At 67.2% G+C, this 57,671-nt stretch carries 50 protein-coding genes, 1 tRNA gene, 1 pseudogene and 2 riboswitches (1 of these 54 running past the window's edge); of the genes and pseudogenes, 24 read left to right on the forward strand and 28 right to left on the reverse strand.

Annotated features, from left to right (window positions below; translation table 11 throughout):
• Positions 1-85 precede the first annotated feature (85 nt).
• The 5 genes from C5E41_RS29810 to C5E41_RS29830 all read left to right on the forward strand — a co-directional run bounded on the left by C5E41_RS29810 (position 86) and on the right by C5E41_RS29830 (position 4,668).
• Complete coding sequence (locus C5E41_RS29810) at positions 86-1,792, forward strand: TPR repeat region-containing protein (protein WP_439956556.1); 1,707 nt, start codon at positions 86-88, stop codon at positions 1,790-1,792.
• 758 nt (positions 1,793-2,550) lie between these two features.
• A complete protein-coding gene (locus C5E41_RS34610; RefSeq protein ID WP_104379051.1) occupies positions 2,551-2,742 on the forward strand; it encodes a DUF3558 domain-containing protein in 192 nt (63 codons plus the stop codon).
• 186 nt (positions 2,743-2,928) lie between these two features.
• Complete coding sequence (locus C5E41_RS29820; protein WP_104379052.1) at positions 2,929-3,342, forward strand: hypothetical protein; 414 nt, start codon at positions 2,929-2,931, stop codon at positions 3,340-3,342.
• 269 nt (positions 3,343-3,611) lie between these two features.
• Positions 3,612-3,791, forward strand: coding sequence for a hypothetical protein (locus C5E41_RS35515; protein WP_258081352.1), 180 nt, complete (start codon positions 3,612-3,614; stop codon positions 3,789-3,791).
• Positions 3,792-3,801: 10 nt separating this feature from the next.
• The gene (locus C5E41_RS29830; RefSeq protein WP_104379053.1) at positions 3,802-4,668 is read left to right on the forward strand and encodes an exodeoxyribonuclease III; all 867 of its coding nucleotides are present in this window, start codon (positions 3,802-3,804) and stop codon (positions 4,666-4,668) included.
• Here C5E41_RS29830 and C5E41_RS29835 read toward each other — a convergent pair.
• Both C5E41_RS29835 and C5E41_RS29840 read right to left on the reverse strand, forming a co-directional pair.
• Positions 4,649-5,287: a hypothetical protein gene (locus C5E41_RS29835; RefSeq protein ID WP_104379054.1), complete on the reverse strand. Its 639-nt coding sequence runs from the start codon at positions 5,285-5,287 to the stop codon at positions 4,649-4,651. The two genes, C5E41_RS29830 and C5E41_RS29835, sit on opposite strands and share 20 nt — an antisense overlap.
• A gap of 111 nt (positions 5,288-5,398) precedes the next feature.
• Positions 5,399-7,225, reverse strand: coding sequence for an acyl-CoA dehydrogenase (locus tag C5E41_RS29840; protein WP_104379055.1), 1,827 nt, complete (start codon positions 7,223-7,225; stop codon positions 5,399-5,401).
• A 302-nt stretch (positions 7,226-7,527) separates the two neighbouring features.
• Between C5E41_RS29840 and C5E41_RS29845 the strand changes: the two genes are divergently transcribed.
• The 5 genes from C5E41_RS29845 (at position 7,528) to thiC (ending at position 14,772) form a co-directional block, all read left to right on the forward strand.
• Positions 7,528-8,154, forward strand: coding sequence for a TetR/AcrR family transcriptional regulator (locus tag C5E41_RS29845; protein WP_104379056.1), 627 nt, complete (start codon positions 7,528-7,530; stop codon positions 8,152-8,154).
• 124 nt (positions 8,155-8,278) lie between these two features.
• Positions 8,279-9,487 carry a homogentisate 1,2-dioxygenase gene (locus tag C5E41_RS29850; protein WP_104379057.1) on the forward strand — a complete coding sequence of 403 codons (1,209 nt, stop codon included), beginning with the start codon at positions 8,279-8,281 and terminating at the stop codon, positions 9,485-9,487.
• On the forward strand, positions 9,445-10,665 hold the full coding sequence (gene fahA, locus C5E41_RS29855) for a fumarylacetoacetase (RefSeq protein WP_104379058.1): 1,221 nt from the start codon (positions 9,445-9,447) through the stop codon (positions 10,663-10,665). The genes C5E41_RS29850 and fahA overlap by 43 nt, the downstream gene beginning before the upstream one ends.
• Before the next feature lie 149 nt (positions 10,666-10,814).
• Entirely contained in the window at positions 10,815-12,608 is a 1,794-nt protein-coding gene (locus tag C5E41_RS29860) for an AMP-dependent synthetase/ligase (RefSeq protein ID WP_104379059.1), read from the forward strand.
• 407 nt (positions 12,609-13,015) lie between these two features.
• A riboswitch (TPP riboswitch) is annotated at positions 13,016-13,142 on the forward strand.
• Positions 13,141-14,772 carry a phosphomethylpyrimidine synthase ThiC gene (gene thiC / locus C5E41_RS29865; RefSeq protein WP_104379060.1) on the forward strand — a complete coding sequence of 544 codons (1,632 nt, stop codon included), beginning with the start codon at positions 13,141-13,143 and terminating at the stop codon, positions 14,770-14,772. It overlaps the preceding riboswitch by 2 nt.
• Positions 14,773-14,968: 196 nt before the next feature.
• On the opposite strand, the gene C5E41_RS29870 is transcribed toward thiC, so the two are convergent.
• Complete coding sequence (locus C5E41_RS29870; RefSeq protein WP_104379061.1) at positions 14,969-15,616, reverse strand: TetR/AcrR family transcriptional regulator; 648 nt, start codon at positions 15,614-15,616, stop codon at positions 14,969-14,971.
• 86 nt (positions 15,617-15,702) lie between these two features.
• On the opposite strand from C5E41_RS29870, the gene C5E41_RS29875 reads away from it, so the two are divergent.
• Positions 15,703-16,836: an epoxide hydrolase family protein gene (locus C5E41_RS29875; RefSeq protein ID WP_104379062.1), complete on the forward strand. Its 1,134-nt coding sequence runs from the start codon at positions 15,703-15,705 to the stop codon at positions 16,834-16,836.
• A 44-nt stretch (positions 16,837-16,880) separates the two neighbouring features.
• Here the strand turns inward: C5E41_RS29875 and C5E41_RS34225 are convergent, their stop codons facing one another.
• Complete coding sequence (locus C5E41_RS34225) at positions 16,881-17,018, reverse strand: hypothetical protein (RefSeq protein ID WP_167669933.1); 138 nt, start codon at positions 17,016-17,018, stop codon at positions 16,881-16,883.
• A gap of 90 nt (positions 17,019-17,108) precedes the next feature.
• Here C5E41_RS34225 and thiD point away from each other — a divergent pair, with 90 nt between their 5' ends.
• From thiD to C5E41_RS29890, 3 genes are all read left to right on the forward strand, one after another.
• A complete protein-coding gene (gene thiD / locus C5E41_RS29880; protein ID WP_104379063.1) occupies positions 17,109-17,954 on the forward strand; it encodes a bifunctional hydroxymethylpyrimidine kinase/phosphomethylpyrimidine kinase in 846 nt (281 codons plus the stop codon).
• A 60-nt stretch (positions 17,955-18,014) separates the two neighbouring features.
• On the forward strand, positions 18,015-18,512 hold the full coding sequence (locus tag C5E41_RS29885) for a nitroreductase/quinone reductase family protein (RefSeq protein ID WP_104379064.1): 498 nt from the start codon (positions 18,015-18,017) through the stop codon (positions 18,510-18,512).
• A 99-nt stretch (positions 18,513-18,611) separates the two neighbouring features.
• Positions 18,612-19,988, forward strand: coding sequence for a bifunctional glycosyltransferase family 2/GtrA family protein (locus C5E41_RS29890; RefSeq protein ID WP_258081354.1), 1,377 nt, complete (start codon positions 18,612-18,614; stop codon positions 19,986-19,988).
• Positions 19,989-20,192: 204 nt separating this feature from the next.
• On the opposite strand, the gene C5E41_RS29895 is transcribed toward C5E41_RS29890, so the two are convergent.
• A tRNA-Glu gene (locus C5E41_RS29895) sits at positions 20,193-20,265 on the reverse strand.
• Between the two features lie 86 nt (positions 20,266-20,351).
• A complete protein-coding gene (locus tag C5E41_RS34230) occupies positions 20,352-20,489 on the reverse strand; it encodes a hypothetical protein (protein WP_167355071.1) in 138 nt (45 codons plus the stop codon).
• Between the two features lie 538 nt (positions 20,490-21,027).
• On the opposite strand from C5E41_RS34230, the gene C5E41_RS29910 reads away from it, so the two are divergent.
• Positions 21,028-22,302 (forward strand): ATP-binding protein, encoded by a 1,275-nt coding sequence (locus tag C5E41_RS29910; RefSeq protein ID WP_104379068.1) that lies wholly within the window; start codon positions 21,028-21,030, stop codon positions 22,300-22,302.
• A 20-nt stretch (positions 22,303-22,322) separates the two neighbouring features.
• On the opposite strand, the gene C5E41_RS29915 is transcribed toward C5E41_RS29910, so the two are convergent.
• The 7 genes from C5E41_RS29915 to C5E41_RS29945 all read right to left on the reverse strand — a co-directional run bounded on the left by C5E41_RS29915 (position 22,323) and on the right by C5E41_RS29945 (position 31,541).
• Complete coding sequence (locus C5E41_RS29915) at positions 22,323-22,937, reverse strand: TetR/AcrR family transcriptional regulator (RefSeq protein WP_104379069.1); 615 nt, start codon at positions 22,935-22,937, stop codon at positions 22,323-22,325.
• Positions 22,938-22,944: 7 nt separating this feature from the next.
• The gene (locus C5E41_RS29920) at positions 22,945-23,733 is read right to left on the reverse strand and encodes an enoyl-CoA hydratase family protein (protein ID WP_104379094.1); all 789 of its coding nucleotides are present in this window, start codon (positions 23,731-23,733) and stop codon (positions 22,945-22,947) included.
• Between the two features lie 108 nt (positions 23,734-23,841).
• Complete coding sequence (locus C5E41_RS29925; RefSeq protein WP_104379070.1) at positions 23,842-25,002, reverse strand: acyl-CoA dehydrogenase family protein; 1,161 nt, start codon at positions 25,000-25,002, stop codon at positions 23,842-23,844.
• A 23-nt stretch (positions 25,003-25,025) separates the two neighbouring features.
• Positions 25,026-27,068, reverse strand: coding sequence for an ATP-binding protein (locus C5E41_RS29930; RefSeq protein WP_104379071.1), 2,043 nt, complete (start codon positions 27,066-27,068; stop codon positions 25,026-25,028).
• 8 nt (positions 27,069-27,076) lie between these two features.
• On the reverse strand, positions 27,077-28,681 hold the full coding sequence (locus C5E41_RS29935) for an acyl-CoA carboxylase subunit beta (RefSeq protein ID WP_104379072.1): 1,605 nt from the start codon (positions 28,679-28,681) through the stop codon (positions 27,077-27,079).
• Positions 28,678-29,829, reverse strand: coding sequence for an acyl-CoA dehydrogenase family protein (locus C5E41_RS29940; RefSeq protein ID WP_258081353.1), 1,152 nt, complete (start codon positions 29,827-29,829; stop codon positions 28,678-28,680). The genes C5E41_RS29935 and C5E41_RS29940 overlap by 4 nt, the downstream gene beginning before the upstream one ends.
• Positions 29,826-31,541, reverse strand: coding sequence for an acyclic terpene utilization AtuA family protein (locus tag C5E41_RS29945; RefSeq protein ID WP_104379074.1), 1,716 nt, complete (start codon positions 31,539-31,541; stop codon positions 29,826-29,828). Before C5E41_RS29945 ends, C5E41_RS29940 begins: the two co-directional genes overlap by 4 nt.
• A 258-nt stretch (positions 31,542-31,799) precedes the next feature.
• Here C5E41_RS29945 and C5E41_RS34240 point away from each other — a divergent pair, with 258 nt between their 5' ends.
• Positions 31,800-31,952 carry a hypothetical protein gene (locus C5E41_RS34240; RefSeq protein ID WP_167332006.1) on the forward strand — a complete coding sequence of 51 codons (153 nt, stop codon included), beginning with the start codon at positions 31,800-31,802 and terminating at the stop codon, positions 31,950-31,952.
• Between the two features lie 22 nt (positions 31,953-31,974).
• On the opposite strand, the gene C5E41_RS29955 is transcribed toward C5E41_RS34240, so the two are convergent.
• The 6 genes from C5E41_RS29955 to thiO form a co-directional block, all read right to left on the reverse strand.
• Complete coding sequence (locus tag C5E41_RS29955) at positions 31,975-32,823, reverse strand: adenylate/guanylate cyclase domain-containing protein (protein WP_439956503.1); 849 nt, start codon at positions 32,821-32,823, stop codon at positions 31,975-31,977.
• A 588-nt stretch (positions 32,824-33,411) separates the two neighbouring features.
• On the reverse strand, positions 33,412-34,173 hold the full coding sequence (locus C5E41_RS29960) for an ABC transporter permease (RefSeq protein ID WP_104379076.1): 762 nt from the start codon (positions 34,171-34,173) through the stop codon (positions 33,412-33,414).
• On the reverse strand, positions 34,173-35,138 hold the full coding sequence (locus C5E41_RS29965; RefSeq protein WP_104379096.1) for an ABC transporter ATP-binding protein: 966 nt from the start codon (positions 35,136-35,138) through the stop codon (positions 34,173-34,175). Before C5E41_RS29965 ends, C5E41_RS29960 begins: the two co-directional genes overlap by 1 nt.
• A gap of 134 nt (positions 35,139-35,272) precedes the next feature.
• On the reverse strand, positions 35,273-36,049 hold the full coding sequence (locus C5E41_RS29970) for a thiazole synthase (protein WP_104379077.1): 777 nt from the start codon (positions 36,047-36,049) through the stop codon (positions 35,273-35,275).
• A 1-nt stretch (position 36,050) separates the two neighbouring features.
• The gene (thiS, locus tag C5E41_RS29975) at positions 36,051-36,287 is read right to left on the reverse strand and encodes a sulfur carrier protein ThiS (RefSeq protein WP_104379078.1); all 237 of its coding nucleotides are present in this window, start codon (positions 36,285-36,287) and stop codon (positions 36,051-36,053) included.
• The gene (gene thiO / locus C5E41_RS29980) at positions 36,284-37,378 is read right to left on the reverse strand and encodes a glycine oxidase ThiO (protein ID WP_104379097.1); all 1,095 of its coding nucleotides are present in this window, start codon (positions 37,376-37,378) and stop codon (positions 36,284-36,286) included. Before thiO ends, thiS begins: the two co-directional genes overlap by 4 nt.
• Positions 37,379-37,551: 173 nt before the next feature.
• Here thiO and thiE point away from each other — a divergent pair, with 173 nt between their 5' ends.
• Positions 37,552-38,229: a thiamine phosphate synthase gene (thiE, locus tag C5E41_RS29985; RefSeq protein WP_104379079.1), complete on the forward strand. Its 678-nt coding sequence runs from the start codon at positions 37,552-37,554 to the stop codon at positions 38,227-38,229.
• Positions 38,230-38,276: 47 nt separating this feature from the next.
• Here the strand turns inward: thiE and C5E41_RS29990 are convergent, their stop codons facing one another.
• Positions 38,277-38,948, reverse strand: coding sequence for an NUDIX hydrolase (locus tag C5E41_RS29990; protein ID WP_104379080.1), 672 nt, complete (start codon positions 38,946-38,948; stop codon positions 38,277-38,279).
• A 146-nt stretch (positions 38,949-39,094) separates the two neighbouring features.
• Here C5E41_RS29990 and C5E41_RS29995 point away from each other — a divergent pair, with 146 nt between their 5' ends.
• Genes C5E41_RS29995 through C5E41_RS30005 form a run of 3 tightly spaced genes read left to right on the forward strand, consistent with a single transcriptional unit; the run spans position 39,095 to position 43,980 of the window.
• Positions 39,095-40,444, forward strand: coding sequence for a hypothetical protein (locus C5E41_RS29995; RefSeq protein WP_146097739.1), 1,350 nt, complete (start codon positions 39,095-39,097; stop codon positions 40,442-40,444).
• Positions 40,441-41,412, forward strand: coding sequence for a glutamate ABC transporter substrate-binding protein (locus C5E41_RS30000; RefSeq protein ID WP_104379082.1), 972 nt, complete (start codon positions 40,441-40,443; stop codon positions 41,410-41,412). The genes C5E41_RS29995 and C5E41_RS30000 overlap by 4 nt, the downstream gene beginning before the upstream one ends.
• A gap of 3 nt (positions 41,413-41,415) precedes the next feature.
• Positions 41,416-43,980: a serine/threonine-protein kinase gene (locus C5E41_RS30005; protein WP_104379083.1), complete on the forward strand. Its 2,565-nt coding sequence runs from the start codon at positions 41,416-41,418 to the stop codon at positions 43,978-43,980.
• 7 nt (positions 43,981-43,987) lie between these two features.
• Here the strand turns inward: C5E41_RS30005 and C5E41_RS30010 are convergent, their stop codons facing one another.
• Positions 43,988-45,184 (reverse strand): acetate kinase, encoded by a 1,197-nt coding sequence (locus tag C5E41_RS30010; protein WP_104379084.1) that lies wholly within the window; start codon positions 45,182-45,184, stop codon positions 43,988-43,990.
• 144 nt (positions 45,185-45,328) lie between these two features.
• The gene (gene pta, locus C5E41_RS30015; RefSeq protein WP_104379098.1) at positions 45,329-47,410 is read right to left on the reverse strand and encodes a phosphate acetyltransferase; all 2,082 of its coding nucleotides are present in this window, start codon (positions 47,408-47,410) and stop codon (positions 45,329-45,331) included.
• 280 nt (positions 47,411-47,690) lie between these two features.
• On the opposite strand from pta, the gene C5E41_RS30020 reads away from it, so the two are divergent.
• Positions 47,691-48,482 carry an LLM class flavin-dependent oxidoreductase gene (locus C5E41_RS30020; protein WP_104379085.1) on the forward strand — a complete coding sequence of 264 codons (792 nt, stop codon included), beginning with the start codon at positions 47,691-47,693 and terminating at the stop codon, positions 48,480-48,482.
• Between the two features lie 51 nt (positions 48,483-48,533).
• The gene (locus C5E41_RS30025) at positions 48,534-49,043 is read left to right on the forward strand and encodes a nitroreductase family deazaflavin-dependent oxidoreductase (protein WP_104379086.1); all 510 of its coding nucleotides are present in this window, start codon (positions 48,534-48,536) and stop codon (positions 49,041-49,043) included.
• 5 nt (positions 49,044-49,048) lie between these two features.
• On the opposite strand, the gene C5E41_RS30030 is transcribed toward C5E41_RS30025, so the two are convergent.
• Positions 49,049-51,388, reverse strand: coding sequence for a serine/threonine-protein kinase (locus tag C5E41_RS30030; RefSeq protein ID WP_104379087.1), 2,340 nt, complete (start codon positions 51,386-51,388; stop codon positions 49,049-49,051).
• A gap of 207 nt (positions 51,389-51,595) precedes the next feature.
• The gene (fgd, locus tag C5E41_RS30035; RefSeq protein WP_104379088.1) at positions 51,596-52,603 is read right to left on the reverse strand and encodes a glucose-6-phosphate dehydrogenase (coenzyme-F420); all 1,008 of its coding nucleotides are present in this window, start codon (positions 52,601-52,603) and stop codon (positions 51,596-51,598) included.
• 274 nt (positions 52,604-52,877) lie between these two features.
• Between fgd and C5E41_RS30040 the strand changes: the two genes are divergently transcribed.
• Positions 52,878-53,636 (forward strand): HAD-IIA family hydrolase, encoded by a 759-nt coding sequence (locus tag C5E41_RS30040; protein WP_104379099.1) that lies wholly within the window; start codon positions 52,878-52,880, stop codon positions 53,634-53,636.
• Between the two features lie 191 nt (positions 53,637-53,827).
• On the opposite strand, the pseudogene C5E41_RS30045 reads toward C5E41_RS30040, so the two are convergent.
• The 4 genes and pseudogenes from C5E41_RS30045 to C5E41_RS30060 form a co-directional block, all read right to left on the reverse strand.
• Positions 53,828-54,168, reverse strand: a pseudogene (locus C5E41_RS30045) (MarR family winged helix-turn-helix transcriptional regulator); the annotation flags it as partial.
• 93 nt (positions 54,169-54,261) lie between these two features.
• Positions 54,262-55,476 (reverse strand): O-succinylhomoserine sulfhydrylase, encoded by a 1,215-nt coding sequence (locus C5E41_RS30050; RefSeq protein WP_104379089.1) that lies wholly within the window; start codon positions 55,474-55,476, stop codon positions 54,262-54,264.
• A gap of 40 nt (positions 55,477-55,516) precedes the next feature.
• Complete coding sequence (locus C5E41_RS30055; protein ID WP_063001190.1) at positions 55,517-55,939, reverse strand: rhodanese-like domain-containing protein; 423 nt, start codon at positions 55,937-55,939, stop codon at positions 55,517-55,519.
• 18 nt (positions 55,940-55,957) lie between these two features.
• Positions 55,958-56,071, reverse strand: a riboswitch (SAM riboswitch).
• 54 nt (positions 56,072-56,125) lie between these two features.
• Positions 56,126-56,557: an Rv0361 family membrane protein gene (locus C5E41_RS30060; protein ID WP_146097740.1), complete on the reverse strand. Its 432-nt coding sequence runs from the start codon at positions 56,555-56,557 to the stop codon at positions 56,126-56,128.
• Between the two features lie 266 nt (positions 56,558-56,823).
• On the opposite strand from C5E41_RS30060, the gene C5E41_RS30065 reads away from it, so the two are divergent.
• Positions 56,824-57,671, forward strand: the 5' portion of a protein-coding gene (locus C5E41_RS30065; RefSeq protein ID WP_104379091.1) for an FAD-dependent oxidoreductase. The gene runs 556 nt beyond the window's last position; only the first 848 of its 1,404 coding nucleotides appear in the window; the start codon lies at positions 56,824-56,826; the stop codon falls past the right edge of the window.

Below are 57,671 nucleotides of genomic sequence, written 5' to 3' on the forward strand. Positions count from 1 at the left end.
AACACCGCCGACTCCGCAGCGAACCTATGCGAAACTTGCACCCGAAGTGTCCTTCTGAACCGGACCGATCATTGCCTAGACAACAGTGATCATCCCAGCTCGAAGGGCACTTTCTCATTCACGGCACACCGACAGGGCGCACGCCCGTCGGTGGATCGAGGCTGAGGACATCGCCGATCTGGGAGCCAAGCTCCCCAGTAACGGTCGAGACGCGGTTCAGGCCGCTGTCGCCAACGACCTACGCTTGATTTCGGATCCTCAGGTCCATTCGGTGGAACTCGACGGGCAACCAGGGGCCGATGCCGGAGCAATGAGCAAGCTCCCCGAATCGATCCGCCACGACCTCACCAGCAAGCCGGGCGATCTTGCTACCTTCAATGGCCTCAACGCTCTGGGCACGCTGATGTCCAAGGGCGACACCACGATCCAAGGCAGCGACATCAACCGCGCGATGGTCAAACAAGGCTCCGAACTCGTTGCGTTCACAGACGGGCACGCGGCTCTGAAGGACGGCCCCCTTCCCAAAGTTGCCGACAGTTTCCTGAATGACGCAGCCGGCGATCACGCCGCAGTCCACGACGCCATCCTCGCCAATCCGAACAGCTCCGATCCCGATGCCCGTGCGGCTGCCGATCGCATGAATGTGACGTGCGGTGGCGGCGGCAAGTACTACGGCAGCCAACACGTGATCGACGTACTCCAACACCACTGGTCGCCAGATCAACACGGTGCCGAGAACATGTTCAAATGGATCGGTCAGGACGCCTCCCTGCCCAAGGGAAGTTTCGCGAACAATGAAGCGGGGCAGACCGCGTTCGGACTCGCATCCATCCTCGGAGACTCGAACAACCAGTCGGTATTGAACAGCCCCGATAATCCGCTTGGCGCTAAGAACCCCGCCCTTACCCAGACTCTCGCTAATACAATGGCGCCATATCTGGGAAATTTCGTTGATGTGCATGACTATCCGGGCATGAGTCTGCTGAACAGTGCGCCCGTCGATTCCACGGGGCAGCTACTGAAATCGCCTTTCCGGGACTCCGCGGATCTGAGCAAGATGTTTGCCGTGCTCGATTCCGACCCCCAGGCCGCACGGACGATCAACAGTGCCGGCATGCAATGGCATGATGCTCTTGAATACGCTTCCGGCGTCAACACGGACCACGCCCCGTCATTGCAGGCCAACGCTGGCAACCTGCAACAGGCCATGAACGCCGGCCTGACGACGGACATCAATGCTCATGCTGCCGAACGCTCTTACCAAGCCGCTCAGCAATACGCCGATCGAGGAGTCTTTGCCGACGGGGTCACCAGCGTGGTGCAAACCGCCGCTTCGATCGGTGGTGGCCCTGTAGCTGGTCCCGTAGTCGGAGGTATCGCCGCCTCGGTGGACTCTTACATCAAGGCCGACGTTATTCCGAACCCGGCAGATCCCGCTCATCCGCTGGCTGACGACAAGGTGTCTACCGAGCTCGGATCCATCCGAGACTCAATCAATTCCGATCCGATCCGAGATGAGTACCTGCAGACGCAAGGATATGTGCAGCAGCACCCTGAAGCTGCTCGCTACTTCGATCAACCGGACGGTGGAAACCTCGTGGCGGACTGGCATAACGTCACAACCGACAACGGACTGAACGAATGGCGCGACGACTACAGCCGGTTCGAGCACGACACCAACCGCCAACTTCCTAATGATGCATTCCCGGCGCCGCCAGAGGACAGGAACGGGCCGATCACCGAGTCTGATGTTGCACCCCGTGGCAAGCAGAAACCACCGGGTGCGAAATGAGGCTTGTTGTCGGAATTCTCATCATTATCGCCCTGCTTGGATGCACCGGTTGCGGCTCGGCCGTTCACCACACCGCCCCTGCAATCACACCGAGCACAAGCGTGCCGGATCCGGTACACGAAATGTACCTTCGAGTGCAGGACTACGTTCGACAACACCCGGACTACAGACACTTCTTCGACCCACGGCCCGACGGATACTACCGCGGCCCCAATATGTTGCGGGACTGGTCTGAAGTCGCGGATGGAAGCGGCGCAACGCTCAATGAATGGCGCGATAACTACAGTAGTTTCGCCGCAGCCGTCAACAGGAAATCGGGTCGCGAGGAATTCCCGCCACGGACTGCCGACGGCCCCATCTTCGAAACAATGACACCTACGACTCCGAAGTAGACAATGTGGGTCACGCTACAATGTAGTGGGCATGCGTGGCGCGCGATCAAATCTCAGAATCGCCAAGGACATCGGCGTATTCGGGCGCGAATTTTCTTGATCATCGAACCTCGAGGCGGTGCCAAATATCCATGGCGGGTTAGTGTTTCGTCGTACGTGGCCGGCGTGCTCCGCCCCGCCCGTTCGGCAGGCTCCGTTGCTGGTCACGCCGACGGCTCGGTACGGTCGAGGCGAGCTGACGGGGGCAGGAGCCGGTCCGGCCCCGAGAAACCACTCGAGGCACCGGCACCGGCACCGGGAGGACGCTATGCGCAACTGGGGGACCATTTCGCGGGGGCCGCGCTGGTGGCTGTTACCGGGGCTGCGGTGCTGGTGGCGGGGTGCGGGTCGAGCGCTGATGGGAATGCGCAGCCGTCCGGTGGGGCGCCGGCGACCTCGATCGCCGCTGATGTTCCGCAGGGTTTCGATCCTTGTAACGACATTCCGAGCAGCGTGCTGGATTCGCTGGAGTTGGAAATGAAGATTCCCGCCGATAACGACGCCGACGGGACTGAGTAGTCCCCGATGACGAGACCACCCGGGAATAGAGTCAGGTGATTTCGTGCCGTGTTCAGTTGATCCCGCAGGCCACCGGGTGGTGGGTGTGGGTGCGGGTGCGGCCCGTGCGCGCTCTACCGCACCCATTTCGCGCTACCCGCCACGGTCGAACCCGAGACCGACCGCATCATCGTCACAGTCGGTGCGGTGGCCGCGATTACGACGCCCGGCGCGCTCGGCGCCCGCGTGAAAGAGACACTGCGGTCTCGCCACATTCCACCGGGGCCGGTCGTCCTGCACACCCGTAGCGGGCGTTGGACCTTCCTGTTGAAACCCGATCTGCCTTTCGATGACGTCGACCTGCACGCGGAGATGTATCGCGCGTCGGTGACCGTTGCCCCTCTCGGTGCGAGCGTCGCCCTTCCCGTGCCGAGTGATGCCCAGGACGGCTACCGCTCATGGTGTGAGCTGCCGGTCGACGGCTTCCGGCCGTCGGCCGCGTTACTGCTCGAGATCATCCGCGAATGCACGAAGGCCACATCCGGAGGATGCCGAGATCGTCGGATGCCTGCCGACACAGCCGACACAACGCGGCCCCCGGGGACAGACAATGAATGGTGAACCTCCGCGACGAGTTCCTGGTGAGCATCTTCGCGATGAGCACCGGGACGGCTCCGCGACGCCGTGCGAGTTGCCGCCGGTCGCTGTGGTCGAACGCCTTTCGGACGCGTTGGCCCTATGGGCAACGATGAGAATCGATGCCGTCGGCTATCTGCGCCGAGACGTTTCCGGTGTACGTCAACCATGGGACGAAGTCCAGATCCGTTCCCTGGCAAAGCGGCTCGGCTACAACCTGCGCAAGACCATCGTCTTCACGCACGGTGTGAAAGATGCCGGCGTGCGACTCCGCCGCATTGTGGAGCGCCCACTTCGACAACGCTGCCGTCCCGCCGACGCTGGTCCGGGTCGCGGACGTGATCACCGTTGAACCCGAGTACATCTACGCCCGATGGGCGAACGGTCAGCTGCCTGCCGAACTCGGCGGTGACGGTGAAAAAGGTGACGACTAATCTCGCTGTCATGCGGTTGGCCACCTGGAATGTGAATTCGATTCGATCTCGCGTGGATCGGGTTGTGTCGTGGCTGGATCGCGCCGATATCGATGTGCTGGCCATCCAGGAAACCAAATGCCGCGACGACCAGTTCCCGGCCGAGCGGTTCGAAGAGGCCGGCTACGAGGTCGTGCACACCGGCTTCAGTCAGTGGAACGGGGTGGCGATCGCCTCCCGGGTGGGCATCGACGACGTCGAGGTCACCTTCCCGGGCCAGCCCGGATTCGACAAGGACGCCGAGGCCTCGCTGCTCAGCGCGCCGGTGGTGGAGGCCCGCGCGATCGGCGCCGCCTGCGGTGGCGTCCGGGTGTGGAGTCTGTACGTACCCAACGGGCGCACGCTGACCGATCCGCACTACACCTACAAGCTGGAATGGCTTGCGGCCCTGCGTGATTCCGGCGTGGCCTGGTTGGGGGCCGACCCGTCGGCGCAGATCGCGCTGTGCGGCGACTGGAATATCGCACCCACCGACGACGACGTGTGGTCGCCGGAATTCTTCGCGCACAAGACGCACACCTCGGCGCCGGAGCGGGCCGCGTTCGACGCCGTCGTGGCGGCGGGATTCACCGATGTGATGCGCCCGTTCGCCCCCGGTCCGGGTGTCTACACCTACTGGGACTACACCCAGCTGCGCTTTCCGCGCAAGGAGGGGATGCGCATCGATTTCGTCCTCGCCTCACCCGAGCTGAGCGCCCGCGCCGTCGATGCCGGGGTCGATCGCGAGGAACGAAAAGGTAAGGGCGCCAGCGATCATGCCCCCGTGGTGGTCGAATTCTCCGACCCGCCGGCGCTCTCGGAGCAGCCGCGGCCGGAGGTCAGCTCTGCCGGGTCTTGATGGCGTCGTGGGAGATGTAGACGTCGTAGCTGCCGGGCATCGCGATCACCGCATTGCCGTAGGCCGAGCGGATGAACGGTTCGGTGTACCAGCTGTGATCGCGCATATCGGTGAAGAAGTCACCGTCGCCGCCGCCCAGCATGGTCTGATGCTGGCTCACCGCGGCACCGTCGAGCCGCTGACCGTAGAGCCGGGTCACCTTGTAGCCGGAATGGAAACCGAGCGCGTTGACCCACGGCTCCAATTCCACGATATCGGCCTGTAACACCCACAGATCGCCCTCGATCCGATAGGTCCGATGTGTCTCGTCGTGGCGGCCGTCGCCGTAGAGGGTGAGCTCGATATCGAGGGTATGGTCGCTGCCGGCAACGCTTTTCGCGACGACGTGCGCGGCCTTCACCTCACCGGTCAGCCCTAGGTAGGTCTGCAGCAGGGTCACCGCCCACAACAGGACGACCGCCGCCAGTAGCACCACCAGCCCGCTCCCGCCGCGCCCGATTTGCCTGCGCCAGCCCGCTTTCCGGGCGCGAACGACGGCCGTGACCAGCATCGCGATCGCGACGACGAAGAGCACCGCCAGCAATGCCTGGATCCAGCCGAAGGCCATCGGGAACACCATGCCGACAGTTGTACCCGCATTCGATTACCACACGCGGGCGAGTCGCATACGAATATGCCACGGCCGGCAGGGAATTCCCGGCCGGCCGTGCGCGTGGTGCGGGCCCTCAGCTCAGAAGGCGCCCTCCTCCAGCCGCATGATGGCGGTGTCGAGGTTCTCCACCACGGCCCGCACACCACTCAGCAGCGGCAGCTGGTTCTTGGCGAACCACGATGCGACACCGACCTTCCCGGCGTAGAACAGCCGGTCCTTCTCCGCCGGCTGTCCGGCCAGCGCGGCCTGTGCGACCTGCGCCTGTGCCAGGAGCCGCCAGCCGATGACGAGATCACCCACGGCGTGCAAGAAGCGCACGGAACCCAGTCCGACCTTGTAGATCTCCTCCGGCGTCTGTGCCGCGGCCACCAGATAGCCGGTGAGCGCGGTCGCCATCGCCTGCACATCCGCGAGCGCGGCGCCCAGCAGGGTCTTCTCCGCTTTCAAGGTGTCGGGCTCGCTCTCGACGAACTGCTGTACCAGTCCGGCGACATGGGCGAGCGCCACGCCCTTGTCGCGAACGATCTTGCGGAAGAAGAAGTCCTGCGCCTGGATCGCGGTCGTCCCCTCGTACAGCGAGTCGATCTTCACGTCGCGGATGTACTGCTCGATCGGGTAATCCTGCAGATATCCCGATCCACCGAAGGTCTGCAGCGACTCGGTGAGCGTGTCGTACGCCCGTTCCGAGCCCACCCCCTTGACGATCGGCAGCAGCAGGTCGTTGACCCGCGCCGCGGTATCGGGGTCCGCGCCGAAATTCGCCTGTGCCACATCGTCGTTCTGATACGACGCGCAATACAGATACAGCGCCCGCAGACCCTCGGCATAGGACTTCTGCAGCGCCAGGCTGCGCCGTACGTCCGGGTGGTGGGTGATGGTGACGCGCGGAGCGGTCTTGTCGGCCATCTGGGTCAGATCGGCGCCCTGTACGCGAGATTTCGCGTACTCCAGCGCGTTCAGATATCCGGTGGACAGGGTTCCCGCCGACAGCACGCCGACCATCATGCGAGCGCTCTCGATGACCTTGAACATCTGGGCGATGCCGTTGTGCACGTCGCCGACCAGATAACCGACCGCGGGCTTGTCGCCGCCGTAGGTCAGCTCACAGGTGGGCGAGGACTTGAGGCCCATCTTGTGTTCGAGATTGGTCACCAGCACGCCGTTGCGCTCGCTTAATTCCATTGTCTGCGAATCGAACAGATACTTCGGCACCATGAACAGCGACAGCCCCTTGGTACCCGGGCCGGCGCCCTCCGGCCGGGCCAGGGTGAGGTGGAAGATGTTGTCGGCGGTATCACCGACGTCACCACCGGAGATGAAGCGCTTCACCCCTTCGATGTGCCAGGTCCCGTCGGCCTGCTGGACGGCCTTGGTGCGACCCATGCCGACATCCGATCCGGCATCGGGTTCGGTGAGGACCATCGTTCCGCCCCAGCGGTTTTCCCAGGCGTGCTCGGCCCACCGCCGCTGTTCCTCGGTGCCCTCGCGGTACAGCACCTGATGCATGAGCGGGCCCATATTGAAGAAGCTGGCCGAATTGTTCGCTGCGATGATCATTTCCTGGATGGCCCAGATCAGCGGCGACGGGGCGTCTACCCCGCCCATCTCCGCGGGCATACCCAGCCCGGACCAGCCGGCCTCGTTGACCGCCGCGACCGTCTTGCGCAGCGGGTCCGGCACCGTGATCTCGTGCTCGGCCGCGTCGAACGAAACCGGATTGCGATCGGCGTCGACGAACGATTCGGCTACCGGCCCCTCCGCCAACCGCTGCACCTCGGTGAGCATTCCGCGTGCGGTTTCGGTATCCAGATCGCCGTACGCGCCGGACTCCAGCAGCGCACCGATCCCCAACACCTCGAACAAGTTGAACTCGATATCCCGAAGGTTCGCCTTGTAGTGTGGCACGCTCAGGGCCTCCTCGCCGTCGTGGGATGTTCTCCGTCGGAGGTTGCCGTACCGGCGTTCACTTACGCAACCGTAACCGGCCGAGACTAGAGAATTTGGGGTAACTTAGGCGGGCGGACCAGTCCATTCGTGATTCACTTTCCCCAATCGTGCGCCGCCGCGCGACAAATTTGCTCGAAATGTGCTCGCATTCGATATCTCGATCGGCATCCCCGATCGGCCGGGCCCGGCCCGCGCAGCTGCCTTCCGCCGGTGCGATGCGATCGGCATAACCGGCCTCTACCACTGCTATCTTGTTCGCCATGGCTTCGGAATCCGCGGTGCGACCGCGTCAACGGGCCCAGCATCTCGGCCCCGAACGCCGTCGCCCGCAGGTTCTGGATGCGGCGCTGCGCATCGCGGCGGACGAGGGGATCGCGGCCGTCACCATCGCCGCCGTGGCGGAACGCCTGACCGTGACCCGGCCGGTGATCTACGCCTGCTTCGCCGATCGCGTCGAACTCATCAACGCCCTCATCCAGCGCGAGGAGGGGCTACTGCTGGCCGGCATCATGGACGCCCTGCCGCCACGCCGGGTCGAGGCCGACGAAGAGGTCTTCGTCGAGGGCTTCCGCGCCCTGCTGGAGACGGTCTCCAAACGCCCCGACACCTGGAAACTCCTGCACGGCAATCCCGATCCGGCGGTGGCGAAATCGTTCGGACGCGGGCGCAGCTTGGCGGTCGAGCGCTGCACCACCCGGTTGCGGCCCACTCTGGAGGCGTGGGGAACCGTGGATGCGGAACGCAAACTGCCCGCACTGGTCGAGTTGTGGGTTTCGGCCGGTGAGGGGGCGGTGCGAACACTGGTGACCGAGGGCGACAAGTGGACCCCGCAGGATCTGGGCGCCTTCGTCGGCGCGGCGGTCTACCGGGCGCTGCGCTCGGCCTGAGAGCTGTCGCGAAACCGCCGCTCGACCGGCATTTCTGCCGATCAAAGTTCGCACTCTCCGGCAATTGTGCTAGCTAAAATGGACATCGGCGTCCATTCGACCAGCGACCCGGCGGGAGAGCGGTATGGCGTTCTATCGGCAACTGGGTTCCCTACCGCCGAAGCGGCACACCCAGCATCGCGACGAACGGGGGCAGCTGCTCTACGAGGAGCTGATGGGCGAGGAAGGCTTCTCCGGCGATTCGTCACTGCTGTATCACCGCGGCCTGCCGCCGGCGATCGTCGACTCCTCGGTCTGGCGGCCGCCGAATCCCCGGACCGTGCCGAACCATCCGCTGCGGCACCGGCACCTACGACTGCACGAACTGTTCCCCGAGTCCGTGCTCGCGCAGACCGACGTGGTGACGGGCCGCCGTCTGATCCTCGGCAACGACGACGTGCGCATCTCCTATGTGGCGGCGCTGCGCGAATCATCCTTGTACCGCAACGCGATCGGTGACGAGCTGGTCTACGTCGAATCCGGATCGGGCGTGGTGGACACCGTCTTCGGGCGGCTACCGGTGCACACGGGCGACCACGTGCTACTACCGCGCGCGACCACGCATCGCTGGCGGCCGGAGGGCCCGGAACCGCTGCGCGGCTACATCATCGAGGCGACCGGACACATCACCGCACCGAAGCGGTATCTGTCCGCATTCGGCCAGTTCCTGGAGAATTCGCCGTACTGCGAGCGGGATCTGCACGGTCCGGCCGAGCCGCTGCAGGAGTCCGGCACCGAGGTCGAGGTGCTGGTGAAACATCGGCCCGGTGCCGAAATACTCGGCACCCGAATGGTGTACGCCGATCATCCGTTCGACGTGGTGGGCTGGGACGGCTGCCTGTATCCGTACACCTTCGATATCGCCGATTTCGAGCCGATCACCGGCCGCGTTCATCAGCCGCCCCCGGTGCACCAGGCCTTCGCGGGGACGAACTTCGTGATCTGCGATTTCGTACCCCGCAAGGTCGACTACCACCCGCTGTCGATTCCGGTGCCCTACTACCACTCCAATGTCGACTCCGACGAGATTTTGTTCTACTGCGGCGGAAATTACGAGGCCCGCCGCGGTTCCGGTATCGGACCGGGCTCGGTCTCGGTGCATCCGGGCGGATATGCGCACGGCCCGCAGCCGGGCGCCTATGAGCGCAGTATCGGCGTGGAGTATTTCGACGAACTGGCGGTAATGGTCGACACCTTCCGCCCGCTGGGGCTCGGCGAGGGTGCCCTGGCCTGCGAGGATCTGGATTACGCGTGGACCTGGTCGGGCCGCGGGCCGAGTTCGGAGCGGGCGTGAACGCCACGGTCCGGCTGGGGGTGTCCGAGGATGCCCCTTTCGGGCCGGACAACCTGCCCTACGGGGTGTTCGCACCGCCCGGCGGCGATTTCCGAGTCGGGGTGCGGATCGGCTCGGATGTCGTGGATCTGGCCGTGTTGCTGGATGATTCGACTTTCGCGCGCCCCGATCTGAACGCATTCCTGGCCCAGGGGCCACAGCGTTGGCACACGGTGCGCGAACGGCTGCGGGAGGCGGTGCGTGCGCCACTGCCCGAGGCGGTGATTCATCCGGTCGCGTCGGTGCGGTCGAAGCTTCCGATCGCGATCGGCGACTATGTGGACTTCTACGCGAGTATCGATCACGCCACCAGACTCGGGCGGTTCCTGCGTCCGAACGGCGAACCGCTGCTGCCGAATTGGCGACACCTGCCGGTCGGGTATCACGGGCGCGCGGGCAGCGTGGTGGTCTCCGGGACTCCGGTGATCCGGCCCCGCGGCCAGCACCGGACCGGCTCGGGCGCAACGGAATTCGGGCCGTCCGCACGGCTGGACATCGAGGCGGAACTCGGCTTCGTCGTCGGCGTCGGTTCCGAGATGGGGACATCGATCGCGGTAGACGCGTTCCCCGATCATGTTTTCGGCGTGGCGCTGGTCAACGATTGGTCGGCCCGCGACATACAGGCCTGGGAGGGACAGCCGCTCGGCCCCTTCCTCGGCAAATCGTTCGCCACCTCGCTGGCGGCGTGGATCACTCCGCTCGCCGCGCTGGAATCCGCCCGGATCGCGCTGCCGGAACAAACGCCGGAACCGCTTCCCTATCTACGGGGACAACAGGATTGGGGATTCGACATCGATGTGCGCGTGCGCTGGAACGGCGTCCAGGTGAGTGCGCCGCCGTATCGCGCGATGTACTGGTCGGCGGCGCAGATGCTGGCCCATCTGACCGCCAACGGCGCCGGCACCCGGCCCGGCGACCTGTTCGCCTCCGGCACCATCTCGGGCCCCCACCGGGAACAGAGCGGATCGTTCATCGAACTCTCCGGCAACGGCGCCGAACCCGTCGACATCGGCGGCTCCGAGCGGACCTTCCTCGCCGACGGGGATACCGTCCTTCTCACCGCCACGGCCCCTGGCCCCGGCGGCTCGCCTATTGCGTTAGGCGAGGTCAGCAGCCGCATCCTGCCCGCCCGCCGCTGATCGGCGGAGTGCGACCGTCCTGGCGGACACCCCCCGATAATCGTGCAGCGCGACTACAATGTGAGAGGCGTCACAGCGCACGCAACGCGTCTTCCACGTCGTTCGGCGCGGTGAACACCATCGGCAGCGTGGCTTTATGAGGAGCAGCTATGCGCGAATACAGCCTGCCGGCCCTATACGAAGTTCCCCCCGGCGCCACCCTCGGCGACCTTGTTCACCGCAACGCCGAACGGTATCCCGACGTCGCGGTCATCGCTCGAAAACGCGACTCCAGGTGGGAGGATCTGACCTCGGTCGAATTCCTCGCCGAGGTGCGAGCGGCGGCCAAGGGCCTGATCGCCAGTGGTATCGAGCCGGGCGACCGGGTGGCTATCATGTCCCGCACCCGGTACGAGTGGACACTGCTCGATTTCGCCATCTGGTGCGCCGCGGCCGTTTCCGTTCCGGTGTACGAGACGTCCTCGGCCGAACAGGTCCAATGGATACTCTCCGATTCCGGAGCCGTCGCGGTGATCACGGAAACCGCCGCGCACACGGCCGTCGTGGGCAAGGTGCAAGAACAGGTGCCCGATCTCGCGCACATCTGGGAGATCGAGGCGGACGCGGTCGCCACCCTCGCGCGAACCGGCGCCGATATCACCGACGCCGCGCTGGACGAACGGCGGTCAGCGATCGCAGCGGACTCTCTCGCGACCATTGTCTACACCTCCGGCACCACCGGCCGGCCCAAAGGATGCCGGATCACCCACGGCAACTTCCTCGGCGAACTGAGCAATGCGACCGCACGCCTGCCGCAGTTGTTCCGCACGGGTGAGTCGTCGGTCCTGCTGTTTCTGCCGCTGGCCCACGTGTTCGGGCGGATCGTCGAGGTGGCCGCCGCGCTCGTACCGATCAAGATCGGTCATGTCGGCGACGTCAAGAACGTCACCGACGAGCTGGGAACCTTCCGGCCGACGCTGATCCTCGGCGTACCGAGGGTATTCGAAAAAGTCTTCAACGCGGCACGCACGCAGGCGCAGTTGACGCACCGGGGCCGGATCTTCGACATCGCCGCCGCTACGGCGATCGCCTACAGCCGCGCCTTGGATCACGACCACGTCCCGCTGGGCCTGCGCTTACGCCATCGGCTGTTCGACCGTTTGGTGTACCGCAAGCTGCGAGCCGCGCTCGGTGGCCGGGCCACGCACGCCCTCTCCGGTGGTGCGCCACTCGGCGAACGGCTGGGGCACTTCTTCCGCGGCGTCGGCTTCACGGTGCTGGAGGGTTACGGGCTGACCGAAACCTCCGGAATCGCCACCTTCAACCCGGACGACCGGCCGAAGATCGGAACCGTCGGCCAGTCGGTACCGGGCACCACGGTTCGCATCGATGAGGACGGCGAGATCCTGCTCCGGGGCCCCCAGATGTTCCCCGGCTATTGGAACAACCCCGTGGCCACGGCGCACACCTTCCGCGACGACTGGTTCGCCACCGGCGACATCGGCTCACTCGACGACGAGGGCTACCTCGCCATCACCGGCCGCAAGAAAGAACTCATCGTGACCGCCGGCGGCAAGAACGTCGCCCCAGCGGTGATCGAAGACCGCATTCGAGCCCACGCCATCATCGGCGAAGTCGTGGTCGTCGGCGACGCCAAACCGTACGTCACCTGTCTGGTGACCGTCGACAGCGAGCACTTCCCGATCTGGAAGCAGCTGCACAGCAAACCCCCCGAGGCCACCCTCGCCGACCTCGATTCCGACCCGGAGCTGCTGGGCGCGATCCAGGACGCCGTCGACGACGGCAACGCGGCCGTATCCCGAGCCGAGGCGGTCCGGAAGTTCAGGCTGCTGCGCACCGAATTCAGTGAAGCCAACGGCTATCTCACGCCGTCGCTGAAACTGAAGCGCAATGTGGTGTTGCGCGACTTCGCCGACGAAATCGACGCCCTGTATTCGACGTGATCGGCTCGCCCGAGGTGGCTACGAAGCGCGTTGCGGATCACGGCTGCCGGTGGGTGCCGATATCCATAATCCTGCAGCCGCGGCCATCACAGATGCACGGACTTTCAACTCGGCTCCCCCCGCCGGGCGCCGAACGGCGCCATCTCGAACAACCACCGCCCCCTTGGTGATTCGTGTCGAAAGTAGACGAAGCTCCGAGGTCTGTCCACGGATTTCGGCGCACCCACCGTCGTCGGCTCGGATAATCGCGGCCGTGGTGACACTGCGGCCATCGCAATGAATCCAGCAAGTCGAGTCGTCGTCCGACGACCGCATGGCAGGGTTCGCCGGGCCGGCAGTTCGAGCACGCCGCCGCTGCGGTCCCAGTGACGCGTCCCACCGAGACGGGGTACCCTCGGCCGGGTATCACACGTGCCAACGGGGGCTCGCACCAGCGGGCTGAGAGGACGGCTAGCCCATTCGGGCGGATCAGGGCCGTCGACCGTACGAACCTGACCGGGTAATGCCGGCGTAGGGAGGATTGAGAGTTCATATGTCGTCGAACCATGTCACCACCGGCCCCATCGCGGGCAGCGCAAAGCACTACGAGCAGATCGACGCCGACGGGACGACGTTGCGTATCCCGGTCCGCCGGATCAACCTGACCAACGGCGAACACTTCGACGTCTACGACACCTCCGGCCCGTACACCGATGATTCGGCGACGATCGACCTGGAGGCCGGACTTCCGAAGCTGCGCGACAGCTGGACCGAACCGGACGTGCCGGGCCCGCGCACTCAGCTGGCCTGGGCCCGAGCCGGGGCGATCACCGCCGAGATGCGGTATATCGCTGCGCGCGAAGGTGTTTCGCCGGAATTGGTTCGCGACGAGGTGGCCGCCGGCCGGGCCGTGATCCCCGCTAACCACAACCATCCCGAGTGCGAGCCGATGATCATCGGCAAAAAGTTCGCGGTGAAGATCAACGCCAACATCGGCAACTCCGCGGTCACCTCCTCGATCGCCGAAGAGGTCGAGAAGATGGTGTGGGCCACCCGCTGGGGCGCCGACACCATCATGGACCTGTCCACCGGTAAGAACATTCACGAGACCCGCGAGTGGATCCTGCGGAATTCGCCGGTACCGGTCGGCACCGTGCCGATCTATCAGGCGCTGGAGAAGGTGAACGGCGATCCGACCCAGCTGACCTGGGAAATCTATCGCGACACCGTGATCGAGCAGGCCGAGCAGGGCGTGGACTACATGACCGTACATGCCGGGGTGCTGCTGCGGTACGTACCGCTGACCGCCAAGCGCGTCACCGGCATCGTCTCGCGCGGCGGTTCGATCATGGCGGCGTGGTGTCTGGCCCACCACCAGGAATCGTTCCTGTACACGAACTTCGCGGAGCTGTGCGAGATCCTCGCGAAATACGACATCACCTTCTCACTCGGCGACGGATTGCGGCCCGGTTCCATCGCGGATGCCAACGACGAGGCACAGTTCGCCGAACTGCGCACCCTCGGCGAGCTGACCAAGATCGCGAAATCCCATGGCGTACAGGTGATGATCGAGGGCCCGGGCCACGTCCCGATGCACAAGATCGTGGAGAACGTGCGGCTGGAGGAGGAGCTGTGCGAGGAGGCTCCGTTCTACACCCTGGGCCCGCTCGCCACCGATATCGCACCGGCCTACGACCACATCACCTCGGCGATCGGCGCGGCGATCATCGCCCAGGCCGGCACCGCGATGCTCTGCTACGTCACCCCGAAGGAACATCTGGGGCTGCCCAATCGCGACGACGTGAAAACCGGCGTGATCACCTACAAGATCGCCGCGCATTCCGCCGATCTCGCCAAGGGGCATCCGCGGGCACAGGAACGTGACGACGCATTGTCCAAGGCGCGCTTCGAATTCCGCTGGCACGACCAGTTCGCACTGTCGCTGGACCCCGACACCGCGCGGGAGTACCACGACGAAACGCTGCCCGCCGAACCGGCCAAGACCGCTCACTTCTGCTCGATGTGCGGCCCGAAGTTCTGCTCGATGCGGATCTCCGCCGATGTGCGCGAGTACGCCGAGAAGCAGGGACTCACCGACGTGGAGGCGATCGAGGCCGGTATGGCCGAGAAGTCGGCCGAATTCGCCGAGGCTGGTGGAAAGGTCTACCTGCCGGTCGTGTCCTGACAGCGAAAGCTGTTGTGCCGTAACGGTTCGGCCGTTGCGCTGCGTGCGCCGACGCTCGCCCGCCGCCAGGGCGGGCGTCGGCGCCGCAGATGTGCCGCACGCCCGCAGCTCATCGCTCGATGTTCGCGAGCGTCCGGATTCCGGTGAGGATCACGGGTACGCCGGCATCGAACTCCGCAGGCGGCCGGCGCAACCGCTACGTGCGCGGCTGCCAGCGCGCGGCGAAATCCTCGGGTTGCGGTGCGGGGCCGGGGAGCTCGCCCGGGGTGCGCAGACCGTCGAGCAGCAGGGCGAGCATGCGATGACGCAGTTGCGTGGTCCGAGTGGGATCGGGGAGGACGATCGCCGCACACGCCTCCAGCACCAGGCTGAGGTCGGCGACCGTCACCCCGTCACGTACGGCGCCGGATAGCTCTGCCCGGCGCAGTATTTCCTCGTTCAGCTCCACCGAGCGCCGCACCTGAGGCGCGAAGGATTCGTCCGGTGTGAACGTCCCGGCCAGTCGCACGGTCAGCGAATGCACATCGGCGTCGACCACCCGGCGCAGGAATTCGGCGAGCACGTCGGCGTCCGCCGCCGACTCCAGCGCGGCCTCGGCCTCGGCGTTGTAGCGGCACAAACCCTGGTAGCAGAGAGTGCGCAGCAGCGCCTCCTTACTCGGATAGCGGCGATACAGCGCGCTGATCCCCACCCCGGCCCGTTCGGCGACGGCCGAGATCGGCGCGGTCGCATCCGCGAGGAAGACCGCGCGGGCGGCGTCGAGGATGATCCCGTCGTTGCGCGCGGCCTGCGCCTTGCGGCCGGGAAGCGCCTGGTGAGCTGAGGCGTCGGCTGATTTCGGCATGGTTTCAGCGTAGCACTTGAAACGGAATGATCCGTTCTGATACGATTGAATCAGAACAAAACATTCCGTTCCATAGGGAGGCGATCATGACCATCCGCCCGTTCCACATCGATATCCCGCAGGACCGCCTCGACGACCTCGCCGATCGGCTGCGCCGGGCGCTGTGGCCGAACGAGCTGTCCGGCGTCGGTGACGCCTACGGTGTGCCGGGCGATCGGGTGCGCGCGCTGGCCGAGTACTGGCTGAACGAATTCGACTGGCGGGCAACGGAAGCGCGGCTCAATGCGCATCCGCAGTTCCGTACGGAAATCGACGGCGAGAACATCCACTTCCTGCACGTCCGCTCATCGCGGCCGGACGCCCTGCCGGTGATCCTCACCCACGGCTGGCCCGGTTCGGTCCTGGAGTACCTGGACGTGATCGAGGCCCTCACCGAGCCGGAATCCCCCGACCATCCGGCCTTCCACGTGGTCGTGCCGTCGCTGCCGGGTTTCGGCTTCTCCGGCCCGACCCGCAGCGCCGGCTGGGATACCCAGCGCACCGCCCGCGCCTGGGTGGAACTGATGGATCGGCTCGGCTACCAGCGCTTCGGCGCGATCGGCAACGACGGCGGGTCGATGATCTCCCCCGAGATCGGCCGGCTGGCCGGTGATCGCGTGGCGGGGGTCCACGTGACGCAGTTGTTCTCCTTCCCCTCCGGGGATCCGGCGGAATTCGAGGGATTGTCCGAAGAGGACCTCGGCGCGCTGGCGCACCTGCAGTGGTTCCAGGACAACAAGATGGGGTTCAACATCCTGTGCAGCCAGCAACCGCAGACGCTGGCCTACGCGCTCAGCGACTCTCCGCTGGGGCTTTTGGGCTGGAACGCACAGCTTTTCGGCGAAAGCCTCGATCCGGAATTCGTGATCGGCAACATCGCGCTGTACTGGCTCACCGGCACCGCGTCCTCCTCGATCCGGTTCTACTACGAGAACGCCCACGCCACCGAGCGGCCGAGCGAGCCGACCACCACCCCGACCGCACTGGCCATGTTCGCCGGAGATTTCCGGTCGATCCGCCGCTTCGCCGAGCGCGATCACAAGAACATCGTCAGCTGGAATTCCTATGACGCGGGTTCGGTGACCGGTGGGCCGAACGACGCGGCCGGCCACTACGCCGCGCACGAGGCACCCGCGGTCCTGGTCGGCGACATCCGGCGGTTCTTCGCCCTGGTGCGGTGAGTTCGGTCTGCTGAGCAGTCGCACCCGACTGCTCAGCGCCGGCCCTACCGGTGCTTCTTCCCTTCGAAGGTGGTCTCGACACCCGACTGGGTGACGCCCTTGGCCTTCTTCTCCGCTCGCTTCTCCTTGAGCGACTTTCCGGACTTCTTGGACATTGTGCTGCGCGGAGATTTGTCGGACATAAGGTCCTTTGTTTGCAGGAACTGAGTGATCCTGATACCTCGACCGTACGCGCTGCGCGTCCGATCGGGCGGCGTCGTAGGGTCTGATTCGTGAAATTGCTGCCGTTGCCGGAACCGGGCGCGACCCCGGTCCGGGTGCTGACCATCGCCGGAACCGACTCCGGAGGTGGGGCGGGAATCCAGGCCGATTCGCGGACCATGGCATTGCTGGGTGTCCACGCCTGCGTGGCCGTGGCCGCGGTGACGGTGCAGAACTCGGTGGGCGTCAGCGGCTTTCACGAGATTCCGCCGCAGACCGTCGCCGATCAGGTGCGGGTGGTCACCGGTGATATCGGCGTCGCGGCGGCCAAGACGGGCATGCTGGCCTCGACCGCCATCATCGAGGCGGTGGCGCAGGTCTGCGACGAGGTCGGTATCGGAGGTGACGGCACGGTGCCGCTGGTGGTCGACCCGGTCGCGGCCTCCATGCACGGGGACCCACTGCTGCACGCGGAAGCTGTGGACGCACTGCGCTCGGTCCTCATTCCGCACGCCACGCTGGTGACCCCGAATCTGGACGAGGTCCGGCTGCTCACCGGCATCGTCGTCACCGACGACCGCACCGCCCGCAAGGCCGCCGAGGCACTGATCGCACTCGGCCCGCGCTGGGCCGTTGTCAAGGGCGGGCACCTGCGCTCCTCCGAATTCAGTACCGATCTGCTGTTCGACGGCGACCGATTCCGCGAGCTCACCGCGCTCCGCATCACGACCGGTAACGATCACGGCGGCGGCGACACCCTGGCCGCCGCCTCCGCCTGCGCGCTGGCACACGGCTACCAGGTGCCCGAGGCGGTGGCCTTCGCCAAGGAGTGGACCACGCGCTGTCTGAAGGATGCCTACGACCTCGGCGCCGGCCACGGTCCAGTGTCACCGCTGTGGCGGCTGCGCGAGAACTGATCCGATCCAACCGATTTCACACTTCCGAGATATGTCGTACCCCTCCGGCAAACTGCCCACATGAACGAATCCGACTCGGTTCCCCAGCGCGACATCAGCTCCTACGACGATCCGGACGCACCATGGAATCAGGCCTTCAGCGAGGGCGATATCAAGACCTGGAACGCTCCTGTCATCGAGGAGTTCCGGGCGAACTGCGGTAAGGTCGGAGGCTCCTACGAAGGCGCCACCCTGCTGCTGCTCACTACGACGGGCGCCGGCAGCGGCAAGCCGCATACCGTGCCGCTGGGCGTGCTGTATCGCGACGACACCCCGTACCTGAGTTCGTTCATCGAGAACAAGTACCCGGCGTGGTACCACAACATCACAGCGAACCCGCAGGTCACCGTCGAATTGGGCGGCAAGACCTACCACGGTGTCGGCCGGGCCCTCACGGGCGCCGAATACGACGAGTTCGCCGGCTGGGTGCTGGCGAACAATGCCCTGCTGGCCGATTTCCAGTCCCGGACCGAGCGGCCGGTTCCCCTGGTCGTGCTGGAGCTCGGCGCCCCGGTGTAGTGCGGAGGAAGGCGCCGCGGCGCTCCCAGGTATCTCCCAGCCAGGGCGCAGCACTGCCCAAGGCTGGTGGCCGACATTGGGACGATGACCGAGACAGCGATGGCGTTCCAGGCGGCCACCACCCCCGACTCGACGCGCACACCGGTGCTCGAGGTCGTGATCCCGGTGTACAACGAGGAGCGCGATCTCGCCGGATGTGTCCGCCGGCTGCACGCCTTCCTGCGTGACGGATTTCCGTTCTCGACCCGGATCACGGTGGCGGACAACGCATCCATTGACTCCACGCTCGCCGTGGCGCACGCACTCGCCGAGGAGTTGCCCGAGGTCGAGGTCGTCCACCTCGACCGCAAGGGCCGCGGGCGCGCGCTGCGTGCGGTGTGGGAGGCCTCGAAGGCACAGGTCGTCGCGTATATGGACGTCGACCTGTCCACCGACCTCAACGCACTGCTGCCGCTGGTGGCCCCGCTGGTCTCCGGACATTCCGATCTGGCGATCGGCACCCGGCTGGCGAAATCCTCACGCGTGGTGCGCGGTCCCAAACGTGAGATCATCTCCCGCTGCTACAACCTGATTCTGCGGGCCTCGCTGCAGGCCCGGTTCTCCGACGCCCAGTGCGGATTCAAGGCGATGCGCACCGATGTGGCGCGCCGGATCCTGCCGCTGGTCGAGGACGGAGAGTGGTTCTTCGACACCGAACTGCTGGTGATCGCCGAACGCGCCGGGCTGCGCATCCACGAGGTACCGGTGGACTGGATCGACGATCCGGACAGCCGCGTGGACATCATCGACACCGCCCGCAAGGACCTGCTCGGCGTGTGGCGGGTGGGCCGCGGCCTGGCCACCGGCGCGCTGCCGATCAACGAGTTGCGCGCCGCCATCGGGCGGGAACCGCTGGTGGACGGGGTGCCGCTGGGCATGGTCGGGCAGCTGGTGCGCTTCGGCATCATCGGTGCGCTCTCCACCCTGGCCTACATGCTCCTGTACGTGATGTTGCAGGCCGTGGTGGGCGCCCAGCCCGCGAACTTCGCCGCCCTGCTGATTACCGCGGTCGCCAACACCGCGGCGAACCGCGCGTTCACGTTCGGGGTGCGCGGCTCGGGCAACGCGGTCTCCCACCACTTCCAGGGCCTGCTGATCTTCGCCTTCGCCTGGGTACTGACCAGCGGTTCGCTGTTCGCCCTGCACCGGTGGGCGCCGGAGGCGTCCGTGCACGTGGAACTGCTGGTGCTGGTGATTGCGAATCTGGTGGCGACGCTGACCCGATTCGTGGGACTGCGCTGGGTTTTCCGCAACGCGGTCGCCGGCAGCGTCGTCGAGGACATCATCGTTGCGGACATCGCCGTCGAGGACATCGCCGTCGAGGACATCGCCGTCGAGGACATCGCCGTCGAGGACATCGCGACGGCGCCGGACCGGCACTGGTCGGTGCCGCGGGACGGCTCGGATACCAGCTCGCCACCCAACTGCCGGTCATGACGATCGGCGGATTCGACGGCAGCGCGGATCGCCGCCTGGGTGCGGCAACACTTCACCGCGCGGAACGTGGACGGGTGACGATCTACGACCTGACCGCGCCGCGATGAGCGGGCCGACCCGCAAACGACAACTGCCCGCGGAAACGACAACCGCCCGCGGAAACGACAATGCCCGCCCCCGATGAGGGCGGGCATGGCGTTGTTGTAGCCCCGACGGGATTTGAACCCGCGCTACCGCCTTGAGAGGGCGGCGTCCTAGGCCGCTAGACGACGGGGCCGAGAACTTCGCTCCGGGAACCGGAGCCCGGTCAGCTTATCGGTCCCGGGCGGCGGCACCAAATCCGGTGTTCACATACCGTCGGTCTCAGAACGGCTTGCCCTGGATGAGTCCGAAGATTCCGGCGATGAAGAACAACGGGATAAACAGCGCGGTCGCCACCGGGTCGCCGTTGAGATATCCCTGCCGAATACCTTCCAGAGCTGCCGCAGAACCCGAATCCATGATCGATTCCCCTCGCTCGATGATCTGGTGAATCCGTACGGCTACGGTAGCGCAGCGCACCGCCGTTCCCACCAGCGGGCATGGTGTCAGTGCGGTTTTCGACCGACGCCCCACTGCAACACAGTCACCACGCGACCCAGCGACACATTACGCGCAGGCCGCCGCCAACTCATCGTCAACCGTCGGCCCGGACGGCCACAGCACCCTCCAGTAGCCCATCTGACAACGCGGTGCGCAAGGTCTCCATCGCCGCGACAACTTGGCGGAGGCTGTCGATGTCCCTGTCCATCGGCTTGAGTAGATCCACGATCCTCCGCTGTTCATCGATTGGCGGCACGACTATCTCGAGCCGTCCCAGTGCGTCGACGCTTATGGACTGTTTCAACCCGCCCTGAACCAGTGCCGAAACCCGACAGCGATGACGAACACCCCACCAGACTCTCCGACAATGTCGGAGACGTTCCGACCAATCTTGGAATAACTTCTTGTCCAATGTGCTAATTTCTGCTTGACGGATCAGAGGTTAAGAGGGGTGGACATGACCGCAACCGGGCGCGACCTGCTCACAAGGAACCTTCAAGCGGTGCTCGGAGAGCTCCTCCACGAAGAGCCCGTCGTGATTGTGACCGGAGCTAGAACGGTCGGGAAGAGCACCCTCCTTGCCGCATGTGCCGCGCACCATGGCGTCACCGTCTTGGATCTCGACGACTTGGAAACCCGGCGCGCCGTCATGGCTGACCCGGCCCTGTTCGTATCGGAGGATCGGCCGACACCGGTCTGCATCGACGAGTTCCAGCACGTCCCACCCCTGCTCGACGCGATCAAGTCAGAACTCAATCGCAACCTGCGGCCAGGACGGTACATGCTGACCGGGTCAACGCGGTACGGCTCGCTGCCCACCGCCAGTCAGTCCTTGACCGGCCGCGCGCATGTCGTGACCATGTGGCCGCTTTCGCAAGGCGAATTGGCCGGACGCGCCGAGAACACCTTGGATGCGCTCGTTTGCGATCCCTCCGCCCTCGTAGTCGGAACACCCTCCATATCCACTCGCGCCGACTACGAACAGGCGGTACTCGGCGGTGGGTTCCCACTTGCCCTGGCGCGTGAACCGGGACGGTCTCGCAACCGCTGGTTCCGCGACTTCGTCAATCTCGTTGTCGAGCGAGACGTGATGGAAATCCGCAAGGTTCGACAACGCCAGTTCCTGCCACAGGTGTTGCGCCGACTTGCTGGTCAGACCGGACAGGTCGTCAACATCGCGAATCTCGCCGATGCTGTCGGACTGGATGCCGCGACTGTCAAAAGCTACCTCGGATTACTGGAGGCGGTGTTCCTGATCCACCGACTCGAGCCGTTCACTCGATCGCCAACGCACCGGGCGATCCGCAGCGCAAAGGTTCACGCCGTGGACACCGGACTTGCGGCATATCTGATCGGCTTGAGCCAACACCAACTCGCGGAACGGATTCCGGCGCAACTGACCCAATTCGGCCACCTCGTCGAAACTTTCACCGTGAACGAGCTGATGAAACAAGCCGGCTGGGCTCAGCAGGAGGTCACTTTCTCTCACTTTCGCACAAAAGATCAGCAGGAAGTCGATCTGGTGATAGAGACAGAAACAGGTTCGGTGAGCGCCGTCGAAGTCAAGGCGTCGGGAACGGTGACGAACAGCGACTTCGCGGGCCTGCGCCTTCTCCGTGACAAACTCGGCTCAGCCTTCGTCGGAGGGGTGGTCGTCAACCTCGGCCAACGGTCCTACACCTACGACGATCGCCTGCATGTCCTGCCGCTGGATCGACTGTGGACGTCGTGACGGGGTAATCGACCGGTCGATCAGCGCGGGGTGTGCAGGCCCATGTGCAGGGTCACCGCCCATTGATGCACGATCTGTTTGCGGCGGACCGAGTCGTCGGTGAGAACGTCGGCCAGGCCCAGGCCGCGTGCCATGTCGAGGGTGGCCTGCACGAGATGATGGGCGACCGGGTCGGAGTCGTCGACGCCGAGCGCCTCGACGGCCAGGCGATGCGATACCCGGCCGAAGTGGGCCTCGAGTGGCACGATGCGTTCGCGCAACACCGGGTCCGCCGCGGCGTGGGTCCATACCTGTAGCGCCGCCTTGAACAGCGGAGTCGTATAGGACTCGACCAACTGCGCCACCACCGCTTCCGTGCGGCCCACGCCCTGCGCCACCTCGGTCACGGCCGCCGCCTCGGCCTTGGACTGCGCCATCCGGGTGTCGAACATGTACTCGAGGGCGGCGGTGATCAAATCCTCCCTGGTGGGGAAATGATGTTGGGCCGCCCCGCGCGAGACCCCGGCCCGTTCGGCGACCACCGCGACAGTGGCCGCCGCCCAGCCCATTTCGGCCAGACAGTCGATGGTCGCCTCGAGCAACCGCCGACGGGTGGCCCGGCTGCGGTCCTGCTTGGGTTCGTGCGATGCGGTCATGATTGCGTCATTCTGCCCAGCTGGGTGGGCGGCGCTGGAAGAAGGCCGTCATCCCTTCGATCACCTCGGGCGTGCCGAAGAAACTTCCGGAGCGTTTGGCCAGCTCATCGGCGGTGCGATCGAATTCGGCGACGATGGACGCATTCACCAGCCGCTTACTTTCGGCCAGTCCCTGCGGGGACCCCTTGCGCAGTTCGCCGCACAGGCGGGCCACCTCGGCGGCGACATCGGCGGCGGCGACGGTGATCAATCCGATCCGCTCGGCCTCGGCCGCGTCGAAGGTCTCCCCGGTCTGGTAGTAGCGGGCGGCGGCCCGGGAGGTCAGCCGCGGCAGCAGTGTGAGCGAGATCATGAACGGCGCCAGGCCCAGCCGAGCCTCGGTGAGCGCGAAACTGCTCGACGGTCCGGCGACCGCGATGTCGCAGGCGCCGACGATGCCCATCCCACCCGCGCGCACATTGCCGTCGACCTGCGCGACGACCGGCTTGTGCAATTCGACGATGCCGCGCAGCACGTCGATCATCCACCGGGTGCGGATATCGGCGGCCGCGGCCGGATCGGCGTCGAGCGCTTCCTTGAGATCCGCGCCGGCGCAGAACGTATTACCGGTGTGGGTGAGGATCACCCCGCGGACCTGCTCGTCGGCGCCTGCCTTGCGCAGTCCGTCGAGCAGCTCCCGAACCAGCTTCGAGGACAGCGCATTCCGATTGTGCGGTGAATCCAGCGTGAGCACCGCGAAGCCGTCGCGCACCGCGTATCGCACGAAAGGCGTTTCGGTGCCGCCGGTTTCGGTGATCTCGGTGCCGGTTTCGGTGCCGGTGGTTTCGCTCACGTGCGTTCCTCCTCGTCCGGTTCGGTGGGTTTACGCCGGCCGCGCCGCAGTGGCGGCCGGCCGGGGCACCGCTCAGTACGACTTCGGCAACCCCAGCGAGTGCTGGGAGACGAAGTTCAGGATCATTTCCCGGCTCACCGGCGCCACCCGCGCGATCCGGGCCGCGCCGAGCATGCCCGCCAGACCGATGTCCGTGGTCAGGCCCGAGCCGCCGTGCGTCTGGATGGACTGATCCAGCGCCTTGATACTCGCCTCCGCCGCGGCGTATTTCGCCATATTGGCGGCCTCCGCGGCACCGAAGTCGTCGCCGGAATCGTAGAGGACCGCGGCCTTCTGCATCATCAGCTTGGCCAGTTCGAGTTCGATCTTCACCTGTGCCAGCGGATGCGAGATGCCCTGGTGCGCCGCGATCGGCGTCTTCCACACCTGCCGCTCCCGGGCGTATTCGACCGCCCGGTCGATGGCGTAGCGGCCCATGCCGACCGCCATCGCCGCACCCATGATGCGCTCCGGATTCAGGCCGGCGAACAGCTGCGCGATGGCGGCGTCCTCCTGGCCCACCAGCGCGCTGCCGGGCAGCCGCACATCGTCAAGGAACAACGTGAACTGGTTGTCCGGCTCGATGATGTCCATCTCCTGGCGGTTCTTCTCGAAGCCGGGAGTATCGGTCGGGACGATGAACAGCGCCGGCTTCAACTTGCCGGTCTTGGAATCCTCGGTACGCGAGACGATCAGCACCGCCTCGGCCTGATCCACACCGGAGATGAAGATCTTGCGGCCGTTGAGGATCCAGTCGCCGCCGTCGCGGCGGGCGGTGGTGGTGATGTTGTGCGAGTTGGACCCGGCATCGGGTTCGGTGATGCCGAACACCATCTTCGAGGAGCCGTCGGCCAGCTTGGTCAGCCAGTACCGCTTCTGTTCCTCGGTGCCGTACTTGGTGATGATGGTGCCGCAGATCGCGGGCGAGACCACCATCAGCAGCAGGCCGGCGCCCTGGGCGGCCAGTTCCTCCATCACCAGCGCCAGTTCGTAGATCCCGGCGCCACCGCCGCCGTACTCCTCCGGCAGGTTCACGCCGAGGAAGCCGAGTTTGCCCGCCTCGTCCCACAATTCGTCCAGCGGTTCGTTGCGGCGCGCCTTGGCGGAGACGTAGTCGCGGTAGTTGTACTTCGCGGCGAGCTTGGCTACGGCCGCCCGCAACTGCTTCTGTTCGTCGGTTTCGATGAAGCTCATGGGAATTCTCCTGTAGTGGGCGGCTATCCGGCGGTGGCTTCGGCCGGTGCGGCGGTGACTTCGGCCGGTGCGGCGGTGGCTTCGGCGTGGACGACCGCCAGCACGGCGCCGACGTCGACCTGTTGTCCCGCGACAACATTCAGTTCGGTCAGCACACCGGCCGCCGGGGCGGCGATGGTGTGTTCCATCTTCATGGCCTCGAGCCAGAGAATCGGCTGACCTTTCTCGACGGTGCTGCCGACCTCGGCGCCGAGCCGGATCACCGCGCCCGGCATCGGCGCCAGCAACGAACCCTCGGCGATCTGGTCGGCCGGATCCGAGAAGCGCGGGAGCTTGCGCACCGCGACCGGGCCCAGTGGCGAATCGACGGCCACCAGATCGCCGTAACGCGCGACCTCGAACCGCCGTCGCACCGCCCCGCGCTCACCGGGCACACCCAGGACCACCACATCCGGTGTGGCCTCGATCAGTTCGAGTCCCGCGTGCCCCTCGACCTCGAGGCCGGAGCGGGTGAGGCGGTAGCGCACCTCGTGCGTTCCCGACACCCGGCTCTCGTAGGACTTGCTCTGCGACTGCGACGGTAGGTTGCGCCAGCCGCTGGGCAGCGCCGCGCCGACCTTGGCCGCGGCTCGGTTGGCCGCCGCGTCCGCCAGCGCCGCCGCGACGATCGACAGGCTCTCGTCAGCGGCGGACACCAGTGGCACGGAAAGATTTTCCAGTCCGTGCGTGGCGAAGAACGCGGTATCGGTATCACCGGCGAGGAAGGCCGGATGCCGCAATACTCGCACCAGCAGGTCACGGTTGGTGACCAGACCGTGAAGGCGGGCCCGCTGCAACGCGGTCGCCAGCAGATGCGCCGCTTCCTCGCGGGTGTCGGCGTAGGAGATGACCTTGGCCAGCATCGGGTCGTAGAACACCCCGACCGTCGAACCGTTCACCACACCGGAGTCCAGTCGCAGACCGGGCTCGGTCAGGACGGTGAATTCGACTGTGCCCGGGGCGAATTCGATGCGATGTACCACACCGCTCTGCGGCTGCCAGTCGTACGCCGGATCCTCCGCGTACAGCCGCACCTCGATGGAGTGGCCGCGCATCGGCGGCGGTTCCGGCGGCAGCCGGTAGCCCTGCGCCACCTGTAGCTGCAGCCGGACCAGATCCAAGCCGGTGGTGCATTCGGTGACCGGGTGTTCCACCTGCAGGCGGGTGTTCATCTCCAGGAAGAAGAAATCGCCCTGTTCGTCGGCGAGGAATTCGACCGTGCCCGCACCCTGGTAGCCGATCGCCTCGGCGGCGAGGCGGACCGCCTCGAACAACCGTTCCCGCATCCCGTCGACCCGCTCCACCAGCGGCGACGGAGCTTCCTCCACCACCTTCTGATGCCGGCGCTGAATGGAACATTCGCGCTCGCCCACCGCCCAGACCCGGCCGTGGGTATCGGCCATCACCTGCACCTCGATATGGCGGCCGGTTTCCAGGTAGCGCTCGCAGAACACCGTCGGATCGCCGAAGGCCGATTCCGCCTCGCGCCGGGCGGCCTCGAGCTGATCCGGCAGTTCCGCCAGCGAACGCACCACGCGCATACCGCGACCGCCACCTCCGGCGGAGGCCTTGATCAGCACGGGCAGCACGTTCTCGGTGACCTCGGCCGGATCGAGTTCGGCCAGCACCGGGACGCCCGCGGCGTCCATCATCTTCTTGGATTCGACCTTCGAACCCATCTGTTCGATGGCCGCGACCGGCGAGCCCACCCACGCCAGGCCGGCATCGATCACCTGGCGAGCGAATTCCGCGTTCTCGGAGAGGAATCCGTAGCCGGGATGGATCGCATCGGCGCCCGCGGCGTGCGCGGCCTCGATGATCAGATCGCCGCGCAGATAGGTCTCGGCGGGGGTGTGGCCGGGCAGCCGGATCGCCGCATCGGCCTCGGCCACATGCGGTACGTTCGCGTCCGCGTCCGAATACACCGCGGTCGTGGCGATGCCCATGCGCCGGCAGGTCGCGAACACCCGCCGGGCGATCTCCCCGCGGTTGGCGACCAGAACGTTCGTGATCCGCCCTACTGTCATATCGGACCTCACATCCGGAAGACGCCGAAGCCCTCGGCGCCCTTGATCGGGGCATTGTGGATGGCCGACAAGGCCATTCCCAATACCGTGCGGGTGTCGCGGGGGTCGATGACGCCGTCGTCGTAGAGTCGGCCCGACATGAACATCGGCAGCGACTCGGCCTCGATCTGGGCCTCGATCATCGCGCGCATGCCCTTGTCGGCCTCCTCGTCGAACGCCTGGCCGCGCGCCTCGGCGGCGGCCCGGCCCACGATGGAGATCACGCCCGCCAGCTGCGCGCCACCCATCACCGCGGATTTCGCGCTGGGCCAGGCGAAGACGAAGCGCGGATCGTAGGCACGCCCGCACATGCCGTAGTGCCCGGCCCCGTAGGAGGCGCCCATCAGCAGCGAGATGTGCGGCACCTTCGAATTGGAGACGGCGTTGATCATCATCGCGCCGTGTTTGATGATGCCCTTCTGCTCGTACTCCTTGCCCACCATGTAGCCGGTGGTGTTGTGCAGGAACAGCAATGGTGTGTTCGACTGATTCGCCAACTGGATGAACTGCGCGGCCTTCTGCGCCTCCTCCGAGAACAGCACACCGCGGGCATTGGCGAGGATGCCGACCGGATAGCCGTGCAGCTCCGCCCAGCCCGTCACCAGGCTGGAACCGTAGAGCGGTTTGAATTCGTCGAAATCGGATCCGTCCACCACCCGGGCGATGACCTCGCGCGGATCGAACGGAATCTTCAGGTCGGTGGGCACGATGCCGAGCAGTTCCTCGGAATCGTAGAGCGGTTCGATCACCTCGGCGCGCGGACGCGGGGCAGGTCCGGTCTTGCGCCAGTTCAACCGCCGTACGATGGAACGGCCGATCCGGATGGCGTCCTGTTCGTCGGCGGCGAGATAGTCGGCCAGACCCGAGGTGCGGGCGTGCATTTCGGCGCCGCCGAGCGATTCGTCGTCGGACTCCTCACCGGTCGCCATCTTGACCAGCGGCGGACCGCCGAGGAACACCTTGGAGCGTTCCTTGATCATGACCGTGTAGTCGGACATGCCGGGAATGTAGGCGCCGCCGGCGGTGGAATTGCCGAAAACCAGTGCGATGGTGGGGACTCCGGCCGCGGAGAGCCGGGTGAGGTCGCGGAACATGCGACCGCCCGGGACGAACACCTCCTTCTGCGTCGGCAGATCGGCGCCGCCGGATTCCACCAGGCCGATCACCGGAAGGCGGTTCTCCAGCGCGATATCGTTCATGCGCAGGTTCTTGCGCAGCGTCCACGGATTCGACGTGCCGCCGCGCACGGTCGGATCGGGGGCCACGATCATGCATTCGACGCCCTCCACGATGCCGATTCCGGCGATCACCGAGGCGCCCACGTGGAATTCGCTGCCCCAGGCGGCCAGCGGCGCCAGCTCCAGGAACGGCGAATCCTCGTCGATGAGCAGTTCGATGCGCTCGCGCGCGGTGAGCTTGCCGCGCTTGCGGTGGCGCGCCATCTTGTCCGGGCCGCCGCCCGCGATGTTCTTGGCGTATTCGGCTTCGACCTCGGCCAATTTCTCGGTCATCGCGTCCGCGGCGGCGCGGTAGTCCGCCGAATTCGGGTCGATGGCTGTACGGAGAGTGCTCATGGTTGGTACCCCAATCGCTTGGCCGCGAGGCTGGTCAGGATTTCGTTGGTGCCGCCGCCGATGCCGAGGATGCGCACATCGCGGTAGTGGCGCTCCACCTCGGATTCGCGCATGTAGCCCAGGCCTCCGAACAGCTGAACCGCTTGGTGGGCCACCCATTCCGCGGTCTCCACCGCGGTGTTCTTGGCGAAGCACACCTCGGCGATCAGATCGGATTCCCCGTCCGCCGCCCGTTCGGCCACATGCCGGGTGTAGACACGGGCGACGTCGATGCGGCGAGCCATCTCCGACAGCGTGTTCTGCACGGCCTGCCTACTGATGAGCGGACGGCCGAAGGTCTCGCGGTCGCGGCACCACCGCAGGGTCAGATCCAGGCAGCGCTGCGCATGTCCGTAGGCCTGCACCGCCAGCCCCAGTCGCTCGCTGACGAAAGCCTGTGCGATCTGGGCGAATCCGGAGTTCTCGGCGCCCACCAGATTCGACACCGGCACGCGCACGTCGACATAGGACAGTTCGGCGGTATCGGAGGCCAGCCAGCCCATCTTCTCCAGTTTGCGACTGACCGTGAATCCCGGCCGGTCCTTCTCGACCAGCAGCAGCGAAACACCGGACGCGCCGGGGCCGCCCGTGCGCACGGCGGTCACCACATAGTCGGCGCGCACCCCAGAGGTGATGAAGGTCTTCGCCCCGTTGACCACGAAGTCGTCGCCGTCGCGCACGGCGCTGGTGGTGAGATGGCCGACATCGGAGCCGCCGCCGGGTTCCGTGATAGCCAGTGAGCCGATCTTCTCCCCCGCCAGGGTGGGCTTCACCCAGCGTTCGATCAGCTCCGCGTTGCCGGACGCGGCCATGTGCGGCACCGCGATACCGCAGGTGAACAGGGATGCGAACAGTCCGCCCGAGCAGCCGGCGTAGTGCATCTCCTCGGCCACGATCGCGGCGTCGATCCCGTCGCCGCCCGCACCGCCTACCGACTCCGGAAACTGGATCCCGAGCAGTCCGAGCGCACCCGCCTTCTTGTGCAGTTCGCGGGGGATCTCGCCGGCCCGCTCCCACTCGTCCAGGTAGGGCAGCACCTCACGCTCGGCGAAATCTCGTACGGTAGCGCGTAATTCACGCCGCTCGGGCGTCTCCCAGCCACTGGTCACGGTAGTAACTCCACGGGTATGTCGAGGTGGCGGGACCGCAGCCATTCGCCGAGTCCCTTGGCTTGTGGATCGAATCGGGCCTGGTAGGCGACGCCGAGGCCGAGCAGGTCCTCGACGATGAAGTTCACCGCTCGCAGATTCGGCAGGACGTGCCGGGTGACGGTGAGCTTCGCGGTCTCCGGCAGCAGCGCCCGCAGCGTGTCGACGGTGAGGGTGTGCACCAGCCAGCGCCACTGGTCGTCGGTGCGCACCCAGACCCCGATATTGGCGTTTCCGCCCTTGTCACCGCTGCGGGCGAGAGCGATGGAACCCAACGGGACCCGGCGCGTTTCACCGGCCGTCAGGGGCTGCGGCAGCTCGGGTTCGGCCACCTCCTCCAGTTCCCGGGTCTGCGTGGGCGGAGCGATCGCCACACGGGAGCCGTCGTGAAGTACCGCGGTGTGCGCGACCTCGCCCGCATCGACATAGCCCGCGGTGTAGACGCCGTAGGGCGCACCGTTTCCGGGCGGCGTGGTCATGGTGAAGCCGGGGTAACTGGCCAGCGCCAATTCGACTGCGACGCTGGAGAACGCGCGTCCCACCTTGTCGGGATCGGGATCGCGGACCACGCAGCGCAGCAGGGCGCTGGCCTGTTCCTCGGTCTCGGCGTCGGGACGGTCCAGCCGCGACAGCGACCAGTCGAGTTCGGCCGGGCGCACCGGCAGCCAGCTTTCCAATTGCCGCTGCGCCAGTGCGGCTTTGGCCTCGATGTCGAGTCCGGTGAGCACGAAGGTCATCTCGTTGCGGAAGCCGCCCAGGGTGTTCAGCGAGACCTTCAGCCGCGGCGGCGGCGCCTCACCGGTCACGCCGCTGATCAGCACTCGGTCGTCACCGTCGGCGGCGAGCCGGATGCTGTCGAGGCGGGCGGTGACATCGGGTCCGGCGTAGCGCGCGCCCTGGATCTCGTACATCAGCTGCGCTTCGACGGTGTCAACGGTGACCGCGCCACCGGTGTTAGCGTGTTTGGTGATGACGCTGCTGCCGTCGCGGCGTACCTCGGCGATCGGGAAGCCGGGACGGTCGAGATTCTCGATCTCGGTGAAGAACGCGAAGTTGCCGCCGGTGGCCTGGGTGCCGCATTCGATGACGTGACCGGCGACCACCGCACCGGCGAGCGCGTCGACATCGTCTCGGGCCCAGCCGAAGTGGGCGGCCGCCGGTCCGACGACCACGGAGGCGTCGGTGACCCGGCCGGTGACGACGATATCGGCCCCGGCGTTCAGCGCCTCGGCGATACCCCACGCGCCCAGGTATGCGTTGGCGGTCAGCGGTGCGCCCAGGCCCAGTTCCTGGGCGCGCGGCAGCAGATCGTCACCTTCGACGTAGGCGATTTTCGCTGCGACTCCGAGCTTTTCGGCCACCTCGGCGACCCGCTGCGCCAATCCCGCCGGATTGAGTCCGCCCGCGTTCGCGACGATCCGTACGCCGCGTTCCAGTGCCAGGCCGAGGCAGTCCTCGAGTTGCCGGACGAAGGTTTTGGCATAGCCGAGGGCCGGATCCTTCATCCGATCGCGGCCGAGAATCAGCATGGTCAGTTCGGCGAGGTAGTCACCGGTGAGCACATCGAGTTGCCCGCCCTCGAGCATCTCGCGCATCGCGCTCAACCGGTCGCCGTAGAACCCGGAACAGTTGCCGATCCGGAGGACCTCCGGGTCGGCGCCGAGACTCGTCATCTGCGCGGCGCCTCCTCATGCGACGTGCCTGCCGCAGCGGCTGCACTGCGTCGGGTTCCAGAGTCACATCGGGTATGGAAAAAATCAAGCCTGCGTGCTTGTTAATTGCCGAAATCGCAGGTACATGCGGCGCGTCGCCGCTCGACCGGCCCGACCGGGTACACCGCGAGCCGGACCGCCGGCTCGCCCGGCGGCTACCACGAACCGGCGGAACCGGCCGGTGTCCGAGGCCCACGAGCCGCCGGGCAAGATGGCAGGGTGTCCAATTCCGTGATCGTCGTACTGCTGCTGGCCGTGGCCGGATTCCTGGTCGGCGGCGCCTTCACCATGTGGAAGAACTCTCGGGTGCTGTCGGTGATGCTGGGCGTCTGCGCGGTCCTCGCGGTCGTCGGCGTGGTCACCTGGTGGTAGACCGCCCGATCGCACCCGGCGCCTAGTCTCCGGCGAGGCGGAAGATGCGCATACCCTCCGGAACGCCGTTGAGCGGGGCGGCGAACATGCTGCGCCGATAGGGCTTGGCCGCGACCTCGAGTTCCTTCAGCGTGCTCGGCTCCAGCGCTTCGAGCGTGGTCTCCGAGATCATCGTGTTGCCGTTGCCGCCGGCCTCCATCACCCGCGCGGCGATGGTGACGTCCACCCCCAGCCAGTCTCCGCCGATCTCGCGCGGCGTCCCGGTGTGCAGGCCCGCCCGCATACGCGGCCGATAGCCCGCCACCTCGACCCGGTCCAAATTCTTCTTGGCGGTCAGTACCGCACGCACCGCACTGTCGGGAGAGGCGAATACCGCCATCACCCCGTCGCCCATGCGCTTGACGACCTGACCACCCCGGTCGACGATCGGCGGTTCGATGGCCCGCGCCACCCGCCGCAACAGCTCCAGCGTGGCCTCGTCACCGGCCGACAGCGACCATCGGGAGAACGCGACCAGGTCCGTGAAGACCACCGTGATCTCTTCACTGCCCTTACCGCGGCCGACCCGCTCCAGCATCGCCTGCCAGACCTGCAGCGCACCCAGACCCAGCTCCTTGGCGGCGCTGGGATGATCGCCCACGATCTTGTCGGCCGCGCGAGCCACCGCCCGCGCGCCGCCGGGGCCGGACAACGACAGCGGATCGCCGAATGCGGGATCGCCGGGCAAGCTCTCGCGCGCCTTGCGAATCACGCCGATGACGTCGGCCCGCTGATTAGCCGCGGCCATCAACGAGGACAGCTGATCGGTGCGGCGCCGGCCGAACGACCGTAGACGAGATCCGTCCTCGTCGGCCGGCGTGAGCGGAATCACGATCTCGACGTCCGATTCGACCCCGGCCTCGGGCGCGTCGACCGGGGGCACCGTATCGGCTGGTGCCGGGTCACCATGTGGGGCGTCGGCGTCACGACAGGTGTCCACACCGGAACCGGCCCCCCTTTTACCCCGCCGACCGGCGGTGCCGTTGCGAGGCGACCCCGAACCGCCGGTGCGGTTTCGCGCGTCTCCGGGACGGGCTGCGCGGGACGCGTTTTCGCCGTCGCCGGAAGGTCTTTCGCTCACATCCCGAGCGTAGCCAATGATCGCCACCTGCCACCTCTCTATCGGACGGAGCGGGCACAGCGCTGGGTCCGCCGATGGATAACGTGTTGGTTGCCCGGCCGATGTTACCCACCGGCTCTTCCACACGGAAGGTCCGGCGGCGCTGTTAACGAAGGCTTTGCACAGCGCACACCGGCCCGATGCACAGCGCGAAACGGCTGCACATCGGGCCGGTGATCGTCACATTCGCCGGGCAGTGGCGACTGTGACCGGATAGCAGTCCCCCGACAGGACCGCCCTCCCGTTCCCGGGCTTTCGCGAGGGTGAGCGCCCGGGAGCGGGCAGGTATGTGGTTGTCGCTCAGGCGTCGCGGCGGTCGACCACGATCAGCGCGGCACCGAACACGACCGCCACGAAGACGATGAAGTAGACCAGTCCGCCCCACGGTCCCCAGTGCCAGTGCGCCGCGGAGGACGTGTCCTCTCCGAGAAACCGGTTGATGTTGGCGAAGGGCAGGAACGGCTGCACGGTGCGGCCGAAGCTGCCGAAACTACCCAGCAGCGTCTCGATCAGCAAGGGCCACAACACGATCAGCGAGATCGCCGCTGCCGATTGCCGCACCAGGGCGCCGATGCCGACCGACAGGACCACCGCCAGGAAGGCATAGATCGCCAGTCCGTAGAGCGCGCGCCAATCGGCGTCCGAGCTCAGACTCATCTGCCGCCCCGCATCGCCGGCCAGCGGTTTCGCGATGAGATAGGCCAGCAGGCCCAGCACGAAGGTCAGCACCGCCGCGTAGGCGCCGGTCAGCAGGGCCTTGGTGGTCAGGACCAGCGATCGGTTCGGGGTCGCCTGGAAGGTGGTCCGGATGATGCCGAAGCGGTATTCACTGGTCACGGTGAGGGCGGCCATGATCATCAGGACCATGACGCCGAATCCGGAGACACCAACCGTGGCGCCGGCGGTGGTCAGCGTGGTTTCGTTCTCATGGCCCATGCTCGCCCGCGATACGGCCGCGAACAGCGCGGCCATGCCCAGGCCCAGCGCCACGACGATCGCCGAACACCACCACGGCGACCTGGTCGAGGTGAGTTTGATCCGCTCGGCGGTGACGACACCCATCAGAGCGCACCTCCCATCGCCTGCTCGATGCCCTCACCGTGGTACTGCACCGCACCTCCGGTCATCCGCATGAACGCCTCCTCGAGCGAAGCCTGTTGCGGCGCAAGCTCATACAGGGTGATGCTGTTCGCGCCCGCCAATTTGCCGATGGCGTCGCTGGTTTCCCCGACCACCACCAGTGCGGGGGCGGTGTCGATCGCCCCTTCCCGGTCGGCCGCACTGCCGTCCTCGCGCACGGTCATCCCGTTCGAGGTGAGCAGGCTGCGCAGCTCGTCCAGCTGCGGACTGCGCACCCGCACGGTCGATTCCGACGACTTCGCGATGAAATCGTTGGTATCGGTGTCCGCGATCAGCCTGCCGCGCCCGATCACGACCAGATGGTCGGCGGTCTGCGCCATTTCCGACAGCAGATGGCTCGACACCAGCACGGTGCGCCCCTCGGCGGCCAGCCGCTGCATGAACCGACGGATCCACAGAATGCCCTCGGGGTCCAGGCCGTTGACCGGCTCGTCGAACAGCAGTACCGGCGGATCGCCGAGCAGCGCCCCGGCCAGGCCGAGCCGCTGCGACATGCCCAGCGAGAAGCCACCGGCCTTCTTGTTGGCGACCTCGGTCAGGCCCACCAGCCGCAGCACCTCTTCGACCCGGCTGACCGGAATGTCGTTGGTGGCGGCCATCCAGCGCAGATGCGAACGAGCCGACCGGTTCGGATGGACCCACTTGGCATCCAGCAGGGCACCGACCGTGCGCAACGGGTGATCCAGCTCGCGGTAGCGCTTGCCCTGGATGAACGCCGTTCCGGCTGTGGGCTGATCCAAGCCGAGGATCATCCGCATGGTGGTCGACTTACCGGCGCCGTTCGGGCCGAGGAACCCGGTCACCTTACCGGGTGCGACCGTGAACGACAGGTTCTCGACGGCAACGGTCGCACCGAAGCGCTTGGTAAGACCTCTGCATTCGATCATGGTCACCAGTCTTCCCGAGAAATCGGCACGCGACCATCGCCCACAGGTCGCGAGTCCGATCATCCTCGAGGATGAGGGGGACCCCTAGGGTCCGGGTGGGCTCACCCAGCCGCGACCTGGGGACATCCCCGTGTTCACACCGCGGGTGAGGAGGCCTGGGCCCAGAACCGCTTGGGGATGCGCCCGGCGTGGCGCGCCAGGTGACCGGCCTGCACCGCCGCGGCCATCGCCGTCGCCATCCGAGCCGGATGCCGGGCGCGGGTGACGGCGGTGGCCAGCAACACCGCCGAACAGCCGAGTTCCATCGCCAACGCCGCGTCACTCGCCGTGCCGATCCCCGCGTCGAGTACGACCGGAACCCCGGCGGCCGCGACGATCATCTCGATATTGTGCGGATTGCCGATGCCCAGACCGGTGCCGATCGGCGAACCGAGCGGCATCACCGCGGCACAACCAGCGTCTTCCAACCGTCGTGCCAGGACCGGATCGTCGGTGGTGTAGGGCAGCACCACGAAGCCGTCGTCGACCAATTGCTCCGCGGCCGAGACCAATTCGATGGCGTCCGGCAGCAGCGTGCGTTCGTCGGCGATGACCTCGAGTTTCACCCAGTCGGTCTCCAGCGCCTCGCGCGCCAGTTGTGCGGTGAGCACCGCCTCGGCCGCGGTGCGGCAGCCGGCGGTATTGGGCAGCGGGGCGATGTCGAGGCGTTTGAGCAGGTCGAGCACGCCCGTTCCGCCCGCGGCGTCGATGCGGCGCATGGCGACCGTGGTCAATTCGGTGCCGGAGGCGACCAGCGCCTCCTCGAGCACCGCCAGATTCTCCGCCCCGCCGGTGCCCATGATCAGCCGGGAGCCGAATTCCCGATTCGCGATCCGCAGCGGCTCGTCCGGCAGCGGTTCGGTACCCGACATGTCAGCCACCCTGCACCGCCGTCAGGATCTCGATCTCCCAGCCCCGGCCGACCGGCTCGTCCCACCGCGACTTCGGCAGCAGCGCACCGTCGACCGCCAGGGCCACGCCGCGGCACGGCAGTTCGAGACGCTCGAGCAGTTCCCGGACGGTGAGCGGCTCCGCGAAGACGTGTTCGGTGCCGTTCACCGTGACGCCGACGGGGATCGATGTGGACGCGGATCTCGGTTGCGCGGTCACTGGTTACCTCCTGATGATGATGCGGGAGTGACGGTTTCGGCGGTGGCGAAGCGATGCGGATCGGCGGCCTTCGCCTCGGCGAGGACGTCTCCGGCCAGCAGCGCCGCCACCGCGTCGACGGTGATCGGTACGCCGAGGATGCCGTTGCGGCCGTGACCGGTGGCGGCGATCACCCGGTCCGAGAGCCATCCGATCAGCGGCAGATTGTCGGGTGTGCCGGGACGTCCGCCCGCGGCGGCCTCCGCCAGTTCGTATTCGCCGAGGGCCGGCCACACCGCCTCGGCGTCGGCGATCAGATCGCGGACCCCCGCGACGGTCACGGTGGTGTCGAATCCGGCCTCGTACTGAGTAGCGCCGACCACCAGGCCGTCGGCCCGCGGGACCAGATAGACCGGCCGGCCGTGCACCCGCGCGCGGATCACCGAGGACGGCGGCGGTGGGGTGCCCGGGCGGCGGCGCAACCGCAGAATCTCGCCCTTGACCGGGCGCACCGGCAGATCCCACAGGCGGGCGCTGGCCGAACCCGCGGCCAGCACGATCCGGTCGTGGTCGAGTTCGTCCACAGCCGCCACCGACACCGGCTCGATCCGCACACCGGCATGTTCACAACCGCGACGCAAGGCGTCGAGGAGCAGTCGGTTGTCCACTGCCGGTTCGTCGACGGCGAGCAAGCCGGCCCGGACGGTGCGCGACAGTCCGGCCTCGGTCGCGCGGACCCCGGCCCGGTCGAGCACACGCATCGCATATCCGTGGGTGCCGCAGAAATCGGCGATCGTGCGCAGGTCCGCGGCATCGGCCGCGTCCAGCGCGAGGGTGAGGGTCTGTTCGGCCACGAAGACGTTCACCCCGGTGGCGTCGCGCAGCCGCGCGCCGAATTCCGGCCAGCGCCGCAGCGATGCCGCACCGAATTCGAGCAGATCGTCCTCGCCGGGCCAGCCCTCCGAGAGCGGGGCGAGCATGCCGCCCGCGACCCAGGACGCGCCGGACCCCACGCCGGGGTCGAGAATCGTCACCGACCAGCCCTGTTCGGCGGCCCGCCAGGCCACCGCCAGACCGATCACACCCCCACCCACGACGGCCAGACTTCGCATCACTCCACCTCGCTCGGGTCCCGGACTCGCACGCACCGCGCCGTGCACGGCCGACACCGGGAATCGGCGTTCCCGCGCGGCCGCCATCGCTGCGGGAATGCCCTCTTGTTTCGCCTCTCCACGGTAGCGCGGCTACGGTCGAAGCCGTGCAACCGTCCCAACCGCAACGCCCGATGGCACCGCGCGAACGCCTGGCCTCGGCCCGGCTCTATCTGTGCACCGACGCCCGGCGCGATACCGGTGATCTGGCCGCGTTCGCCGAGGCGGCGCTCTCCGGCGGCGTCGACATCATCCAGCTGCGTGACAAGGGTTCGGCCGGCGAGGCGAAGTTCGGGCCGCTCGAGGCCGGTGCCGAACTCGGTGCGCTGGCCGAGCTGAAGGCCGCGGCCCGCCGCCACGGCGCGTTGGTCGCCGTCAACGACCGCGCCGATATCGCGCTGGCCGCCGGCGCCGATGTGCTGCATCTGGGCCAGGGCGACCTACCGCCCTGGTACGCCCGCCGGATCGTCGGGCCCGATGTGGTGATAGGCCGGTCCACCCACAATCGCAATCAGGCCGGACTCGCGGTCGTCGATGAGCACATCGACTACTTCTGCACCGGGCCGGTCTGGAATACGCCGACCAAACCGGGCCGCACCGCGGCGGGTATCGAGTTGGTGCGGTCGACCGCGGAGTCGCATCCGACCCGGCCGTGGTTCGCGATCGGCGGTATCGATCGCGACCGTCTGCCGGAGGTGCTCGCGGCCGGCGCCGAGCGGGTGGTCGTGGTGCGTGCCATCACCGCGGCGCGCGACCCCCAGGCCGCCGCCCGCGAACTCAAACAGCGGCTGCTGGAGAACGCGGCGAACTGATCCACCGCCGTACACATGGGGAGGACACGGCTATCCGCACACGGCGTTCAGCCCAGCACCTGGTCGAGGGTCAGGACCAGCGTTTCCTCGTACCGCACGAAGCCACCGGACCCGTTGCCGCGCTGCGCGATCCGGGCGGTCGGCGCGGCCGAGTCGTGGGCGTCCAGCCACAGAAATCCGCGATCGGCGAGGTCGATCGTGCGGGGCAGCACCGCCGCGATGGCAGCCGCCTCGGCGAGGCCGTCCAGTTCGAGCCGGGCCGCGGCCGCCCGCAATCCGGGCCATGCGGCGGCGAATCCGGGATGCAGCGGCCTGGCGTCGACCTCCTCCTCCGGAACCCACGCCAGCTCCGCGCTTTCGCGATTTGCCGTGGTAGCCAAGGTTTCCGACACGTCGGCCACCACGGTGGTGTAGGTCCAGCCGGAGTCCGCGGTACTCGTCACCCGGCTGCCGCGCACCCGCACCGCGTCCGGATCGATTCCGGCTTCTTCGTGCGCCTCGCGCACCGCAGCGTGCACGCTTGTCTCATGACTGTCGCGTGCACCACCGGGCAGCGCCCACGTTCCACCCTGATGGCTCCACGGCGCCCGATGTTGCAGCAGCACCAGTGCGCCGCCGCCCTGCCGGGGTGCCCGCAACAGCAGTCCGGCGGCCCCGAACAGGCCCCACTGCCGCGTCCCATCGGGGCTTTCCAAGAAGCCGTCTCCGTCACCGCGCATGCTCCGCCTCGTCCTGATCCACGCCGGCGTCCTGATCGCCGGCCTCCGGGTACCGCTGTCGTGACTGACACATATCGGGCGGTACCGGTACGACCACAATAAGCTCAGTCCGCACAATGCAACCCGCTGAACGAACGGAGGTGGGCATGGCTCGAATCGGGTATTCGCGGCTCGACGAGCTGTCCCCGCGGGCCGCGGCTGCCGCCGTGCGCAGCCGGCTCGACGCGACCGATGTCCGGGCGTTCGCGCGCTCGTCGCCCGCCCGGCTGGTCGCGCTGGGCCTGCTGCTGCTCGGGCTGTGCCTGGTCAACGGCGCCATCACCTCGGGGGAGGTGGGCCACCGCCAGCACGCCCTGGACTATCTACTCGACGAGGCCGAACCCGACGCCAATTCCGCCCAACATCTCTACACCTCGCTGTCGGTGGCCGACGCCGCCGCCGGCACCGCCTTCATCTCGGGCGGGCTGGAGCCGAAACCGGTACGCGACCGCTACGACCAGGCGGTCGGCGAGGCAGCGGCGGAACTGGTGGCCCAGTCCGACAACGCCGGGACGCCGGGCTCGGCCACGCCCGATGCCGACACCCGCCTGCGCACCGGCGTGGCCACCGCACTGCCGGTCTACACCGGGCTGATCGAGACCGCGCGCGCCAACAATCGCGAAGGCCATCCCGTCGGCGCCGCCTATCAGAGCGAGGCGTCGAATCTCATGCAGACCACCATGCTCCCGACCGCGCAGGAGTTACAGGAGCACCGGTCCGCGGCGATCGCGGCGACCCAGCGTCAGCACGTGCGGCCCCCGTGGGCCGCGATCGTGCTGCCGATCCTGACCCTCGCCGCGCTGGTGGCGGCGCAGTTCTATCTGACCCGGCGCTGGCATCGGGTGCTCAATCCGGGGCTGCTGATGGCCTCCGGCATTCTGCTGATCCTGTTGGCCTGGACGGTGATCGCCGGATCGTTCTCGGCGGTGGCGACCACGTCGGGACGCGACGACGGCGCGGTGCCGGGCGCACAGCTGACCGAGAGCCGCATCCTCGCCCAGCAGGCGCGAGCGGCGGAGACACTGAAACTGGTGCGCCGCGACGCCAGCGGCGACTACGACCACACCTACGACACCGCCACCGCACGGCTCGACGATCTGCTCACCCACTATCCCGGCGACGCACCGGGTGCCGACGATGTGCGCAATGCGCACGCGGCACTGGGCCGTTGGCGCTCGGCACATCAGCGGATGAACGACGCGCTGGGCCGCGGCGATTTCCCGGCGGCCACCGTGGTGGCGATCGGCGCGGATCCGGCGCAGGCCAGCGCCGCGGTCGACACCCTCGACACCGCGCTCGCCGCGGGCATGGGTGAGACGCGAAATACGTTGCGCGGGGAAATATCCGATGCGGCGCGTTCGCTGGATTTCCTGGCCCCGGGCGCGCTCACCCTGGCCGTGCTGTCGGCGGTGTTCGTGGTGGCCGGGCTGTGGCCGCGTTTGAGGGAGTACCGATGAGGACGAGGCGGATCGCGGCAGCGGCATTGGCGGTATCGGCGCTACTGGCCGGCGGCTGCGGCGGTGCGCCGGCCACTCCGCGCACCGGTGGCAGCGGCAACTACACCGAACCGCCACTGCCCGCCAATGCCGTTGTGACACAACCACAGCCGGCCCCGGCTCCCGAGCTCGAACCGCAATGCGGTAATCCCACCGCCAGTCTGCGTCCCGGCGCCGACCACGGACCGGCGATCGACGCCGTCCGCGCGCGCGGGCGCTTACTGGTCGGCCTGGACCCGGGCAGCAATCTGTTCAGCTTCCGCGATCCGATCAGCGGCACCCTGGCCGGATTCGACGTCGACGTCGCCGCCGAGATCGCGCGCGATCTGTTCGGCGATCCGCGCCGCATCGAATACCGGATCCTCGGCTCGGCGGATCGCGAACGGGCACTGCAGGATCACAGCGTCGACGTCGTGGTGAAAACCATGACCATCACCTGCGATCGACGTCAGCGCGTGGACTTCTCCACCACGTATCTGATGTCACATCAGCGAGTGCTGGCAGTGAAGGGATCCGGCATCGGCTCGATGGCGGATCTGGCCGGTAAGCGCGTGTGCGCGGTGGGCGGCACCACCTCTCTCGACCGGATTCGGCACATCCAGCCGACGGCCGCGATCATGACGGTCCCTACCTGGGCGGACTGCCTGGTGGTGTTGCAGCAGCGCCAGGTCGACGCGGTCAGCACCGACGACGCGCTGCTCGCCGGGCTGGCGACGCAGGATCCCTACGCCGAGGTGGTGGGCCCCGCCCTCAGCGACGAGCCCTACGGCGTCGGCGTTCCGAAGGGGAACGACGATATGGTCCGGTTCGTGAATGCCACCCTGCAGCGGTTGCGCACCGACGGCACCTGGGATCGGCTCTATCAGCATTGGCTGGCGCCCGCGCTGGGTTCCGCAGCCGGACCGCCGGAACCGACTTATCGGGACTGATCGATGTCCGAACACCAGGCGTTCCCCGAATCCGATCATCCGCCGACGTCGCTCACCTCCACACCGGATACCGGCGACAATCCGACGACACCGCAGCCCCGCCGCGCCCCGGAACCGCCGGGGACCCAGCGGACTCCCGGGGCACGGCACCACCCTGAGACCCAGCACATTCTCGAGACCCAGCACATTCTCGAGACCCAGCGCACCCCGGGAACTCAGTACCCCCCAGGGCCGCGGAACATCCCCGGCCCGCGGCGCGCCGACACATCCACGGCCGCGACGTCTTTCACCGGCCCGGACACCGCCGCTACCCCGACCGGCACCGGAGGTCCCGACACCTCGTCGTATGCGAGCGAGCCGAGTCGCCCCACCGGGCGCAGCGGGCGCACGGTCCGATCCCGCCCCACCGTGCGCCGCCTGGGCGCCGGTCTCGTGCCGATTCCCACTGTGCCGCAGATGGATCCGATGGCCGCCGTGCTCGCCGATCCGATGGTGGCCGAGGGACGGCGGTACTGCTGGCACTGCGGCCGGCCGGTCGGGCGAACCACGCCTGCCCACGCCGCCGCGGCGGCCGGAATCTGCGACAACTGCGGCGCGCCCTACGATTTCCGCCCCTATCTGCGTGCCGGCGATCGCGTCGCCGGACAGTACGAGATTCAGGGCTGTATCGCGCACGGCGGACTCGGCTGGATCTACCTCGCGATCGATCGCAATGTCAGCGACCGCTGGGTCGTGTTGAAGGGCCTGCTGCACGGCGGCGATGCCGAGGCCCAGGCGGTCGCTGTCGCCGAACGGCAATATCTGGCCGAACTGGCCCATCCGAGCATCGTCAAGATCCACAACTTCGTCGAACATCCGGGGCCCGGCGGCTCGCCGATCGGCTACATCGTCATGGAGTACGTGGGCGGACGTTCGCTGCGCGATCTGCTCGACACTCATCCGCGGCCGGAGCGGATGCCGGTTCCGGAGGCGATCGCCTACATTCTGGAGATCCTGCCCGCGCTGGAATACCTGCACACGCTGGAGCTGGCCTACAACGACCTCAAACCCGACAACATCATGGTCACCGAGGACCAGGTGAAACTGATCGACCTGGGCGCGACGGCTCCCTTCGACTCCTACGGAAATCTCTACGGCACCAAGGGTTTTCAGGCACCGGAGATAGCCGCCACCGGCCCCACGGCGGCCACCGACATCTACACCGTCGGCCGGACCCTGGCGGTGCTGACCGTGAATATCCCGATGGCCGCCGGCCGCTACACCGACGGCATCCCGCATCCGGGCGTCGAACCGGTCCTGGCTCGCTACGAATTCCTGCATCGGCTGTTGCTGACCGCGACCGACCCCGATCCCGACCGCCGCTTCCCCTCGGCCCGGGTGATGACCACACAGCTCGCGGGTGTGCTGCGCGAAATCCTGGCCACCGACACCGGTACCGAACATCCGCAGCTGTCGACGCTGTTCAGTCCGCCGCGTACCAGTTTCGGCACCGACGAGCTGATCGGGCAGACCGACGTCTACGCCGACGGCGTGGTCCGCGACAAGAGTCTCGCCGCGCGCGATATCGCCGCCGCCCTGCCGGTGCCGCTGATCGATCCGGCCGATCCCTCGGCCGCGCTGCTGGCCGGGACCGTGCACTCCGAACCGGAACATGCCCTCGACGCGGTGCGGGCCGCGCGGCGTCGAGCCGAGACCGCGCCGGGTGGTGCGCCGCACAGTTTCGCCGCCGAGGCCACCCTGGCCGAGGTGCGCATCCACCTCGATCTCGACCAGCCGGCCGCGGCCCGTGAGCTGCTCGGTTACCTGGGCGAACAGGATTGGCGCACCGACTGGTTCCAGGGCCTGATCGCGTTGCGCGAGCAGGATTACGAACGCGCCTATGACTGTTTCGACGCGGTGCTGGATGCGCTGCCGGGTGAGATCGCGCCCAAACTCGCCATCGCCGCGACCGCGGAACTGGTTCTGCAACATTGGGATTCGCCGGACCCCGGGCAGTGGCGGCACTGCGCCGAGAAGTTCTACGCGACGGTGTGGCGGACCGACCGCGGCGTGGTCAGCGCGGCCTTCGGGCTCGCCCGGCAGTTGGCGGCCGACGGCCGGGTCACCGCGGCGGTCGCGGCCCTGGACGAGGTTCCCTCCGCATCGCGCCACTACACCGAGGCGCGGCTGACCGCGGTCCTGTTACTCCTCACCGCACAACCCGCCGAGCCCGGCGACGCGGAGTCCGAAGGCGGCGACGACCGACGGCAGGCGCACGTCGGCACCGATCGGCTGGCGGAATCGACCCTGCACGTCGCCGCGGCGCGGCTGCAGGCCCTGCCGGCCGCGGAACGCCGGGTCGCGCAGCTGCGAGTCCTGGTGCTCGGCACCGCCCTGGCGTGGCTGCAAGCCGGGCATCGCCCACAGGCGTCCGACCGCACCCTGCTCGGCCAACCGCTCACCGAACGCGGGCTGCGGCAGGGGATCGAAGCGGGACTGCGCGCGCTGGCCCGCACCGCCCCCGGCCGGACGCACCGGTACGCGCTGGTGGATCTGGCGAACGCGATCCGCGCCAAGAGCTGGTTCTGAGCCCCGTTCAGCCCGCCAGCGCGGCAGCCGCGCGGGCGATGGCCAGTTCCTCGTCGGTCGGCACCACCAGCACGGCCACCTCGGCATCCGGCGGCGAAATACGGCGCGCCGCACGATCTTTCGCGGTGTTGCGCACCGGATCAACCGCGATGCCGAAGCGTTCCAGCCCGGCCAGCGCATCGGCGCGCACCTGCGCGTTGTTCTCCCCGACTCCGGCGGTGAAGGTGATCGCGTCGACCCGGCCCAGATCCACCAGATAGGCACCGATGTAATGGCGCAACCGATGCACGTACACGTCATAGGCCAAACGCGCCGCGGCATCGCCGGATTCGATCAGCACGAACAACTGCCGGAAGTCGTTGACCCCGGACAACCCCTTGATGCCCGAGCGGCGGTTGAGCAGTTCGTCGATGCCGTCGATGTCCAGGCCCGCGGTACGGGCCAGATGCAGCGGAATACCCGGATCGATATCGCCCGACCGAGTGCCCATCACCAACCCCTCCAGCGGCGTCAGCCCCATGCTGGTGTCGACGGCCCGACCGCCGCGTATCGCCGACGCCGAGGCGCCGTTACCCAAATGCAGGACGATCTGGTTGTGCCCGGCCGGGTCGCCGCCGAGCAGTTCGGACACTCGCCCCGAGACGTATTCGTGCGAGGTGCCGTGAAACCCGTAGCGCCGGACGCCGTGCGCGGCGGCGACACCGGCGTCGATGGCGTAGGTCTTCGCGGCGTCGGGCAGCCCGTGGAAGAAGGCGGTGTCGAAGACCGCGACCTGCGGGAGATCGGGCAGCAGGGCGCGCGCGGAGCGGATACCGGTGACGTTGGCCGGATTGTGCAGTGGCGCCAGGGTGGAGAGTTTGTCGATGGATTCCACCACGGCATCGGTGATCAGGGTCGGTTCGTAGAAGACCTCGCCACCGTGCACGACCCGATGCCCGACCGCGGAGAGCCCTTCACCGCTCAGATCGTGACCGCTGCGGGCGAACAGGTCGAACACGACCCGCAGCCCGGCGGCATGATCGGAGATCGCGCCGGTGTGCTCGAAATCCTTTCCGTCACTGTGATGTTCGACGGTGACCTCGTCCTCGGAGACCGGCTCCCCGATGCGCGACACCAGCCCGGACGCCGCCACATGCGCCGAAACCGGATCCAGCAGTTGATATTTGATCGACGACGATCCGGAATTGATCACCAATACCTTCATCAACCCCGAGCCTCCTGTGTTGTGCGGGGCACCCGCACCCGGTCGGCACAGCGAGCCGCTACGCGATTGTCGCTCACCGTGCCTCCTGTGTTTTGCGGGGCACCCGCACCCGGTCGGCACAGCGAGCCGCTACGCGATTGTCGCTCACCGTGCCTCCTGTTGCTGCGCCTGAATCGCCGTGATGGCCACGGTGTTCACGATGTCGGCCACCAGGGCGCCGCGCGATAGGTCGTTGACCGGTTTGCGCAATCCCTGCAGCACCGGTCCGATCGCGACCGCGCCGGCGCTGCGTTGCACGGCCTTGTAGGTGTTGTTACCGGTATTGAGGTCCGGGAAGATGAACACCGTCGCGCGCCCGGCGACATCGGAATGCGGAAGTTTGGCGCTGGCAACCGTCGGTTCGATCGCGGCGTCGTACTGGATCGGCCCCTCCACCGGCAGCTGCGGCGCGCGCCGGTGCACCAGTTCGGTTGCGGCCCTGACCTTGTCGACATCGGCGCCGGAGCCGGACTCGCCCGTCGAGTACGACAACATCGCCACCCGGGGCTCGATCCCGAACTGCTGCGCGGTGCGGGCGGAGGAGATCGCGATATCGGAGAGCTGTTCGGAGGTCGGATCCGGCACCACCGCGCAGTCGCCGTAGGCGAGCACCCGGTCGGCCAGGCACATCAGGAAGACACTCGACACCGTCGAGACGCCGGGTTCGGTCTTGATGATCTCGAACGAGGGCCGAATCGTATGCGCGGTGGTGTGCGCGGCGCCGGAGACCATGCCGTCGGCGATGCCCCGGTGCACCATCATCGTGCCGAAGTACGAGATGTCGGCCATGTATTCGCGAGCCCGCTCGACCGTCATCCCCTTGTGCGCGCGCAGCTGCGCGAACTCTTCGGCGAACTCGGCGCGCAGCGTGCTGGTCCGCGGATCGAGTACCTGGGCGGCCCCGATATCGACGCCGAGTTCGGCCGCGCGGGCGCGCACGGTGGCCTCGTCACCGAGGATGGTCAGCTCCGCGATCTTGCGTTGCAGCACGCGGCCGGCCGCCCGCAGGATGCGATCGTCGTCGCCCTCCGGTAACACGATCCGGCGCGGATCGGCACGAGCCCGTTCCACCAGCTGGTATTCGAACATCTGCGGCGTGACCACCGACAGCACCGGAACTTCGATGAGATCCAACAGCTTCCGGCTGTCCACCCGCTGCTCCATCAGCGCCAGCGCGGTGTCGACCTTGCGCATACTGCTGAGCGAGACCCGCCCGCGGGTGTGCGCGGCGGCGCTGGCGGTGTCGAATGTGCCCAGCTGCGTGGTGAGGATAGGCAGTTTCGGCTTGAGGCCCTCCATCAGGCGCGCGATCGCCGGATCCGGCAACATACCACCGTTCATGATGATGCCCGACAGCGACGGAAATCCCTCCGCCTCGTGCGCGTTCACCAGCGACAGCAGGACGTCGGAACGGTCGCCCGGCACGATCACCGCGACGCCGTCGCTGAGCCGCTCGAGAATGTGCTCGGCGGTCATCCCGCCGACCATCACCTTCAACGCCTCGCGCTGCAGCAGTTCCGGATCGCCCGAATAGACGCTGCCGTCGATGGCCTCGCAGAGTTCGTTCATGGTCGGCGCGGTCAGCAGCGGCACCTCCGGCATCGTCCACGACGGACAGGGCAGCACTCCCATCGCCTCCCGCACGTCTTCGAGCCGCTCGGGATCGCAGCGGTTGACGATGATCGCCATGAGCTGCGCGTGCTCGTGCCCGAGTTCGGCCTCGCAGACCCGGGCGACCTGCACGACCTCCTCGGGGCTGCGTCCGGCCCCCCGCAGCACCAGCAGGACCGGCGCGCCGAGGTTGACCGCGATCCGGGCGTTGTAGCGCAGTTCGCTGGGCCCGGCGACATCGGTGTAGTCGCTGCCGACCACCACCACGGCGTCGCAGACCTTGGCGACCTCATGGAACCGCATCACGATCTCGCTGATCGCGGCGTCGGGATCAGCGTGCACCTGCTCGTAGGTGACCCCAACCGCCTGGTCGTAGTCGATATCGGCGGTGCAGTGTTCGAGCAGCAGCTCGAGAATGTAGTCGCGGCCGCGGTTGGACCGCGTGATCGGCCGGAAGACGCCCACCCGCGGCGTCGTCGCCGAGAGCATCTGCAACATGCCCAGCGCCACGGTGGATTTGCCGGTGTCACCTTCCAGTGACGCGATGTACACAGTGGACGGTGCGGGTTCGGCCATGGTCTCGAGCTTAGTGAGCGGGTACGGGCCCGCGGTCGCCCCCACGGCCGCTGCCTGCGAAATCACATCCGTGCGGCTACCGGGATCACCGCCGGTCGTGTGCACGCGACAGTCGTCGCCCAGCGACCCAGGTCGGGCGCCGGCGGCCGGGTCACGTCGACGGCCGCCCTCCGGAGTCTCGCTGTGGCTGGTTCAGCAGACCGAGGGATGAGTGTTGCGGACATGCTCCTGCGCTTCTCGGCCATTCAACGGCTCACGATAAGCCCATAGTCTCCTCATCATGCGACTCGGAACCTTCCTCCCCACCTCCACTCCCGATCCCCAGCAGCCGATCCTCGGCGATGTCGGCGCCGCGGCGCGGTTCGCCGAGGAGCTCGGGCTCGATTCGGTGTGGTCGACCGACCACCTGGTGGCCAGCGCGCCGATTCTGGAGAGTTCGGTCACACTGGCGACCGCGGCGGCGGTGACCGAACGGATTCACATCGGCTACGGCGTGCTGCTGCTCGCCTTGCGCCCGGCCGCGTGGGCGGCCAAGCAGATCGGCGCGCTGCAGTACGTGTCCGCGGATCGGCTGCTGCTGGGTGTCGGCACCGGCAACCCCGCCCACGGCGATATCGGCTGGCGAGCGGCCGGGCTGTCGTTCGCCGACCGGGGCCGGCGCACCGACGAGAATCTGCGCGTGCTGCCCGACCTGATCGCGGCCCGGCCCGCCGTCCTGCCGGACGGCACCGAGGTCACACTCGCACCCGGTGCGAAGGTTCCGCCGATTCTGGTGGCCGGCGACGGTCCGCGCGCACGCCGCCGGGCGGCCGAATTCGCCGACGGCTGGCTCGCGATCGGCCTCGTGCCCCAGGAAGTGGCCACTGCCACAAAGGAATTGACCGAGTTCGCCGCGGAGTTCGGACGGAACACACCCACCGTCTCCGTCGTCACGCCGTTGCCCGCGGAGCTCGGCGAAGCCCGGGAACTGTTCGACGCCTACGCCGAGGCGGGTGTGGAACACCTGCTCACCGCGCCGCGCGACGGTGACTGGCGCCAGGGCTACGAATTCGCGGCCGCGATCAGGCGGTAAACGCTCTCACCCGCCCTCGCGACCGCGGCCGGAGCCTTAGGATCACTGTCCATGACAGCACAGTTTCCGGATCGGCAGTGGGGTTCGCGGACCGGTCTGCTCGGACGCACCGCGAGTGCGTTCGCCGCGACGAAATTCGGTTCGCGCGTGGTCCGCACCCTCACCCCGCTGGACCGGAAAGTGTTGCAGCGCACCGGCGCTCGCTACACCGTGCTCGGGCCGATCGGCGCGCCGATCGTCCTGCTCACCACCACCGGCCGCAAGTCGGGGCAGCCGCGCACCTCACCGCTGTTGTACGTCCACGACGGTGACACCCTCTATGTGATCGGCAGCAACTTCGGGCAGTCTCATCATCCGGCGTGGACCGCGAATCTGCTGGCCGCTCCCGAAGCGACGGTAACCATTGCGGGACAAAGCATTCCGGTGCGCGCACAGCTGGTCGAGGATCCGGAGCGTAAACAGCGGATCTTCGACCGGTTCGTGGAGACGACCGAGGCCTATGCCGCCTACCGCAGCCGTACGACTCGCGATCTGCGCCTGTTCGCACTGACCAAGGCGTGAGGACCTCACACGATCCGGCTGTGGGCCAGATACGCGCGCCCGGCGAAGGTGCGGATCGGGCTGCTGCCGAAGTCGAGTGACCATACCGGTTGCGGATTCTTTCCGGCCGTGACGACCGCGATCCCGTCCTGGCCACCACGCGCGACGGTGACCACCCTTGTTCCATCCGTGGCCCAGGGGACCTGGTTGTCCGGTAGTACACCGCCCTCGGCCGTGTACGCATCGAACCAGGCGTAGGCGAGTTTGTACTTGTTCTCGAGGTAGTCGGAGCCGGACTCCGCGGTGGTGTCCCAGCGAATCAGGATCTTGCTGCTGATTCCGGCGACGGACACACCGTGGCTGTAACTCGCTCCCTTCGGCAGTTGCCGGGACCAGAGCATGGACCCCGTCGCGGGATCGAAGGCGGCGAGCATTCCGCGATTCATCATCACCGGCAGCGCCGGTGCGGTATCCGGTTCGGCGTAGCGCTTGTCGTTGCCGTTCGGCGCCGGATCGTCACCCTGGGTGGCATACGGCTGGCTCGCGACCACTCGCCAGCCGGGACCGGCGCTCGCGCGCTTCGTTCCGTCGAGAGCGAAGAAGTCCTGACCGATCGCGAATCCGCCGGAGTACGCCAGCCAGTCCGGGGCCCACACGGTATGGGGCTGAACGTGGTCCGGAGCCACCTGGTACACAATCTTGCCGGTTTCGATATTGCGCAGTTCGAAACTCGCCTTCGAGAATGGATCACCGGACACGGGATTCTTCTGCAGCGAGAGCACACCGGAACCGTGGACCAGGCCCGGCTGAATGTCGTCGGCCTGCCACAGCACCTTTCCGGTGACATCCGCGACCACGACCGAACCCGTCACCGCGCCTTTGCGCTCGGGTTCGAAGGTAGCGAATGTCTCTGCCGATGAAACGATTTCGGTGGCGGCGCGAAGACGACCCGAGACCGTTCCCGTCTGCGTGTCGATGATCATCGTCGCGTACGATTCCGAGGTCGCATCGGCGGTTCCGACAGCACTGTCCGGGTACTGCGCGCGGCAACCCGCGTAGCGGCCCGAGGACGTGAATACGCACTCGCCGAATTGATCTCGCCCCACATCGACCCGATGCAGCACCGCCCCGGTCTCTGCGTCGAGAACGTCGAGGCTCCCGTAGCTGCTGTAGAGCACCACCTTGTCCGTGCCACCGATCGGTAGGCCTGATCCGGCGACTGTCCACCGCCTCGCGGTGGGTTCGGCACTCAGATCGGGGCTCAGCGGGGTCACCGAGATCCGCGGCAGTGCCCGGGCAGCATCGGTCGGGCCGACCTCATCGGCGCCGGCCGACCGCATCACGAAGACCGTCACGATCGCGATCACGATCAGGACCGCGGCACCGGCGCCCCACCAGATTCCACTCGACGGCGTACCGGTCGGTTGTAGCACCGTCGGTGGTTCGGCCGGTGCGACCGACCGGGCCCGCGACGGCGTGGGCTGTCCGGCGAGCACGGTCGCGATCGCCGCCTGCGGGTCGCTCTGCGGAAGCCCGGCGGTGGCGGCCCGCAGGGCCGCACCCAGTGCCGCCGCGAATTCCGACGACGATGCGAACCGATCCGCCGGCCGCTTCGCCATCGCCCGCGCAAGCACCCGATCCACCTCGTCGCTCAATTCCGGCCGGACCGTCCGCACACTCGGCGCAGCGGCCGTGGCATGCCGCAGGATCACCTGACCGGGATTGTCGTCCGTAAACGGGGCCTGCCCCGTCAGCAGGTGAAAGACGCTGCAGGCCAAGGAGTATTGATCGCTGCGCCCATCCAGCGGCTGTCCGCTCAACTGCTCGGGCGACGCGTAGTTGATGGTGCCGATCATCATGCCCGTACCGGTCAGATTCGAGATATCGGCGACCTGCCGTGCGATCCCGAAATCGGTGAGCAATACATCCCCGGCCCGGCTCAGCAGAATATTGGCGGGCTTCACATCACGATGCACCAGTCCCTGCGCATTCGCGCGATCCAGCGCACCCGCGATCACCTCCGCGATCCGGGCCACCTCGGCGGCGCGCATCTGCCCGTCCGCGCGCAACCGCTGGGCCAGATCCACCCCCTCGACGAATTCCATCGCGATCCACAACCGGCCCCGATCCTCGCCGCGGTCATAGATTTTCACGATCGCCGGATGAGAAAGCCTCGACGCCAGATCGGCCTCGCGCTCGAACCGCGCCCGATATTCCGCATCCGCGGAGAACTGCGCCGCGAGCACCTTCACCGCATCGGATCGGGGCAACCGGGGATGCCGTGCCACATAGACCTCACCCATCCCCCCGGCCCCGAGCAATCGTTCGATCACATAGCCGGCGAATACTTCTCCCGGATGCACCACGAGTCCCTCCTCCGCCGAGGAGACTACCCAGTCGACATCCTCCGGGGTGAGGTGAATCTCCCTCCGACGCGGGCGAATGCACCGGCGTCGGCCCCGGTGAAACCGACAATGCCTACCAGCCGAAGCCGAGTGGGCATTGTCGCTGTTCGACCGGACGCACCGAGTCCTCGACGGTTGCGCACCGGGTTCGACGGGGTGCGTACGCGGTCAGAGCGCGCGCAACCGCGGCGCCAGGTCGCGTGCGAACAGGTCCAGGAAGCGGCGCTGGTCGTGGCCCGGGGCGTGGAAGACCAGGTGGTTCAGCCCCGCGTCGACGTAGGGCTTGATCTGCTCGACGGCCTGGTCCGGATCGCTGGCCACGATCCAGCGCTTGGCGATCTGCTCGATCGGCAGCGCGTCCGCGGCGGCCTCCATCTCGATCGGATCGGTGATCGAGTGCTTCTGTTCGGCGGTCAGCGACAGCGGCGCCCAGAACCGCGTGTTCTCCAGCGCCAGTTCGGGATCGGTGTCGTAGGAGATCTTGATCTCGATCATCCGATCGATGTCGTCGAGCGTGCGGCCGACCTTCTCCGCACCCTCGGTGACGGCCGGCATCAACTTCTCGGTGTAGAGGTCCATACCCTTACCGGAGGTGCAGATGAAACCGTCACCGGCCCGGCCCGCGTACCGGGCCACCACCGGACCACCCGCGGCGATATAGACCGGGATCCCGGCCGGCGGCACATCGTAGATCGACGCACCCACCGTGCTGTAGTACTGACCCTCGAAGTCGACCCGGTCACCGCTCCACAACGCGCGCATCAGAGCCACCGATTCGCGCAGCCGGGCGAAACGCTCCTTGAACTCGGGCCACTCCCCCTTGTAACCGGTCGCGATCTCGTTGAGCGCCTCCCCGGTACCCACCCCCAGCATGATCCGCTCCGGGTACAGAACCCCGAGGGTCGCGAAGGCCTGGGCGATCACCGCGGGGTTGTAGCGGAAGGTCGGCGTCAGCACCGAGGTGCCGAGCTGAATGCGGGAGGTCCGCTCACCGACCGCGGTCATCCAGGCCAGCGAGAACGGAGCATGCCCACCTTTGTGCCGCCAAGGCTGGAAGTGATCGCTGACGGTCGCGCTGTCGAGGCCGTGTTCTTCGACCAGAACGCCGAGCTCGACGAGCTCGCGTGGTCCGAATTGTTCTGCCGACGCTTTGTATCCCAGCTTGAGATCACTCACTGCGCCACTCCTGTTCGCCGTCACGTGCGTGCTTGGGCCGCTCCCGGGCGGGAGACGGCCGTGTCGACCGAGTGCAGCGCCGGACGGGTGTCCCGAATTCCTGTCCCGACATTCCACAGCGCGGCAAGCTGCGGTCGCATTCGACCATAACCAGAGCGGATTCCGCGGCCCGCCGCGCGTACACACCTACCGCAACCTCACATCGCTACCGCCGATAGCCCACAATTGGCTCGTGACTGCCGACAGCGAACCGATTCTGTCCTACCTGACCGATATGGACGGCGTGCTGGTGCACGAGGACCACCTCATCCCCGGCGCCGACGCGTTCCTGACGGAGCTGGCCGAGCGCGAGATTCCGTATCTGGTCCTGACCAACAATTCCATCCGCACCCCGCGCGATCTCCAGGCCCGCCTACGCCGGATCGGGCTGGACATCCCGGCGTCCTCGATCTGGACCTCGGCGACCGCGACCGCCACCTTCCTGAACGAGCAGCGTCCCGGCGGGACGGCGTATGTGGTGGGCGAATCGGGGTTGACGACCGCCCTGCACGAGATCGGCTACGTACTGACCGACAGCGATCCGGATTACGTCGTCCTCGGCGAGACGCGGACCTATTCGTTCGAGGCGATCACCACCGCGATCCGGCTGGTCGAGCGCGGCGCCCGGTTCATCGCCACCAATCCCGACCCGACCGGGCCCTCCCGCGAGGGCGTGCTGCCCGCGACCGGTTCCGTGGCCGCGCTGATCACCCGGGCCACCGGCCGCGACCCGTACTACGTCGGGAAGCCGAATCCGCTGATGATGCGCTCGGCGCTGCGGCAGATCGGCGCGCATTCGCAGTCGGCGGTGATGATCGGCGACCGGATGGACACCGATGTGATCGCCGGACTCGAGGCGGGCATGCGCACGGTCCTGGTGACCTCGGGGATCTCCACCCGGGCGTCGATGGAACAGTTCCCGTACCGGCCGACGCTGGTGATCGATTCGGTGGCCGATCTCGTGGGCCGCACCGAGAATCCGTTCGCGGTCTGAGCGGGAAGTCGACCGGCGGACCGGATACAGGCCGGCACGGTAATTTCCGGCGGCGGGTTCCATCAGTCCGGACCGACACCGTGATCCCAGGATTCCAGCGCCTCCAGCGCAGCCGACAGCTCGCTCAGCGCATCCACCCACTTCGGCGAACCGTTGCGAACCCAATTGTCGCGCAAGCTCTTTCACCATGACGGCATGCTTCGGAGCGATCCGGCGGACTGCGGCGTGGCCCGCATCGGTGATCGCGACCAGCTTCGCGTGGCGATGCGACGGATTCGGCCGGTATTCGGCCAATCCCTTGCCCACCAGCAGATCCGCGATGCGTTGCACGCTCTGGCGGGTGATACCCATCCCCCCGCACGATCCCCGATACCGGCAGCGGTTCGTGCAGCACGGCACCCAGCACCTGCCACCAGGCCGCGGTAATCTCCGCCGGTTTCGCCAATTCCTCTGCGATCGTCAGGAATTGGCCGTTCAGCTTGAAGGTCGTGATCGCCGCCGCGGAGAACAGTTCGGCGTCACCGCGACTCATGCCGGCCCGGCCGCCGCGGCCCGCAGGGCGAAGAACCCGCTCGGATCCCGCTCCGCTGTCATCATTGACAGCATGCTGTCAATGACTCGGCGGTCAGCTCAGCGCTTGCTCCAGATCACCGAGCAGATCCTCCACATCCTCGAGACCGATCGAAATGCGCAGCACCCCGTCGGTGAGTCCCACGGCCGCGCGGCCTTCCGGACCCATCGCACGATGCGTGGTGGTCGCCGGATGAGTGATCAGGGTCTTGGCGTCGCCGAGGTTGTTGGAGATGTCGACGATGCGCAGCCGGTTCAGCACCTCGAAGGCTCGCTTCTTGCCCTCGTCGGCGCCCGCCGCGAGTTCGAAGGTCACCACCGTGCCACCGCCGGACATCTGCGAGGTGGCCAGCTCGTGCTGCGGATGCGAGGTGAGGAACGGGTACTTCGTCCAGGCCACGCCCGGATGCTGTTCCAGGAACTCGGCGACGGCCAGCGCGGACTGCGTCGACTGCCGCACCCGCAGCGGCATCGTCTCGAGCCCCTTCAGCAGGGTCCAGGCGTTGAACGGGCTCAGCGCCGGACCGGTGTGGCGCATCAGATTCTTGACCGGTCCGTCGATGTAGTCGCTCGTGCCGAGGATCGCACCGCCGAGGACGCGGCCCTGCCCGTCGATGTGCTTGGTGCCCGAGTAGACCACCACATCGGCGCCGAGGTCGAGACTGCGCTGCAGCAGCGGCGTCGCGAACACATTGTCCAGCACGACCTTCGCGCCGGCGGCATGGGCCAGCTCGCTCACCCGCCGCACGTCGACGAGGGTCTGCATCGGATTCGAGGGAGTTTCGAAGAACACCGCGGCCGTCGGCCGCGAGAGCGCCCGCTCCCACTGGTCGAGATCCTCACCGTCGACGAAGACGGTCTCCACGCCCCAGCGCGGCAGGATCTCGTTGCACACCACGAAACAGGAACCGAACAGGCTGCGCGCGGCCACCAGCCGATCGCCCTGCCCGAGCAGCGCGGCCAGCGCGGTGAACACCGCGGACATGCCGCTGGCGGTGGCGAAGCACGCCTCGGCGCCCTCGAGCAGCCGCATCCGCTCCTCGAACATCGCGACCGTCGGATTGCCGTAGCGCGAATAGACGAAATGCTCGATATCGCCGGTGAAGGCCGCCTCGGCCGCCTCGGCGCTCTCGTAGACGAATCCGGACGACAGATACAGCGCCTCGGAGGTCTCCTCGAACCCGGAGCGGCGCAGCCCGCCGCGCACGCCCAGGGTCGCCGGTCCCACCCCTTCGGGCAGCGGCCGATCGAATGCACCGCCGGTGATCATGACTGCCTCCACGAAAAGAGTTGCCGCACAATAGATCCGCTCACGACTGCCGCCACGGCAGGCCGAGTGCGCGCCACCCGGCGCCGCCGCGATGCCCCTCGGCATCCAGCGGACCCTCGAAACCCTCGAGCACGTTGTAGGAGGGCGCGAACCCGGCCGCCGTCGCCGCCGTGGCCGCACCGATCGAACGCTGTCCGGACCGGCACAGGAAGATCACCGGGGCATCGCTGTCACCCGCGCGATCGGCGAGCACCTGCTTCAACTGCTCCACGAACGCGGGATTCGGCGCGCCGGTGCCGTCGACCCATTCGATGAGGGCGGTCGGCCGCTCGATCGAGGTGGTGTCGGGCACTCCGACGAATCGCCATTCGGCCTCGGTGCGCACATCCACCAGCACCGCATCCGGATTGTCGCGCAACAACTCCCACGCCTGTCCAGGCGTGATGTCACCGGCGTAGCTCACTTGTCGAACCTCCTACGGAATCCGCACTTGCCGCGTCCGGTCGGACCGCGGCCAGGTCGTCACCCGGAGCACCCCACCGCGGAGGAGGGTTGCCGACCAGCGAGCCGGGGCTTGCCGCTGGTACTCATGACCTGAACCGAGAATGCCTGGTCACAGGCCCGATTGTCAAACATGGACAGCGGCGGCTCAGGGGTTGACGCACACCAGCCAGGTGCCGTTCTCGCGACTGAAATTCCAGTTCGCCGCGGTCTTGCGACCGTCGATTTGGCTGGTCACCGAGGCCGTGGCATGGTCGCCGTCGATGTGCACGGCGTCGACCGCGGCGATCTCCACCTTCTTACCGACCGACCCGGCGCCCAGCGGCGACTTCTTCTCGTCGAAGCTCGCACATTCGGTGGTCTTGCGCCGGGCGGCGTCGGAATCGCTTCTCGCCGTGGCGAAATTGCGCGCCGCGATGGCGACCCGGTCCGGATCTGTGAGATTGTTCTCAGCCGGGCGAGTGACTCCGAGGATCACGACGGCGAGCACCGCGAGAACGGCGACGGCGGCGGCGATCAGGAACGGCTTCACCGACCGCGTCGTGTCGCGCTGATCGATCGAGGTAGCCGGCTCATTCATGCCATGCATCATCCCCGGCGGGTCGAAGTGTCGAAGATCACGCCCGCATTTTCGCGCGGATACCGGGAATAGCGGCGGTGTGTGCCACCGATAGAATCACCAGAACTCCGGCCACATCCGGTGCACGGATCGGGAGAGCTCCGCGCGGCAACGAGGCAGCATCGGCGGAGCAGTCGGGCAGGCGCCCGGCCCGCACGTCAACTTAGCCTAAGCTAAGAAGGACGGCTGACAAGACGAGAGTTTTCGACCAAAGGGTGCGCGTAGAAATGACCGAACACGCTGGAACGAATAGCGGCGCGGGCGACCGCCCACTGCGCATCGCGATCGTCGGTGCCGGACCGGCCGGAATCTACGCCGCCGACGCGCTGATGAAGTCCGATGTCGAGGCGAGTATCGATCTCTACGAGCGCATGCCGGCCCCGTTCGGTCTGATCCGCTACGGCGTCGCCCCCGATCACCCGCGCATCAAGGGCATCATCACCGCCCTGCACAAGGTGCTCGACAAGCCGCAGGTCCGCCTGCTCGGCAATATCGACTACGGCAGCGACATCGACCTCGAGGACCTGCGCCGGTTCTACGACGCGGTGATCTTCTCCACCGGCGCCAACGCCGACCGCGCCCTGGGCGTCCCGGGTATCGAGCTGGACGGCAGCTACGGCGCCGCCGATTTCGTCTCCTGGTACGACGGCCACCCGGACGTGCCGCGCACCTGGCCGCTGGACGCGGAGAAGGTCGCCGTCCTGGGTGTGGGCAACGTGGCGCTCGACGTGGCCCGCGTCCTCGCCAAGACCGGTGACGAACTGCTGCCCACCGAGATTCCGCCGAACGTCTACGAGGGCCTGCGCAACAACAAGGCCGTCGAGGTGCACGTCTTCGGCCGCCGCGGTCCCGCCCAGGCCAAGTTCACCCCGCTGGAACTGCGCGAACTCGATCACTCGCCGAATATCGAGGTGATCGTCGATCCCGAGGACATCGACTACGACGAGGGCTCGGAAGCCGCGCGCCGCCACTCCAAGCAGGTCGACATGGTCTGCAACACCCTCGAGCAGTGGGCCATCCGCGATGTCGGCGACCGCCCGCACAAGCTGTTCCTGCACTTCTTCGAGTCCCCGGC

This window comes from Nocardia nova (assembly GCF_002933465.1).
GTDB classification, from domain to species: Bacteria; Actinomycetota; Actinomycetes; order Mycobacteriales; family Mycobacteriaceae; genus Nocardia; species Nocardia nova_B.

Excerpts from the sequence above, each read along its gene's own strand:
- C5E41_RS35515 (WP_258081352.1), top strand. The coding sequence starts at position 3,612 with ATGCCGGCGTGCGACTCCGCCGCATTGTGGAGCGCCCACTTCGACAAC.
- C5E41_RS29830 (WP_104379053.1), top strand. The coding sequence starts at position 3,802 with ATGCGGTTGGCCACCTGGAATGTGAATTCGATTCGATCTCGCGTGGAT.
- C5E41_RS29835 (WP_104379054.1), bottom strand. The coding sequence starts at position 5,287 with ATGGTGTTCCCGATGGCCTTCGGCTGGATCCAGGCATTGCTGGCGGTG.
- C5E41_RS29845 (WP_104379056.1), top strand. The coding sequence starts at position 7,528 with ATGGCTTCGGAATCCGCGGTGCGACCGCGTCAACGGGCCCAGCATCTC.
- C5E41_RS29850 (WP_104379057.1), top strand. The coding sequence starts at position 8,279 with ATGGCGTTCTATCGGCAACTGGGTTCCCTACCGCCGAAGCGGCACACC.
- C5E41_RS29860 (WP_104379059.1), top strand. The coding sequence starts at position 10,815 with ATGCGCGAATACAGCCTGCCGGCCCTATACGAAGTTCCCCCCGGCGCC.
- thiC (WP_104379060.1), top strand. The coding sequence starts at position 13,141 with ATGTCGTCGAACCATGTCACCACCGGCCCCATCGCGGGCAGCGCAAAG.
- C5E41_RS29870 (WP_104379061.1), bottom strand. The coding sequence starts at position 15,616 with ATGCCGAAATCAGCCGACGCCTCAGCTCACCAGGCGCTTCCCGGCCGC.
- C5E41_RS29875 (WP_104379062.1), top strand. The coding sequence starts at position 15,703 with ATGACCATCCGCCCGTTCCACATCGATATCCCGCAGGACCGCCTCGAC.
- C5E41_RS34225 (WP_167669933.1), bottom strand. The coding sequence starts at position 17,018 with ATGTCCGACAAATCTCCGCGCAGCACAATGTCCAAGAAGTCCGGAAAG.
- C5E41_RS29885 (WP_104379064.1), top strand. The coding sequence starts at position 18,015 with ATGAACGAATCCGACTCGGTTCCCCAGCGCGACATCAGCTCCTACGAC.
- C5E41_RS29890 (WP_258081354.1), top strand. The coding sequence starts at position 18,612 with ATGGCGTTCCAGGCGGCCACCACCCCCGACTCGACGCGCACACCGGTG.
- C5E41_RS34230 (WP_167355071.1), bottom strand. The coding sequence starts at position 20,489 with ATGGATTCGGGTTCTGCGGCAGCTCTGGAAGGTATTCGGCAGGGATAT.
- C5E41_RS29910 (WP_104379068.1), top strand. The coding sequence starts at position 21,028 with ATGACCGCAACCGGGCGCGACCTGCTCACAAGGAACCTTCAAGCGGTG.
- C5E41_RS29915 (WP_104379069.1), bottom strand. The coding sequence starts at position 22,937 with ATGACCGCATCGCACGAACCCAAGCAGGACCGCAGCCGGGCCACCCGT.
- C5E41_RS29925 (WP_104379070.1), bottom strand. The coding sequence starts at position 25,002 with ATGAGCTTCATCGAAACCGACGAACAGAAGCAGTTGCGGGCGGCCGTA.
- C5E41_RS29930 (WP_104379071.1), bottom strand. The coding sequence starts at position 27,068 with ATGACAGTAGGGCGGATCACGAACGTTCTGGTCGCCAACCGCGGGGAG.
- C5E41_RS29935 (WP_104379072.1), bottom strand. The coding sequence starts at position 28,681 with ATGAGCACTCTCCGTACAGCCATCGACCCGAATTCGGCGGACTACCGC.
- C5E41_RS29945 (WP_104379074.1), bottom strand. The coding sequence starts at position 31,541 with ATGACGAGTCTCGGCGCCGACCCGGAGGTCCTCCGGATCGGCAACTGT.
- C5E41_RS29960 (WP_104379076.1), bottom strand. The coding sequence starts at position 34,173 with ATGGGTGTCGTCACCGCCGAGCGGATCAAACTCACCTCGACCAGGTCG.
- C5E41_RS29965 (WP_104379096.1), bottom strand. The coding sequence starts at position 35,138 with ATGATCGAATGCAGAGGTCTTACCAAGCGCTTCGGTGCGACCGTTGCC.
- C5E41_RS29970 (WP_104379077.1), bottom strand. The coding sequence starts at position 36,049 with ATGTCGGGTACCGAACCGCTGCCGGACGAGCCGCTGCGGATCGCGAAT.
- thiO (WP_104379097.1), bottom strand. The coding sequence starts at position 37,378 with ATGCGAAGTCTGGCCGTCGTGGGTGGGGGTGTGATCGGTCTGGCGGTG.
- thiE (WP_104379079.1), top strand. The coding sequence starts at position 37,552 with ATGGCACCGCGCGAACGCCTGGCCTCGGCCCGGCTCTATCTGTGCACC.
- C5E41_RS29990 (WP_104379080.1), bottom strand. The coding sequence starts at position 38,948 with ATGCGCGGTGACGGAGACGGCTTCTTGGAAAGCCCCGATGGGACGCGG.
- C5E41_RS29995 (WP_146097739.1), top strand. The coding sequence starts at position 39,095 with ATGGCTCGAATCGGGTATTCGCGGCTCGACGAGCTGTCCCCGCGGGCC.
- C5E41_RS30000 (WP_104379082.1), top strand. The coding sequence starts at position 40,441 with ATGAGGACGAGGCGGATCGCGGCAGCGGCATTGGCGGTATCGGCGCTA.
- C5E41_RS30005 (WP_104379083.1), top strand. The coding sequence starts at position 41,416 with ATGTCCGAACACCAGGCGTTCCCCGAATCCGATCATCCGCCGACGTCG.
- C5E41_RS30010 (WP_104379084.1), bottom strand. The coding sequence starts at position 45,184 with ATGAAGGTATTGGTGATCAATTCCGGATCGTCGTCGATCAAATATCAA.
- pta (WP_104379098.1), bottom strand. The coding sequence starts at position 47,410 with ATGGCCGAACCCGCACCGTCCACTGTGTACATCGCGTCACTGGAAGGT.
- C5E41_RS30020 (WP_104379085.1), top strand. The coding sequence starts at position 47,691 with ATGCGACTCGGAACCTTCCTCCCCACCTCCACTCCCGATCCCCAGCAG.
- C5E41_RS30025 (WP_104379086.1), top strand. The coding sequence starts at position 48,534 with ATGACAGCACAGTTTCCGGATCGGCAGTGGGGTTCGCGGACCGGTCTG.
- C5E41_RS30040 (WP_104379099.1), top strand. The coding sequence starts at position 52,878 with ATGGACGGCGTGCTGGTGCACGAGGACCACCTCATCCCCGGCGCCGAC.
- C5E41_RS30050 (WP_104379089.1), bottom strand. The coding sequence starts at position 55,476 with ATGATCACCGGCGGTGCATTCGATCGGCCGCTGCCCGAAGGGGTGGGA.
- C5E41_RS30060 (WP_146097740.1), bottom strand. The coding sequence starts at position 56,557 with ATGAATGAGCCGGCTACCTCGATCGATCAGCGCGACACGACGCGGTCG.